This window comes from Nostocoides sp. F2B08 (assembly GCF_009184895.1).
Taxonomy (GTDB): domain Bacteria; phylum Actinomycetota; class Actinomycetes; order Actinomycetales; family Dermatophilaceae; genus F2B08.
Window position 1 is genome coordinate 513,686 of record NZ_WESE01000001.1, and the last position, 57,671, is coordinate 571,356.

The window sequence follows — 57,671 nt, forward strand, 5'->3', positions numbered from 1 at the left end:
ACCGGTGGTTATGCGCGCCGATGACCACCGCATACCCGTCCGTCGCGGAGTGGGTTGAGTCCCCGGCGGCTCGGGTCGGCTTCGGCTCGGGTCGGCTCAGCGTTGCCGCCACAGGTCGCGCAACAGCGCGACCTCGGCGAGGTGGTGGATCATCTCGCGGTTGATGTGCAGCACGAGGTCGCGCATGGGGGACTCAGCGAACGGACCCTCGGCCGGGCCCACCGGCCGATCGAGCGTCTCACTCGTCAGACCGCGCACCCCGGAGATCCACCGCTCGTAGCCGGCGTCGAGCTGTGCGAGCGCCTCGGTCGCCGTGCCGGCGTACTCCCACGAGAGGTAGTCGGCCGGCGGACCGCCGAAGTGGTTGTGCACCCGCTCCCCGAGGACCCCGACGAGGATGTGCCCCAACCGCCAGGCGATCGACGTCACCGGCGCCGGGTCCGGCTCGGGCACAGCCCAGTCGATCAGCCACTCCCCCGAGCCCGCGCGCATCGTGACCCACTCCGGTGCGGGTGAGTCCCGGTGCCGCACGGTCCAGGCCACCGGAGCCGGCGCCCAGAGGTACTCGGCGTCGGTGAGTCCCTCGAGGCGCGGTCGGGCCTGGGCCTGCCAGTGCCAGTCGAGCTGGTCCGCGAGTGCGGCGACGAGATCCATGGCCGCGATTATCGCGACAACGACCCGATCGCGCGCGGCGGAGCCGCTCAGGACGGCAGTAGTGGATTACCGAGCGAGTGCCGCAGGGTCGCGAGCCGGGGCGTCACCTTCTCGATCCGGCCCTTGGTCCAGGTGTGGAGCAGGGAGGTGAACAGGTCCAGCGACTCCCACAGTGCGACCCGCTCCGACGTCACCGGTGCCCGGGAGCGGTAGGCGTCGAGGAAGGCATCGCACAGGTCGTCCAGGAGGTCCAGGCGGGCGCGCACCCGGTCCTCCCGGTAGCCGCCCGGACCCTTGGCCAGCGCCGGCACGCCGACGCAGCGCAGGCCGGCGCGGAAACGGCCGACATCCATCGCCGGCTCCCCCATCGCCGCGCTGTCGAAGTCGATGATCGCCGGGGCGCCGGGACCGAGCAGGACCTGAGCCGGGCTGAAGCTGTTGTGGCTGCTCACCTGGGGATCGGCCGGTATGCGGCGGTCAGCGGCCTCGAGCAGGGTCAGGGTGGGCTCGGCCCAGCGGGCCAGGTCGGGAACGGTCCGCGCGAGCTCGTCGACGAGTGACCGGGCGTCCGCGACCTCGTCGCCGAAGCCCACCGTCGCGCCGAGCTCCGCTCCGCTCGTGTGCAGGGCGGCGAGAGCGAGCGCCGTGGCCCTCAGGTGCAGGCGTAGGTCGTCGAGCAGAACGGGATCCTCGGTCTGGAACGCTTCGTGCGCGAGGTCCTTGAGGATCCGGTCCTCCGGCACCGGCCCCTGGAGCTGGATGTGCCCGTCGACGAGGTAGCCGAGCGGTTCGGCGATCACCGCGGCGTCGCCCGACGAGAGGGCGGTCGCCCACAGGGCAGTCATCGCCTCGTGCGAGCGGACGCCCTTCTCGCCCTGGTGCGTCTTGGCGATGACGGGGTTCGGCAGCGCGGCAGAAGGCGGGTCGTAGGTGACGTCGTAGACGATGGTGCACCGCGAGCCCGGCTTGTAGCGGGCCACGGTCGGGACTGTCGTGGCCACCCGGGCCGACGGGTAGCCGGCGTCGTGGAGCATCCCCTCGATGAGCCGCGCCGAGGCGTCGGGGTCGACGAGATCGCCCAGCGAGGGGAGGGCGCCGTCGCTCTCCTCCGCCGTCAGCTCCAGCCGGAGGTCGGGCAGCCGGACCCGCCACCCGGGCTCACCGGGCCGGGCCGGCTCCCCTTCCGATGCGACGACGGCGCCGTCATCCGCCCGCCCGGGGAGATGCGGAGGGTGCAGCTCGCCCACGAGCGCCACCTCGGAGTGTTCGTCGCGGTCCGGCCACGCCAGGGTGACGAGGACGCGGACGAGCCAGCGCTCCCCCTTGGCGCGCAGCTGGTCGGTCTCGGCGCTGACGAGAGCCGGCCCCCCGTCGCCCAGGCCGGTCGCGTGTCTGCGCAGCGACTCCTCGAGGCGCTCCGGCCGCATCACGGCGGCAAGCCAGTCGGGGAGCGTGCCGAAGGGCTCCAGCGCGGCGACGGCTCGGTCGTGCGGGGTGACGGTGACCGGCGGCATGACCGCTCCTTCTCCCGAAGCAGCGGGGCGCCCTGTCAGGCCGGGTCGGCCTCGTCCCCGCCGTGGATGGGACCCATCATCCCGCTCAGGCGTTCTCCTCCGCCACCCCAGTGCAGTGCGATGATCTCGGCGGCGATGCTGACGGCCGTCTCCTCCGGGGTGCGGGCACCGAGGTCGAGACCGATCGGGCTCGACAGCCGGGCCAGCTCGGTCTCCCCGAGACCGGCCTCGCGCAGCCGCTCGAGTCGGTCCTCGTGCGTTCGCCGCGAACCCATCGCCCCGATGTAGGCGACCTCCGGGACGCGCAGCGCGATCTCGAGGACGGGCACGTCGAACTTGGGGTCGTGGGTCAGTACGCACATGACCGTCCGGGCGTCGATCCGCCCCGCCTCGACCTCCTCCTGCAGGTAGCGGTGCGGCCAGGCGACGACGACCTCGTCGGCGTGCGGGAACCGACTGGCCGTCGCGAAGACGGGGCGGGCGTCGCACACGGTGACGTGGTAGCCGAGGAAGGATCCGATCCTCGCGACGGCGGCGGCGAAGTCGATGGCGCCGAAGACGAGCATGCGCGGCTTGGGTGCATGGCTGGCGACGAAGACGCGCATCCCCTCCCCGCGGCGCTCACCGTCCGGCCCGTACGTGAGGGTCTCGTTGCGGCCGGCCGCGAGCAGGCCCCGGGCATCGTCGATGATCGCCTCGTCGGCCCGCTCGGACAGGATGTGGGTATGCGGTGCGCGCCCCTCGGGGCGGACGACCAGGTGGGTGCCCAGCACCTCCGGATCGGGGTGCTCGATGACCGTCGCCACGGCGACGGGACGCCCGGCCGCGATGTCCTCGGCGACCTCGCCGAGCTCGGGGAAGGTCTCGCGGGAGACCGACTCGACGAAGATGTCGAGGATGCCCCCACACGTGAGGCCGACGGTGAAGGCGTCCTCGTCGCTCACCCCGTAGCGCTGGAGAACCGGCGCACCCGTGTCGATGACCTGTTGCCCGAGCTCGTAGACCGCGCCCTCGACACACCCGCCGGAGACCGAGCCGACGGCCTCTCCGTCCCCGCTGACGAGCATCGCCGCCCCGGCCGGTCTGGGCGCCGACCTCCACGTCGCGACGACCGTGCCCATCGCGACCGGATGGCCCTCGTCCCACCACGGCAGCAGCCGGTCCAGTACCTCACGCACGGTCGACCTCCTGTCGGTCCGTCCCGGCCACCCGGGAGACCCTGTCCGTTCTCGTCTCGCTCCGTACCACGGCGATCATCTCGATCATCTCGCTGAGTTCACCTCGTGGACCACGTCCGCGAATGCCGAGAGCGAATGACCGGCGACGAAGGCGTCGCAGAAGGGCAGGGCGGCGACGATCCCGCGCTGCACGGGCTGGTACCCCGCCCGGCCCCGGTGCGGGTTGACCCACACGATGCGGTGGGCCAGCCGGCGCAGCCGCGTCAGCTGCAGCGCGAGGTCCGCCGGGTCACCGCGCTCCCAGCCGTCGCTCGCGATGACGACGACCGCACCGCGGGCCATCCCGCGCCGACCCCACCGGCTGAGGAAGACCCCGAGGCCGTCGGCGAGGCGGGTTCCTCCGGACCAGTCGGGGATGAGCTCCCCGGCCGCGATGATGGCGCGGTCGGCGTCGGGGTTGCGCAGCGCCCGCGTGACATGGGTGACCCGCGTGCCGAGGGTGAAGACCTCGGTCGGGCTCTCACCGCGCGAGATGTGGTGGGCGAGCCGCAGCAGCGCGTCGGCGTAGGAGCTCATCGAGCCCGAGATGTCCAGCAGGAGGACTACCCGCCGCGGACGAGTGGCTCGCCGCCGGAAGTGGATCCGCGACGGCTCGCCGAGGTTCTTCAGCTCGGCCCGCAGGGTCCGGCGCGCGTCGAGCCCACCGGACGGAGCCGGCGAGTGCCGGTGCGCCCGCCGGCGCGGGCGGGCGGTGGGGAGGGTCGCGAACATCCCCGCGAGCCGGGCGCGCTCTCCGCCCGACAGCTCGGCGATGTCGCGGTGCCGGAGAACCTCGGTGTCGCTGGCCATGGCCCGGATCGCCTCGGTGTCCTCGGGATCGCTGCCGATGCCCGGCGAGTCGTCGTTCGGGAGGTCGGAGGTCATGACGACCGGCTGGGGCTTGGGCGCCTTGACGCCTGAGCGCAGGCCGCTGAACCAGGCCGTGTAGACCTGGTCGTAGCGCGCCAGGTCGGTCGGCGACGAGCACAGCGTGGCCCGCCCGGCCCAGTACGTCGCTGCCTGGTCCTCGAGGCCGACGGTGGCCACCGCACGCAGGTACGTCTGCTCGCGGTCCGCCGTGACCGCGACCCCGGCGGCACGCAGCGCCCGGGCGAACCCGAGGAGGATCGCCTCGGGCGGGTGGACCGCCCCGCCACGGACGGTTCCGCGGTGGCTGTCGACCGACATAGCCACCGCCGAACCGTCCGTCGCGGTCATCGGCTGAGGATCCGGTCCAGGGCGAGCCGGACGCGTTCGGCGTCCTCGCGGTACTTGACGGCGACGCCGAGGGTCGCGGCGGCGGTCTCGACGTCGAGCTCGCGGGTCCCGAGCTCGGTGAGGGCACGGGCCCAGTCGAGGGTCTCCGCGATGCCCGGCGGCTTGAGCAGGCTGTCGTCGGCCCGGATCGCGTGCGTCGCGCGAACCACCTGCTCGGCGAGGGCCGCGGGCACCTCGGGTGCCCGGCTCGCCACGATTTCGAGCTCGCGCTGCAGTCCAGGGTGCTCGAGCCAGTGGTAGAGGCACCGTCGCTTCAGGGCGTCGTGCAGCTCGCGGGTGCGGTTCGAGGTGAGGACGACGACCGGGGGCGTTGCGGCGGAGACGGTGCCGAGCTCGGGGATCGTCACCTGCCAGGTCGAGAGCACCTCGAGCAGGAAAGCCTCGAACTCGTCGTCGGCCCGGTCGATCTCGTCGATGAGCAGCACGACGGGCGCCTCGCGCAGCGCCTTGAGGATCGGCCGGGACAGCAGGAACCGCTCGTCGAACAGCTCCCCCTCGACCTGGGCGAGGTCCGCGCCCCGGTCACCTCCGGCACTGGCCTCGACGGCCCGAAGGTGCAGGATCTGGCGGGGGAAGTCCCAGTCGTAGAGCGCCTGAGTCGCGTCGATTCCCTCGTAGCACTGGAGCCGGACGAGCGGCAGGTCCAGGGCCTGCGCCAGCGCCTCGGCGAGCGCGGTCTTCCCGGTGCCCGGCTCGCCCTCCATGAGTAGCGGTCGAGCCAGTCGCAGGCTGAGCCAGGTCACGGTGGAGAGCTCTGGACTCGAGAGGTACCCGGTGCGGCCCAGGGCGTGCTCGAGGTCGGCGGCCGACGCATACGCCTCGCGGGGGTCCATGCCGCTAGCCTGCCACGTCGTCCATCCGGCGGGCCCCCCTCAGGAGACTCTTCAGGGAGGTCAGAGCGCCGCGTCCGGCTCGATCGTGTCCACGTCGAGATGTCCGCCCTCGTCCTCGGCCGGCCGCACGAGGTTCATGATCACCGCGATGAACGCGGCGGGGACGATGCCCGAGATGAGCAGCACGCGCAGCTCCTCGGGGAACGCGTCGGCGGCCGCAGGCACGAGCGCGAAGCCCTGGCCGACTCCGACCGCGACGGCAATGACGAGGAGGTCGTGCCGGTTGAGCCGGCTGGCGGCGATGAGCTTGATCCCCGCCGCGAGCACCATGCCGAACATGACCACGGCCGCGCCGCCGACGACGGCCGCCGGCATGATCGCGATGATCGTCGCCAGCTTGGGGAACAGTCCACCGAGAATGAGGAACCCGGCGCCGATGGTCACGACGTGGCGGGACATGACACCGGTCAGGGCGACCAGGCCGACGTTCTGGCTGAAGGTCGTGTTCGGCAGCGCCGAGAACACCGACGCGAACGCCGTGCCGACCCCGTCGCCGACGACACCACCGGAGAGCTCCTTGTCGGTGACGTCACGCCCGGCGCCGCCCTTGGTCAGCGCCGCGAGGTCGCCGATCGTCTCGACGGAAGTCGCGATGGCCATCGCACCCATACCGATGAGCGCGGCGGCGGGGAAGCTCAGGCCGAACTCCAGCGGCGTCGGGATGGCGAACCACGCGGCCTCGCCGACCCGCTCGAAGGAGACCTTGCCGGTGAAGGCGGCCACCGCATACCCGACGACGAGGCCGACGAGCACGGAGGCGGCCCCGAGGATGCCCTTGCCGAAGCGATAGGCGACGAGGATGACCGCGAGGACGAGCATCGCCAGGCCGAGGTTCTGCCACGAGCCGAAGTCCTCGGCGCCCGCGCCGCCGCCGAACAGGTTCATCCCGGTCGGGATCAGGCCGATTCCGATGACGAGAACGACGATGCCGCTGACGAGCGGCGGGAAGAGCTTCTTCAGCCAGCGCAGGCTGAAGCCGAGCGCGACCTGGACGACGCCGGCGAAGATCGCGCCGCCGAACACGGCCGACAGTCCGTACGTCTGCGCGAGCGGGATCGAGACGACGAGGAACCCGAAGCTCGTGCCCTCGACGACCGGCAGCCGTGCCCCGACCGGCCCGATGCCGATCGTCTGCAGCAGCGTCGTCAGGCCGGCGACGAGCATCGCCACCTGGACGAGGAACGCGGTGTCCCCCGTCGAGGCCCCGATCGCCGTCGCGAGGATGATGGGGATGGAGACGTTGCTCGCCATCATGACGAGGACGTGCTGCAGGCCCAGGGGGACAGCCTCACGCAGGGGCGGGGTGTCGTCGACGCGGTAGCGGACGTGGATGGTCTCGGTCATCCGGCGACCGTAGCGACACCGGGTCAGCCCGTGGTGGGTGACTATGCACTGCGCTGCATGCCCGCGGTTGGCAGGATCACCCAACCGGTGAGTAGCCCAGGAGGACTCAGCTCCTGCTGCGCAGGCCCTCGATCGCGCCGCGCGCCCGCTCCGGGATCGGTGTCGGTCGTCGGGTCGCCTTGTCGACGAAGACGTGGACGAAGCGGCCCTCCGCGACGAGCGTCCCGTCACCGCGGACCATGCCGAGCTCCCAGGTCACGCTCGACGTCCCGAGCGCGCCGACCCGCAGCCCGACCGTGAGGGTGTCGGGGTACTCGGCCGGGGCGAGGTAGCGGCACCCCGACTCGACGCACAGCCCGACCGGTGCGTCGCCGGCGGGATCGATCCGCAGCCCGGCGTGCTCGATCATCCACGCGTTGATGACCGTGTCCATGGCGAGGTAGTGGACCGTGTTGTTCACATGGCCGTAGACGTCGTTGTCGTTCCATCGGGTCGGGAAGGTCGCACGGTGGGGATAGCCGGCCAGCGGCTCCGCTACCGGCTCGTCGGCGGGGGTCTCGTCGGCCATGACGCCATCCTCGCACCGCCTCCCTAGACTCATCGGGTATGCGCGACTCACCGGCGGCGTGGACCCGCACCGACGTCGAGGTGCCGGGCCCCGACGGACCGCTCGTCCTCGACGTCTGGACGCTCGGGGAGAGCGGGGCACCGCATACCGTCCTGGCGCTGCACGGGTTCCCCCAGTCCGCCCGCTCCTGGCAGACCGTCGGGGAGCGGCTCGCGGAGCACGGCGTGCGGGTGGTCGCTCCCGACCAGCGTGGTTACAGCCCGGGTGCGCGGCCGGCGGGCGTGGAGCCGTACCGGATGCCGCACCTCGTCGCCGATGCGCTCGCCGTCGCCGATTCCGTGGACGCGCCGACGTTCCACCTCCTCGGCCACGACTGGGGAGCCCAGGTGGGGTGGAACGTCTGCGCCGCCTCACCCGAGCGGGTGCGCTCCTTCACCGCGGTCTCGGTGCCGCACCCGCGGGCCTACGCCACCGCATACGTGAAGGACGCGGAGCAGCGCGAGGCGGCCGCCTACATCGGGATCTTCTGGCAGCCCGGCACCGGTGAGGAGTGGCTGGCCGCGGACGACTGGGCCGTGCTCCGTCGGATGCTTGCCGGTCTCCCCGAGGACGAGATCGACCACTACGTGGCTCGGATGCGCGAGCCGGGCCTGACCACAGCGGCGCTCGGCTGGTACCGCGCCATGGAGTCCGCCGCCGACTTCCCGGCCACGCGGGTTCCGACGACCTATCTCTGGAGCACGGGCGACCTCGCGCTGCGGCGGCGCGGCGCGGAGCTGTGCGGTGACTTCGTGGATGCCGACTACCGCTACGTCGAGCTCGAGGGCGTCTCGCACTGGATCCCCGACGAGGCTCCGGACGCCGTCGTCGAGGCGGTGCTCGAGCGGATCGAGCGGGACTGACGATCGGGGCTCCACCGGGTCGTTGTTCCGTGTTTGGGCCGCTGCCCTGCGTTCGGCGCGCTGTAGCGCGCCGAACCCATGGCCGGGGCCCGGTTGCGGAAGAACGCACCGGTGCCACGGGGCGAGCGCCGGGTCCACAGCGTGGTGGACGCCTGCGACGTCGGAGGGGTTGAGGGGATCTCGAACGCGGCGTCGAAACGCGCCGACTGTCCCGACATGACAGATAAGCGAAGGGCCCCGCTCCGGAGACGGTGCGGGACCCTTCGGCAGGGGTGGCAGGTGCAGGATTCGAACCTGCGTAGCTTTCGCGACGGATTTACAGTCCGCTTCCATTGGCCGCTCGGACAACCTGCCTGGTGCGCATGGAAGGATAGCAAGTCAGCGGCCCGCGGCTAAATCGCTGCCGGAGGCGCCGGACCGACCAGACGACAGACCACACGCGAAGGAGCCACGACCCATGGCGGACAGCAGCTTCGACATCGTCAGCAAGTACGACAAGCAGGAGGTCGCCAACGCCGTCAACACAGCGGCCAAGGAGATCGCGAACCGTTACGACTTCAAGAACGTCGGCGCACGCGTGGAGCTCGCCGGCGAGGTGATCCGGATGGAGGCCAACAGCGAGGATCGGTGCAAGGCCGTCCTGGACGTCGTGCAGACGTGGCTCGTCAAGCGCGGCGTCTCCCTCAAGCACCTTGACGTCCCCGAGGCCGGGCCGCGCCTGTCCGGCAAGGAGTACAAGCTCGACGTTCCCCTCAAGGAGGGCATCTCCTCGGAGAACGCCAAGAAGGTCACCAAGATCATCCGCGACGAGGGTCCGAAGTCGGTCAAGACCCAGATCCAGGGTGACGAGATCCGCGTGACGAGCAAGTCGCGCGACGACCTCCAGGCCGTCCAGCGCCTCCTCAAGGACCAGGACTTCGACTTCGCGGTGACGTTCACGAACTACCGGTGATCGTCACCACCGACCGGTGATCGGGTCGTCCCGACCCCCAGCCGGGACCGCGGTGCCACGATGGGTGGATGGCGACCATCGAGCTGGAGTCCATTGTCAAGACCTTCGGTGCGGTCCGTGCCCTTGACGGGTTCGACCTGCGCGTCGAGTCAGGTGAGATCCACGGGTTCCTCGGACCGAACGGCTCGGGCAAGTCGACGACGATGCGGGTCCTGCTCGGCCTGCTGCGCGCTGACTCGGGGCGGGTCCGGCTCCTGGGCGGCGACCCCTGGAGGCAGGCTCCGGACCTGCACCGCCGGCTGGCCTACGTCCCCGGAGAGGTGAACCTCTGGCCGAACCTGACCGGAGGCGAGGTCATCGACCTCCTCGGCCGGATGCGGGGCGGTCTGGACGAACGGCGCCGCGCCGACCTGCTCGAGCGGTTCGAGCTGGATCCCGCCCGTAAGGCACGGACCTACTCCAAGGGAAACCGTCAGAAGGTGGCGCTCGTCGCGGCGCTCGCCTCGCGCGTGGAGCTCTACCTCCTCGACGAGCCGACGTCGGGCCTGGACCCCCTCATGGAGGCGGAGTTCCAGCGCGCCGTCCACGAGCTGCGGGAGGAGGGCGCGACCGTGCTGCTGTCCAGCCACATCCTCGCCGAGGTCGAGGCGCTGTGTGACCGGGTGAGCATCATCCGGGCGGGCGTGAACGTGCAGTCCGGGACCCTGGCCGAGCTGCGGCACCTCACCCGCACGACGGTCATCGCCGAGACGGTCCGCCCGGCGGCCGGACTCGCCCGCATCGAGGGCGTCCACCACGTCCAGAACGAGGACCACCGTGTCGTGATGGAGGTCGAGAGCGACCGGCTCGAGGCTGTCGTCCGGGCACTCGCCGACCTCGGGATCGCCTCGCTCCAGGCCCATCCCCCGACCCTGGAGGAGCTCTTCCTGCGCGAGTACGGCGAGGAGGTTTCGGCGTGAGCCCCTCCCACGAGGCACCCCGGAGCCGACCTCTGGCGGGAACCGGGCACCTGGTTCGGCTGATCCTGCGCCGCGACCGGGTGCGCCTCCCGATCTGGCTCATGGGCCTGGCCGGGGTGACGGCGGCCTCGGCGAACGCGGTCATCGGCCTCTACGACACCCCCGAGGAGCGCGCCGGCTACCGGGCGACGGTGGAGAACAGCGCGGTCACGCGGCTGATGGCCGGCATCCCCTATGACACCGACACCCTCGGCGGCATCATCTCGTACGAGCTCACCGCGCTCACCGGCATCGTCGTCTCGCTCATGGTGATCTTCCTCGTGGTCCGGCACACCCGGGCCGAGGAGGAGTCGGGCAGTGCCGAGCTCGTCCGCAGCGCGGCCATCGGCAGGCACGCCGCGATCGCGGCGACCCTGTCCGTCGCGCTCGGTGCCGCGGTGGTCGCCGGCCTCCTGGAGTCGGCGGTGCTCATCGCGTCCGGCATCGGCTCGGGGCCCGCCCTGCTGTTCGGGGCGGGAGTGGCCGGGCTGGGACTGGTGTTCACCGCCGTGGCGGCGGCAGCAGCCCAGCTCACCTCGAGTGCGCGCGCCGCCCTCGGGATCGCCGGCGCGGTGCTGGCGGTCTTCCTCGTCCTGCGCGGTGTGGGAGCCATCGACGAGACAGCGCTGACGTGGCTGTCGCCGTTCGGCTGGCAGGACGCGATCCGCCCGTTCGGCGAGTCGGCCGAGGCCTGGCCGCTCCTGCTCATGCTCGGCCTGTCGATCGTCTTCTTCGCGCTCGCCTCATGGCTCGTGGCGAGGCGGGACTTCGGTGCCGGTCTGCTGCGCGGCCGGCCGGGGCGCACGCGGGCGGCCGCCGGGCTCGCCGGACCGACGGCCCTGGCCCTGCGTCAGCAGCGCGGTCTGCTGCTGGGGTGGGCCGTCGGCCTGGGGCTGCTGTCGATCGTCTTCGGCGGCGTGGGTCGTGAGATGCAGACGATGATCGAGTCCAACCCGGACATCGCGGCGGTCATCGCCGGTTCGGTGGACGACATCACGCGGGGCTACTTCGCCTATGTCATGACCCTGCTCGGAGTCACCACCTCGGCGTTCGCCGTCTCCTCCGCGCTGCGGCTGCGCCACGCGGAGGAGTCCGGGCACGCGGAGAACGTCCTGGCCACCGCCGTTTCCCGGTCCCGGTGGGCCTGGTCGGGGATCGCCGTCACCGCAGCCGGGACGACGGCTCTCCTCCTGGTCGTCTCGCTCGTGACGTCCGTATCCCACGCGGTGGTCTCGGGAGACCGGGCCCTCCTGTGGCCGGTCGTGCGAGCGGGCCTGGTCACCCTCCCCGGAGCGCTCGTTCTCGCCGGGTTCGCCGTGCTCCTGCACGCGTGGGCCCCGCGGTGGGCGCTGCTGGCCTGGGCTCCGGTCGCCTGGGCGTTCGTGCAGGCCTATCTCGGTGAGCTGCTCGACCTACCCGGCGTCCTCGCGGGTCTGTCCCCGTTCTGGCATCTCCCCCGAGTGCCCGTCGAGGCGACTGACGCAGCACCGGTGGTCCTCCTGTCCGCACTCGCCGTGGTCCTCGCGATCGCCGGCGTCCTCGGCCTACGCCGGCGCGATCTCGCGACGACGTGAGCACCGCCGCGGGGCGCCGAGCGGGGTGGTATTCCGCGAACGCAGCGCGCCCCCGGTCCCTCGATGAGGGGCCGGGGGCGCGTGCTGCACTCAGCGGGGCCGAGCGTTCGCGGGACGCGAGAGAACTGAGGTCAGCGGGTCTCGCGGTGCGCGGTGTGCTTCTTGCATCGCGGGCAGAACTTCGCCAGCTCGAGCCGGTCGGGGTCGTTGCGGCGGTTCTTCTTCGTGATGTAGTTGCGCTCCTTGCACTCGGTGCACGCCAACGTGATCTTGGGGCGGACGTCGAGGGACTTCTTGGCCATCGGGGGCAACCTGCTTTCGGAACCTGTGCAGTGTGCGAGTGGAGTGTGCGCGTGCTCTGCGGGGTGTGCGTGCCCGGGCGCGGGCACAAGGGTCAATGGTACGCCGCCGGAAGTCCGGTAAGAAATCCGCAGCGTGATCCAGTAGCGGGAGCGGGGCTCGATCCCGCGACCTCACGATTATGAGTCGTGCGCTCTAACCAGCTGAGCTATCCCGCCGTGAGTCCACCGGAACCAGGATTGACCTGCTCCGTCGGGCGGACCTGAGCCCCCTGTCGGAATCGAACCGACGACCTTTTCCTTACCATGGAAACGCTCTGCCGACTGAGCTAAGGGGGCGGGCTCGGTGCGAACACCGTGCGCCGCACGAGAGTACACGAGCCGGTCGGCTCCCATGAAATCCGCGGGCCTCCCTTCCGACGTGGTCGACGTGGGTACGGCGGTCGAGGCTCAGCCCGCGCTCAGCGGGCCGCGACGGCACGAAGGATCGCCTCGGCCGAGCGGTCGATGTCGGCCTCGGTCGTCGTGGCGTTGGAGACCGACACCCGGATCAGCCGTCGACCGCGCCAGGTCGTCCCACCGACCCAGCAGGTGCCCTCACGCTGGACCCGCCGCAGGATCTCGTCGGTCCGAGAGAGGTCGTCGAAGCCGACGAGCACCTGGTTGAGGACGATGTCGTTGTGGATCGAGGCTCCCCCCTCCGCGAGCCGGTCCGCCATCCGTCGCGCGAGCGCACAGCACCGGTCCACGAGAGCGGCGACCCCGCCCGAGCCGAGCTCGAGCAACGCCGCCCAGACCGCGAAGCCGCGCGCGCGACGGCTCGACTCGGCGGTGAGGTCACCGAGGACGTAGTCGCCGGTGGCGCCGGAGCCGGTGAGGTAGGCGGCGCTGTAGGACATCGTCGCGGCGTGCAGGTCGGGGTCGGCACAGAAGACGAGACCGCTGTCGTAGGGGACGTTGAGCCATTTGTGGGCATCGACGCCCCACGAGTCGGCATGCTCGAGCCCGGCGGTCAGGTGGGCCAGACTCGGGCTGGCCGCTGCCCAGAGTCCGAACGCCCCGTCGACGTGCACCCAGGCGCCGTGCGCTCTGGCGAGCGGGATCGCCGCGAGCAGGTCGTCGCACGCACCGGTGTTGACGTTGCCCAGCTGCAGAGCGACGATCGTCGGCCCCGCCCCCGCCGCCAGGACCGTCTCGAGCGCCGCGACGTCGATGGCCCCGTTGGCGTCGGCGGCCACCGGCTCGACCCCGGCCGTGCCGAGACCGAGGAGCCGCAGCGCCCGGTCGATGGTCGCGTGTCGCTCCTCGGATGCCACGACCCGGATGGGGGGTGCACCGAAGAGCCCGTCCCGTGCCACGTCCCATCCGGCGTCCGCCAGGACCTTGGTCCGACCGGTCGCGAGCCCGACCGTGTTGGCCGCCTGGGCTCCGGTCACGAACCCGGTCGAGACGCCGGCGGGCAGCCCGAGGAGGTCGGTGAGCCACCGGGCCGCGGCCCGCTCGGCCGCGGCCGCCGCCGGCGAGAGCGCCGGGCTGTAGGCGCACTGGTCCCAGCCGGTCGTCAGGACGTCGGCAGCCGTCGAAGCAGGTGAGGCGCCGCCGATGACGAAGCCGAAGTAGCGCGGCCCGACCGTGCCCATCAGCCCCGGCCGCGCTGCCGCGGCGAGCCGCTCCACCACCTCCTCCGGTGGGGTGGGACCGGCGGGGAGCGCTCCCCCGAAGGCCTCGGCGAGTGCGGTGGGGTCGACATCCGGCTGGACCGGTCGGTCGGCGACGGTTTCGCGGTGCTCGGCGGCGATCCGGGCGGCGCGGGTCAGGAGGTCGGTCGTGCTCACGGGGGCCATGCCCCATGGTGGGCCCCGACCGGTCGAGGACGCCAGGGCGGCGGCCGCTCAGTGGTGCCGCGGCACACCCTCTCGGCTGATGACCAGGTCGACGGCCTCGACATAGCCGCGGACCCCGTGGCCGACGACGACGTGGTCGGCCACGTCACTGATGAACGACTGCCGCCTGAACTCCTCACGCGCGTGGATGTCGGTGATGTGGACCTCGACGATCGTTCCCTCGACGTTGCTGAGGGCGTCGCGGATGGCGACCGAGGTATGCGTCCAGCCGGCGGCGTTGATGACGACCCCGTCCGCGGTGTGCCGAACCTCCTGGATCCAGTCGATCATCACGCCCTCGTGGTTGGTCTGCCGGAAGTCGAGGTCGTGCCCACCGCGCTCGGCCGCCTCGCGACACATCGCCTCGACGTCGTCCAGTGTCGCGTGACCGTAGAGGTGCGGCTCCCGCTCGCCGAGGAGGTTGAGGTTGGGGCCGTTGAGGACGACGATCGAGGGGCGCAGGTGCTCGGCCATGGACCCAATGTAGGCCCGCCGGCACCTGAGAGAGTTGGGTCATGTCCTCGAGTTCGACCACGCGGCCACCCCGTGCCGCCTTCCCGAGCCTCGACCAGGTGCTCGCCCTGCCGAGCGAGTACCGGGTCGTCGTCCCCCACGAGTTCAGCGACGGCAACGGCCATATGAACATCGCCCGCTACATGCAGCTGCACAGCGACGGCGGGTGGGCCTACTTCGCCCGGTTCGGACTCTCGGAGGAGTCGGCCGCCGCAGGCGGACCCACGACGTTCGACGTCGAGCACCACATCGTCTACCGACGCGAGGTGTTGGCCGGACACGACGTGAGCGTGCACGTCCGGCTTATCGACCGTTCGGACACGGCGCTGCACTCCCTGCAGTTCCTCGTCAACAGGACGACCGGCGAGGTTGCGAACAGCCATGAGGCGCTGAGCCTCTCGGTGGACCTGCGCACCCGGACCATCGCTCCGATCCCCCAGGACCTGGCCTCGCTGCTCGACGCGCGTCTCGCGGTCGACCGGTCGCTCGACTGGGATCCGCCGCTGTCGGGAGCTATGGCGGTCCGGCGTCGCCCGGGCTAACGTCGAGTCATGTCCATGCGCTGGTACTCCGTCGTCGTCGACTGTCACGACATCGCCGCCCAGGCCCGCTGGTGGGCCGAGACCCTCGACTACGTCATCGTGTTCGAGAACGACCGCGAGGTGGCCATCGTCCCGAAGTGGGCGCAGCTGGAGCCGATGGAGGACGTCGCGACCTTCCGCGAGCAGCCGCAGGGCATGGTCTTCGTCCAGGTGCCGGAGTCCAAGACGGTCAAGAACCGACTGCACATCGACCTCGCACCGCATACGAGCCAGGATCGCAACGCCGAGATCGAGCGTCTCCTCGCCCGCGGCGCGACGACGGTCGACATCGGGCAGGGCGAGTCCTCCTGGACCGTCCTCGCGGACCCCGAAGGCAACGAGTTCTGCGTCCTGTCGGCCCGTCCCCTGTGAGAGAGGCGGTCGACGACCTCGGTATGCGGTGCCCCCTCCCCGACGTGGAGGTCGCCCGGGTCGTCTCGCTGGTCCCCTCGCTCACCGAGGCGATCGCCGTGACCCGACAGGACGCGCTCGTCGGAGCCACCGACTGGTGCACCCACCCGCAGGACCTCGACGTCACCCGGGTCCGCGGCACCAAGAACCCCGACCTGACCCGAATCGTCGACCTCGAGCCGCAGCTCGTCGTCGTCAACAAGGAGGAGAACCGCGAGCTCGACGTGCGCCGCCTGCGTGAGGCGCGCATACCGGTCTGGGTCACCGTCATCGAGGACGTGCCGCAGGCGCTGGAGTCGCTGACCCGGCTCTTCGGGACCGCACTGGCATGGGGCGACCCGCCGTGGCTGACCGAGGTCCGAAGGCTGTGGAGCACACCGGCGCCGGAGGCGACCGCCCGGGTGGCCGTCCCGATCTGGCGCGACCCGTGGATGGTCGTCGGCTCGGCGACCTTCACGGGTGACCTGCTCGCCCGCGCCGGACTCGCGAACGCCTTCGGCGACCACTCGCAGCGCTACCCTCGGCTCGACCTCGCCGAGCTCGACCGGGACGACCTCGACGCGGTGCTGCTGCCCGACGAGCCGTACGTGTTCAGCGCGAGCGACGGGCCGGAGGCGTTCCACGTCGCACCGACTCGGCTCGTGAGCGGGCGACTCATCACGTGGTACGGCCCGTCGCTCCTCGAGGCTCGTGAGGCGCTCTACACGGTGGCCGCGGAGCTCGGGGGCGGCTGACCTCCCCGGTGACAGTCGTGCTAGACAGAGGCCCATGAGCGAAGGCGCGATGAACGACGGCCCGGCAAGCGGACGGTTGGAGGGGCGAACCGCGATCGTCACCGGAGCGAGCAGGGGGATCGGGCTCGCGATCGCCGAGCGGCTCGTCGGCGACGGGGCGAAGGTGGCGATCACAGCGCGCAAGCCCGAGGCGCTCGAGGCGGCCGTCGAGCGGCTCGGCGCCGACCGCGCCGTCGCGGTCGCCGGCAACGCCGCGGACCCCGAGCACCAGCGCGAGGTCGTCGACCGCGTGGTGGCGCAGTGGGGACGACTCGACATGCTCGTCAACAACACCGGCATCAACCCGGCCTACGGACCGCTGACGGGGCTCGACCTCGACGCGGCCCGCAAGATCATGGACGTCAACGTCGTGGCGGCGCTCGCGTGGGTGCAGCACGCCTACCGGGCGTGGATGAAGGACCACGGGGGCGCGATCGTCAACGTCGCGAGTGTCGCGGGGCTGCGGCCCGCCCCCGGCATCGCCTTCTACGGCACGAGCAAGGCCGCACTCATCCACCTCACCGAGGAGCTCGCCGTCGAGCTGGGTCCGACGATCCGGGTCAACGCCGTGGCGCCGGCTGTCGTCAAGACCCGGTTCGCCACCGCGCTCTACGAAGGGAAGGAGGAGCAGGTGGCCGCCGCCTATCCGCTCAAACGGCTCGGCGAGCCCGACGACATCGGCCGCGTCGTCGCGTTCCTCCTCAGCGACGACGCCGGCTGGATGACGGGTCAGACGCTGACGGTCGACGGCGGCGTGCTGCTCACCGGTGGGGTCTGAGGTGGCATCGCACGAACGGCCGGCGGGCAGGCCGGACCTCTCCATGGCGGAGCGCGTCGTCGTCGTGACCGGCGCGGCCGGCGGGATCGGAGCGGCGCTGGCCAGGAGGATGGCCGGTCTTGGCGCGCGGGTCGTCGTCTCCGATCTCGACGGCGAGCGAGCGCACGCCGTCGCCGAGGACATCGGCGGCACGCTGGTTGCCGGCGACGCGGCGAGCGAGGACGGCGTCGCCGCACTCGTCGAGACGGTCGAGGACCTGCTCGGACCGATCGACGTGTGGTTCGCCAACGCCGGGGTCGACCTCGGCCAGGGGCTGGACTCGGCGGAGGCGGACTGGTCGCGCAGCTGGGACGTCAACGTCATGGCGCACGTGCGGGCGGCGCGGCTCCTCGTGCCCGGCTGGCTCGAGCGCGGGGAGGGCTGGTTCGTCTCGACCGCGTCGGCGGCCGGGCTGCTGACGATGATCGACGCGCCCGCGTACTCGGTCTCCAAGCACGGAGCCGTGTCCTTCGCGGAGTGGCTGTCGGTGACATACCGGCACAGGGGGATCCGGGTGCACACGATCTGCCCGCAGGGCGTGCAGACAGCCATGCTCGAGCGGTCGGGAGCGCTCGCCGCGGTGCTCGGCCGCGACCGGGTTCTCTCCCCCGACCAGGTGGCCGACGCGACGTGGGAGGCGATGACGGAGGGGCGCTTCCTCGTCCTCCCGCATCCGGAGGTCGGCGACTACTACCGAGCGCGGGCCGGGGACACCGACGCCTGGCTCGTGGGGATGAACCGACTGCAGCAGCGGTTCGAGGGCGCACTCGGCGCGCGCTGATCCAGCGCCGACCCGGCACACCCCACGTCGTGGGGGCAGGCCGGCGTCAGTTCGCGAACGCGCCGAACCGCTCGCGGGAGACGAGAGCCTCGCGCAGCTCGCTCAGTGCGTCCACCATCGCGCGACGCACCCCGGGGGTGAGCGGGTCCGACTCCAGCGCTGCGACGACGACCCGCTCGGTCTCGCGGTCGACGAGCCTGGTGGGGAACGCGAGCTGGGCCACGCGCTGCAGGGCGTCGTCGCCCATCGTTCGCGCCATGGCCGGAACGTCGGAGACATACCGCCCTCGATACGGCTCGAGGAGGTCCAGCTCGCCGCTGCCCCAGAAGCTCCCCGCGATCGCATTGGCCTCGTAGTTCGAGATCTCCGGATTGCCGGTCAGCTCCGACCAGGCCCACGCCTTGGCCGCCTCGGTCGGGATGCTGGCGCGGGAGGCGAGCGCGGCCAACTTGCCCGTGAGGGTGTTGTCGGCGCGGCGGGCGGTCTCGATGCCGTCCTCACCCAGCCAGCCACGACGGGCCAGCGCCCCGACGACGAGCCAGCGGAAGTCGCTGTCGTGCTCCAGTCCGCTCGGCAGACCGTCGCCGCCGGCCCACCGCTCGAGCAGGTCCCGGTCCGTCGTGCACCGAGCCAGCGCTCGAGCCGCCGTCAGCGCGACGCTCGACCCGGCGGGGGCGGTGTCCAGCCGCTGCCGGGCTGCTCTCGCCACAACCGCCTCGGCCTCGTCCTGACCGTCGTCGAGCACGAAACACGGGATGACACGACCGGTGAGGTTGGTCATGGTGCGGCCGAGGATGGCCGCGTGTGTCTCGCTCGGCCAGGCGCGCTCGACAAGGTGCAGCAGATGATCCGGCGCCACGCTGCCGCGATAGACCCCCTCGATGACCGCGCTCCACAGGACCGCGCGCACCTGAGGATCCTCGATGCGCGGCATCACCTCCGGGACAGCCTCCTGCTGCGCCTCCGGCAGTTCGACGGTGGCCCAGGTCAGGTCACTCGAGTTCGGCAGGGTGATGACACCACCGGCGATCTCCTCCGGCACGCCGATGACGTCCTCGGTCAGGGACACCCGCGCCGCCCGGACCGAACCGTCCTCCGCGATCCGTCCGACGTCGAGGGTGTGCGGCCGCCGGGCCGGGTACTGCTCCGGGGCCGATCTCCGCAGGCGCCCGTCGTCGACCGCAAGGACGTCGACTCCCGCGGTGCGCAGCCACACCTGGGACCACGTCGAGAGCGAGAGCCCGGCGGAGTCCTCCATCGCGGCGAGGAAGTCCGCGAGCTCGCCGTTCCCGTAGGCCTTATCCCGCAGGTACGCCCGCACGCCACGGACGAAGGTGTCGTCGCCGATGTGCGCGATGAGCTGGCGCAGGACCGAGGCGCCCTTCGCATACGAGATGCCGTCGAAGTTCTGCAGCGCGGACTGCGCGTCCGGAGTCGGCGACCCGGCCACCGGGTGGGTCGACGGAGTGCGCTCGGCGGCGTACCCCCACAGCTTGCGCGACATCGAGAACTCGACCCACGCGTCGGAGAAGCGGGTGGCGGACACGAGGGTGCGGTACGCCATGTACTCGGCGAACGACTCGTTGAGCCACAGGTCGTCCCACCACGTCATCGTGACGAGGTCGCCGAACCACATGTGCGCCATCTCGTGGGCGATCGTGTTGGCCCGGCTGAGGATCTGGTCCTCGCTCGCGGCCCCGCGGAAGACCATCGAGTCCCGGAAGGTCACGCAGCCGGGGTTCTCCATCGCCCCCGCGTTGAACTCCGGGACGAACACCTGGTGGTACTCGCCGAACGGATACCGGATGCCGAAGAGGTCGTGGTAGTGGTCGAAGGACTGCCGGGTCACCTCGAACAGGTCCTCGGCCTGCGCCTCGAGGGCCTCCCCCAGCGACCGCCTCGCGTGCACACCGAGGGGGATGCCGTCGTGCTCGGCGAGGACCGAGGCGTACGGCCCGGCGCACACCGTGACGAAGTACGTGGACAGCGGTGGCGTCTCGGCGAGCTCCCAGCATCCGGCGTCCGTCTCCGTCGCCGCCCCGTTGCCCAGGACCGTCCAGCCCTCCGGCGCGGTGACCCTGACGCGGTAGGGCGACTTGAGGTCGGGCTGGTCGAAGCAGGCGAAGACGGTCGGGGCCGCGTCGAGGAAGAGATGACCGTACACGTACGCCTCGCCGTCGGCCGGGTCGACCGCGCGGTGCAGACCCTGCCCGTCGCGCGAGAAGCGCATCGTCCCAGACGCCTCGAGGACGTTGGACTCGCGCAGATCGGACAGGGGTATGCGGCCGCGGGCGACCTCGGCGGCCGCGCCATCGAGATCGATCGGCTGCCCGTTGAGACTCACGAAGGGGTCGTCCACAGGTCGGAAGTCGAGCCAGGTGGTGGAACCCGGCTCCGCACATGTGAACTCGATCCGCGTCGTTGATGCGAACGAGGAGTCGGACACGGTGAGGTCGAGATCGACGCTCATCCGGTCGACGGTGATCAGGCGGGCGCGCTCGCGGGCCTCGGTGCGCAGCAGTGGCGCGGTCGTCGTCGTCACCCGACCGACCCTAATCGGTCTGCCCGTCGACGGGTCGGACCCGCGGTCTCAGCCCGTCGAGGACCCGAGGGAGTGGAGCCGGTGTCGGACGATCGCGAGCCGGGGCTGCACCCGCAGGAGCCGGACCTTGGTCCACGTGTGCAGGAGCGCCATGAACAGGTCGATCATCTCCCACAGCTCGACCCGCTCCGGGCTGACGGGCGCATGGGCGCGATAGTCGGTGAGGAAGTCGTCGCACATGACGTCGAGCAGCTCGAGCCGGTCACGGAGCCGGTCCTGCCGGTAGCCGTCCGGCTGTGCCGCCAGCGCGGTGACACCGATGTCCCGGAGCTTGCCGCGGAAGCGGCCGATGTCGAGACCCGCCTCGGCCATCGCCGCACCGTCGAAGTCGATGAAGGCCAGGCCCGCCTCACTGAGCAGGACCTGGGCGGGACGGAAGTCGTGGTGGCTGCTGACGAGGGGGTCGGCCGGCGTCGATGCGTCGATGTGCTCCAAGCGTGCGATGAGCGGCGCCGCCCAGCCGGGCAGCTCGGGCACCGTGTGACCCAGACGTTCGACGACCTCCCGCGTCTCGGCCATCCAGTCGGCCACGGTGACCGTGCGTGGGTAGGCAGCGCCGCTGGTGTGCAGGGCCGCGAGTGCACGGGCCGTCTCGGTCAGGTGCCCGCGCAGGTCGGCGAGCAGATCGGGGTCCCCGGTCTCGAAGGCCTCGACGCAGAGCTCCTTGAGGGTGAGGTCCTCCGGGACCGGCCCCTGGAGGAGGATGCGTTCATTTGCCAGGTAGCCGAGCGGTTCGGCGATCAGCACGGACCGTCCCTCTGCGAGAGGCGTGGCCCAGAGCGCCGTCATGGCCTGGTGCGCGAACGCGCCCTTGTCGCCCTGGTGCGTCTTGGCGATGACGGGGTCGGGCAGGTGCGTCTGGCCCGGTTCGTAGGCCATGTCGTAGACGATGGTGCACCGCGAGCCCGGCTTGTACCGGGCGACGTCGGGCGTCGCCGAGCGCACCCGCGCCTGTGGGTGTGACCCGCCGCGCAGCATGTTCTCGATGAGGCGGGCCGCCGCCTCGGGATCGGTCAGGTCGACGAGCGCCGGGAGCCCCGGGTCGGCCTCCTCGGTCGCCAGGTGGAGCCGTAGGTCGGGGAGCCACACTTCGTAGCCCTCGGCACCGAAGGGCACCGCGTTCGAGGGGACCGGCTCGGGTGTCGGGCGCTGCGGTGGGTACAGGAGCCCGACGAGCACGACCTCGCGCTCGTCACCCTCGATCCCCGCACCTGAGACGGTGACCCGGCACCGGGCATGCCACTGGTCGTCCTTGGCCCGCAGCTGGTCGGCACGGCAGGACACGAGCTCGAGCCGACCGTCGGCGATCTCCGGAACGTGTCGGCGCAGGGACTGCTCGAGCCGGCCGGGTCGCATCGACGCGGACAGCCAGTCGGGCAGCTCGGCGAAGGACTCGAGCGCGCGGCTGACCTCCTCGGTCGTCGGGGACAGGCTCGTGGATGCGGTCATGACGGCCTCCTGGTGGGTGCGTGGTCGAGCAGGCTGAGAGCGAGGCGGACGCGATCGTCCTTGAACCTGCGCGCAGCGCGCAGGGCGAGCAGCCCGAGCTGGATACGGGCATGGGCCAGGACGCGCTCCGTGAGAACCGGGTCGGCGACGGGGTATGCGGCCAGCGCCACCGCATACAGCTCGCTCAGCGCGGATGGGAGCCGCTCCGCAGCCGACCCGCCCGGGTCTCCGGGGTCGGACCGGCCCCGGCGCCCACGGCGCACCGATGCGTAGGCGAGGTAGCGGCCGAGGTCGGCGGCGGGCTCCGCGTGACGCAGGGTGTCCAGGTCGAGCAGACCGATGACGTCGCGGGGCATGCGGAGCAGCTGGCTCGGGGTGAAGTCGCCGTGGCTGAGGACGGGGTCGCCCTCTGGTGAGCGGTCGAGACACCGCGCCGCGGCGTCGACGTGCTCGGCCACCCGAGCGGCGAGCTCCGGCCAGCCGGTGCGCACCAGGGCGAGCTCGTCGCGGACCCGGTCGACATCGAGGGCGGCGCCCACGGCGGGCAGGTCGTTCAGTGCGGTCGCCCGATGCAGGGTCGCCAGTACCCGGGCGGCCTCAGCCGGGAGGACCTCTGCCGACGGAGTGTCGTGGGATCCCAGCGACTCGATGAACGCGGCGCGGGTGTCGATGTCGACCCCCAGCAGCCGCGGCAGCCGGACGACGACGTCCGGGCCGTGAAGCAGCCGGCCCTCGACCGCCTGGTGCGCGGCCGCGGACCGACGCAGGTCCGCCACCGACGGGTACACCTTCGCGTACACCTGCCGGGGCCTCCGGCCATCCGGTCCCGGCAGGTCGTAGCGGACGACGCACGCTCCGGTCCGGGGATGGTGGACGAGGGTGACGCCGCAGCGCAGACCCGCATGCCGGTCGGGTCCTCGCGAGAGCTCGGGCACCGCCTGCGACAACACCTCGGCCGCGGACCGTGGGTCGAGCATCGTCTCCAGACCCGGCACGCCGGGGTCCTGCGGGAACTCCGACACGACCGTGTTGCCACCCCGCGACCTGACGAGCAGGGTCAGGTCCTCGCTCGGCCCCTCATCGCCCCTGGTGGGTGCCAGCTCGAGTGACACGCGCGCGGAGACGTCGTCCGGACCGCGGTACAGCGCGGTGTGCGTCCAGGTGCGGATCGGGGTCGCGTCCGGCCGCCGGTCGGCCACCCAGGCTCGGGCGACCGCGCCGAGGTCGGGGTCGAGGGTCGGCGATGCCACCTCGAACCCGCGCACCCGCCCGGTCGCGGTCATCGTCACCCCCGCGTCCCGACCGCCGGATCGTCCTCGCCGGAGCCCCGGTTGAACAGGTCTGCGTACAGGCCGCCCACATCGGCGAGCTCCTCGGGAGTGCCCTCCTGGACGATCCGACCGGAGTCGAGGACGAGGACGCGGTCCGCGCACCGCACGAGCTCGAGGTCGTGGCTGATGATGATCGTTGTCCGGCCCTCGATGAGCGAGCGCAGGGCGGCGATGACCTGGTCGGAGGAGTACGGGTCGAGCCCGGTCGTCGGCTCGTCGAGGACGAGGACCGGCGCCTGCCGGATGAAGGCGCGGGCGATCGCGAGGCGCTGTCGCTGACCCCCGGACAGGGTCGAGCCCCGCTCGCCGAGGACTGTGTCGTAGCCGTCGGACAGCTCCTGGATGAAGTGGTGCGCGTGCGCGAGCCGCGCCGCGGCCTCGATCTGCTCCGGGGTGGCGTCGTCGATGCCGTAGGCGATGTTCTCTGCGACCGTCCCCGTCAGGAGCAGGGTCTCCTGGAGGACGAGGCTGACCTGCCGGCGCAGGGAGGCCAGCGTGAAGCCGCGCACGTCCATGCCGTCGATGCGGACCGTGCCGGAGTCCGGGTCGTAGAGCCGCGGGACGAGCTGCGCGATCGAGCTCTTGCCCGCCCCGCTCGGACCGATGAGGGCGAGGACCTCCCCCGGCTCGGCGGTGAACGAAATGTCGTGCAGCACGGTGCGACTGGTCGACTCAGCGGGGTTCTCGTGCTCCGGACGGTAGCTGAAGGTCACGTCGTCGAAGGTGAGCCGACCGGTCAGGGCGGGAGCGTCCTTGGCGTCGGGGGCGTCCTGCACCGCCGGCTCCCGCTCGAGGAGCTCCTCGATGCGCTCGGTGCTCGCGAGCAGCTTGCCCACCTTGTACCACTCGCTCACGATCTTGCGAGACGGCTTGAACATGTTGGAGATGAGCAGGACGAACAGCACGAGATCTCCCGCGGTGATGACGTCCGCCGTGACCAGCCAGTAGCTCACCCAGACGACGCTGGCGATCGTCAGGCCCTCGAGGACCGCGATCACCCAGCTGAACTGTGCCTGGATGGTCGCGATCTTCAGCGAGGCCCGCATGCTCTGGTCGCTCTGGACCGAGAAGCGCTCGAGGTCGACGTGGCCGCGACCGTAGCTCTGCACGAGCCGGATCGAGGAGAGCATCTCCTGGGCGGTGGAGGCCAGGTCGCCCTCCTTGGAGCGCTGCTCCTTGGAGACCTTCTTCAGCCGGAGGGAGAACCAGTTGGCGACGAGGGCGAGCAGTGGGACGACGACGATGGCGATGAGCGCGACCTCGCGGGACCGCGTGAACAGCACTGCGAACGAGCCGAAGAGCAGCAGGAAGCTCGCGATGATGTTGGTGAGCGACGCGACGACGAACTCCTCGACGACGAGCACGTCGCCGGTGACACGGGTGAGCACGTCACCGGTGCGCCGCTTGTCATGGAACGCCATCGACAGCTTCTGGAGCCGGTCGTACATCGTGACCCGGATGTTGTAGCCGAGCTCGCGACCCGCACGGGCGATGAAGACCTCGGCCAGCGAGTCCGATCCCTTGTTGATCGCCGCAATGGCGATGATGCCGAGTCCGAGCAGGACGATCGTCTCCCACTGCTCGTTGGCCATGAAGGCGGGGAAGCCCAGGTCGCGCAGACTCTGCGCCTCGCCCGAGACGAAGTCGACGGTGTAGGCGATCGGGACCGGTTCGAGCACTGCGGTCAGCGCTTCGAAGCAGAGCATGATGAAGGTCAGGACATACGGCGCCGTGCCGCCGCGGTGGGTGCGCAGCAGGTGGAAGGCGCGCACGATGTCCGACCGATGCCGTTTCGGTGTGCGAGAGGACGTGGCCGTTGGTCGGGAGACGGCCTTCGCGGGCGGCTCCGCGGCGTCTCCCGTCGGTGGGCTCACGCGGGTGTCGACACGACTCATGATTCTCCTTCCGGGTGGTCGAGGCCACGGTGGGCCTCGGCCACGAGACGAAGGGGGACGGGTGAGTGGGGATCGCGCGCGAAGGCGCGCAGGGCCTTGCGCATGAGTGAGACGGCCACGAAGGTCTCGAGCCGCTCGTGCAGATGGGTGTATGCGGCCGCCTGTCGCGCTGCGGCACCGCCGCTCGCGCTCGCCGCCACGTAGGCGCCGACGAAGGTGCGTCCGAGTCGGAGGGCGATGTCGAGGCGGTCCGGCGCATGGTGGACCGCCTGCTGTCGGAGGGACGCCACGAAGTTGCCCACGTCGTAGGCCGGGTCGGCGAGGCCACAGTGGTCCAGGTCGAGCAGGGCCACCTGGGAACCATCGAGCAGGAACTGCGCCGGCTTGCAGTCACCGTGCACGAGCGAGGTGGTCCGGTCCGGCCGAGGCAGGCCGAGCAGCCGGTCGGCGAGATCGAGGAGGGCGGCGCCGGTGTGCGCGTCGACCGACCGGACGCCGGCGGCCCGGGTCTCGAACCGCCGCAGCTCGCGCTCGAGCGGTCGGTGACGACCGCTGCTGACGCTCAGGCCGTGGAAGGCCGCCAGGGCGCAGGCGGCACTCTCCAGCTCGGCCATCACCTGGGTCGTCGGTGCCGCGTCGAGGTCGAGGGTCAGGATCCGCCCTGGGAGGTGCTCCTGGAGGACAATGGCGCGCTCGGGATCGTGGGCGAGGACCCGCGCGAGCACGAGCGGGGCAGCGGGCGACTGGGCGGCCAGCTCCCGGCCCTCCCCGACGACCGCTGCGGCCTTGGCCGGGTCGTGGTAGACCTTCGCGACGAGGCGACAGGTGTCCTCACCCACCGGATCGCCAAGCCGCGCACGGACCGCGAACGTCGCGCGGCGCCCCGGCCGGTACCGCAGGAGTCGGCTCTCGACACGGGTCACGGGCACCGGACCGTCGAGGTATCCCCGCCCCATGGAGCGGGCGAGGCATTCCGGGGACTCGGCGCAGGACAGGCCAGGCAGGCCGGGATCGTCGGGGTACGGCGACAGGATGATGTCCGGCTCGTCCATACCAGTGTGCTCCGGCTCCGGCACCGGCACGGTCCCGTGCACGAGGCGGTGCCCGACGCGGTACAGCACGACGGCCGTTCGGCCCGGTTCGAGCTTGGCGTCGACGACCGCGATGTCGCTCCCGCGACCCAGTGCGGTCACTGCGAGCAGGCGGGCGCGCATGAGGTCCACGTCGACGGCGCCGAGGAAGCGGTCGTACTGGCGTCGGTTGGTGCCCACGGCAGTCGGGGCGAGGGTAGGTGAGGTCATGTCGCCGCCTCGCTCAGGCCGAAGACCCGCACGAGCTCGGCAGCGGCACGGTCCACGTCGAAGTGCTCCTCGGCAGTGCTCCTGGCCGCCGCTCCCATCCGATGACGCAGTCCCGGGTCGGTGACCAGCGCTCGGATGTGCTCGGCGAGACCGGTGATGTCGTGCGGTGCCGACAGGTAGCCGTTGTAGCCGTGGCGCACCGCTTCGGCGACCCCACCCACTTGCGTCGAGACGACCGGCAGACCCGAGGCGAGGGCCTCGACGATCACGTTGGGTACACCGTCCCGGTCACCGTCGGGGGTGACGTATGGAGCGATCGCGAAGATGTCGGCCGACCGCATCGCGTCGACGATGACCGAGCTGTCCCGCTCTCCCGCCAGCTCAACCGTCTCGGCAAGCCCGAACTCGTCGCGCAACCGCTCCAGCTCCTCACGCAGCGGACCGTCCCCGTAGATCGTCAGCGTGAACTCGTGCTCGCCCGCAACCACCGCACAGGCGCGCAACAGGTCGGGAAAGCCCTTCTTCTCGACGAGCCGTCCGACCGAGAGGATCCGCACCCGTGAGTCGCGAGCGGCCGGCGCGGCCGGCGCGAACTGCCGGAGGTCGACGCCGTGGTGGATCACCCGGGCCTTTGCCGCCGACCCGGCGTCGAGCTCGGCACCGAGGTACTCGAGGTTGGCCCGACAGCAGGTGAGGACATCGGTCGCGGCACCGGCCCGCTCCCGCAGGCTCCGCTGCGGGATCTGGTACAGGTCGCGTGCATGTGCGGTGACGCTGTACGGCAGGCCCGTCAACCGGTGCAGGAACATCGCGACGAGGGCCGGGTCGTGGGCGAAGTGCGCATGCACGTGCGACACCGACTCACCCGCCGCCCGGAGTCGTGACACGTGCACCGCGATGTGGACCGCATACCGGAAGCACTGCCACGACGTAGCCGTCGCGTAGCCGCTGGACAGGTCCGGGTTGCGCAGCGCGAAGGCCGCGGTCTCCGCATAGGTGACGGGCGAGTCGGTCGCCGCCGCCAGGTCGTCCCGCCAGCCGGCCGTGCGGTCGAGATAGGTGACGGTGGCTCGCACCCGGTCGACCTGGGGCTGGCGCAGCTCCTCGCCCGACGGCTCGAGGGCGAAGATGTCGAGGTGGACGCCGAGTCGCTCCAGCGCGAGCACCTCGCCCACGATGAAGGTCTGCGACAGACGGGGCCAGCTCCGGGTCAGGTAGATCACTCGACCAGCCATGAGACCCCCCGCGCCAGCCGGGCGGCGCTGCGCTCCGCCTGCTCGTCGTCGTCTCCGTGCATCCGCACGCGCTGCTTGGTGATCTTCAGCAGGGTGTAGGCGTGGAAGTACGCGAGCCGGAACGCCACCTCCGGGCCCTCGAGATCTCCGTATGCGGCGACGAAGGCCTCACCGGCCGTCCCCGCGCCCGTCTCCTCGGCGTAGGCGGACAGGTGAGCCACGTCGAAAGCCGGATCCCCCATCCGAGCCTCGTCCAGATCGATCACCCACGCCCACCCCGATGCATCGACGATGACGTGGTCGAGGTGGAGGTCCTTGTGGATGGTCGCGGAACGGATCAGCGGCATCCGCGTGGCGGCCACCGCCAGGGTCTCGGCGAGGGTGCGGGCGGCGCCGGCCAGTCGCGCATCGGCACGGCCGATCTCCTCCGACCACGCCGCGAGGTTGGAGACCTCGTGGGACAGGTCAAGACGCCGGGCAAGCAGCGCGCCCGACCCATGCACGGCCCGCAGCCACCGACCGCACCGTGCGGCGGCCTCCTGCGCGGCGTCCGAGGCCATCTCGGTCACCGCGCTGCCGGACACCGCACGGCACACGACGATCCCCCGGTCCGGCAGGTGGCCCACGGGGGCGGGGGTGCCCACCCGGGTGGCCGGATCGGTCAGCGCTGCGAAGACGCCGAGGTTCTCGTGCGCGATCGCGGCACGCTCGGGCTCGGCGTAGGCCTTGAGGATGATCTCCTCGTGTTCCTCCCGGGTGCCCGAGAGACGGTACCGCTCGACGACCCGTCGACCTGCCGCGATCCGAATGGTCGAGGAGTCGGTGACGGCCACCGCCGAGCCCTCGGCATCCGTCCCGAGGTGGTCGATCACCTCGCGCAGGATGCGGCTCATCACAGAGCCGTCGGTGATCTCGGTCCCCGACCCCGGCCGGAGTCTGCCCGGGGCGGTGGAGTCCGGGGCCGCTCCTGCCTCCGGCGCGGCCCCGGAGTGGAGTACGTCCCGACCCGCATTGAGCAGGGAGGGCACAGCCGCCCAGTGAGGGGTGTCCAGGCTGCGATAGCGACGCCCGGCGATCTTGACCAGCGACGCGGCATGCCACCACGCGAGGGCGGTCGGGTCGACCTGCCCACCCGCGTCCATGTAGCCCTCGACCAGCGCCGCCGACAGCTCCTCGCCGATGGTCCGTGGACGTCGAAGGTGCCCCCAGTCCAGGTAGGCCAGCGCGTTGCCCAGGTCGCGTTCCGGAGCGGCCGGCCCAGCGGAGTCCAGGTCGAGGACGGTCAGGTCACCGCCGTCGACGACGACCTGACCGGCTCGGTACGACCCGTGCCCCAGGACGCGCCGACCCGCCGCCGGCCCGGTGGTGGATAGCTCCCGCACCAGCCACCCCATCGACAGGGCTGCCTCTGCGTCCGCCTGCCAGGCCGCCTCGAGGTATCCCTCGAGCTCGTCGACCTCCGCGACCGCGGTGTGCAGGCGCGTAGCCGCCATCGGACCGGGGTCGGTCTCGTGGAAGTGCGCCAGGAGCTCGCCGAGGTCGCGGGCAATCGCCCGCCGCACACGGGGAGAGGTCGCGGCATCGGCGAGGACTGCAGAGGCGCTGCGGCCGGGGACCGCCTCGGTCACGAGGGCTGCCAGGTCCGGCCACGCGGCCACCAACCTCGGAACTCGCCGGCCGAGCGCGCCCGACAGGACGCGGTGACTCTCGAGGCAGACGTCGAAATCCTCCGCGAGGACCTTGCCGTACAGCAGCGACCCCTCGCTCCTGCCACCGCGAACGGCGTACCGGACGACGCACCGGGAGCCCGGCCGGTAGCTGACGACCGTCACGGCGCACCGCTCCACGGGGTGCTGCAGCACACCCTGCAGGCGGGTGCGCACCGACTCCGGGTCGAGCATCTCGGCGAGGCCCGGAAGGTCGGCGTCCTCCCTGAGCCGACGCACGCTGACGCCCCGACCGCTCGCCTCGAGCACCACGGTGTCGCCGTCCACCCGCTCGAAGGCGACGCGGGTGCCGCCCGAGGGGTCCCACCGGACCTGGTGCACCGATCCCGAACGGGCCTCGGACCGCACCATCGTGTCCACGGTGTCGAGGATGCCATCGAGGTCCCGCCACCGCCCCCCGCTGGGAGCGACCGGCCAGGTGGTCGTCATCGGCCACCACCCCCTCGTGTCACGACCGCTAGCATCCGCTCCACCCGGTCGTCCCACCCGGATTCGTGCAGCGGGATGCGACGGCCGATCGACCGGAGCAGGAAGAGGTCGGCGTAACCCCCCGCGCGACGCATCCGATGTCGGGGACACGCGCCGTAGCCGTCGAGGAAGGAGTCGACGAACGGCTCCGCGTCCACACCCCGCGTCACGGCCCACCACCCCAGGTCGGAGATCATCTTGCCCAGATCGAGCGCCGGATCGCCGAGTGTGACCCGGTCGAGGTCGAGCAGGCGCAGGCGGTCGTCCTGCTCAACGAGGGCGTTGTCGCACTTGAAGTCCCCGTGCAGCAGATGTCCCGCCTCTGTCGGCTCGCGAGCGGCGCGGTCGGCGGCGCGGTCGGCGAGAGCCGTCAGAGCACCTTCGGTATCCGGCAGGAGGGCGATGACGTGCTCGCACGATCGAAGCGTGGCGGCCCTCTCCCGGTCGGGGTCGGACCGCAGCGGCCCTTCCTCCGCAACCACGGGCGAGTCGTGGATCGCGCGCAGCCCGGCGCCGGCCGCGCGCAGGTGGCGGGACAAACCCTCAACCGACTCCCCGAGGCGCGCTCCGGCACTGCCCTCCCAGAACATGACCCGCTCGGCCTCGACGTAGCCGACCGGCTGGACGGGCTCGACCGGGTGATCCCCTGACCGGAGGGCCGCCGCGACCCGGTGCCGCGCAGCGACGGCCCTCGCTCCCGTGTCGTCGCGGTAGCACTTGGCGTAGATGCTCCGTCCGGACTCGCCGAGATCGATGCGCAGGACGTGGCGTTGGCCGGGCCGGTAGCGCAGGGTCGTCAGGGAGTGCCCCTCCAGGCCGACCTCGACCTGCTGGGTCCGGAGCAGCGCGGCCAGGTACTCCGGGTCGTGGAGCGCGGCGAGAGACGGAAACGCGGGGTCGAGCGGGGCGACGAGGAGGGTGGGGGCGGCCGATGACCCTCCGTCGGACGCTACCCGTAGGGACGTGAACGGCCCGCGCGCCGACGCCGGAACGACCCGCGCCCCGGGGTGGTCCGCGAAGGAGTCCGGCTGTGCTCCCCACACGGCGCTCACCGGGCGGGGTCCCGCGCCGAGGCCGTGAAGCTCGGCGGAGAGCGTGAGCCGGCGGTGCGGCTTCAGCTTGGAGCGGGTGACAGTGCAGCGGACCCGACCGACATCGCCGTCGAGAACCCGTGCGAGCGCGTCGAGTACCAGGGCAGGAGCTCGGTCGCGGAGGAACTCTCCGACCTGCCGACCGCCCTCGCGGCAGCCCAGGATCTCCGCCACCTCGTCGATCGGGGGTCCAAGGGCGAGGGCGACGGCAGCAGGACTCGGGGGGCTGCTCATCGCATCGAGGCGGTGAGGGATGGCGCGATCGGCGCGAAGTCCTGGGTGAGGAAGGACACCGCGGCCTCACGACCAGTCAGCTCCGGCCGGGACGCAGGTGTCAAGGCCTCCTCGAGCCCGGCACGGATGCCGTCGGCCACGACATCGGCGTCCAGGTTCAGCGGGTCGAGCCACCGGACCCACGACCGATCGGCGAACAGCTCGGCCCGCGTGCGTTGCTCGGCCGAGGGCCCGCTCCGCGGGATGAGGAGAGCCGGCGTCCCGGCAGCGAGCACCTCGACGGTCGTGTTGTAGCCCGCCATCGAGACGACCAGATCGGCTCGCGCGATCTTGTTGCGACCATGGAACTTCCGTCGCAGCTCGACCATAGGGAGGCGGGATGCTCGCTGACGCAGACTGCGCACGTGCCCGTCCGGCATGAACGGACCGGTGACCATGAGGAACTCGGACCCCGTTGCCGCGTTGACCGCGGGGGCGGCGTCGAGGACGGCCGAGAACATCGGGAACGCGTCGGCCCCTCCGCCCGCGACGACGAGGACCTTCGGCGTCCGCCCGCCCTGCCAGGGCCCCGACCCGTTCGGGCTGGGCCGCCGGGGCGGGTCCGCGCAGACGTACCCGGTGTAGGAGACTCGCCGCGCGATCGAAGCGGGCCACGCGTACTCCGAGGCCACGTCGAGCACGTCCTGCTGCCCGTAGACGAGCACCTCGTCATAGAACTCCTCGAGCGTCTCGTAGGCACCCTCCGCGGTCCACCGCCGCCGCACGACGTCCGAGGCATCGAGGATGTCACGCAGCCCGAGGACCACGCGGGTGCGACGACCGGCGACCGCGCGTAGCGCGGGCACGAGCTCGCCCATCGCGCCGTGCGGCATGTGGTCGACAAGGACCACCTGCGGGTCGAAGGACTCGATGGCGCTGGCGATGAGCTGGGTCCGTAGCCGCAGCACCTCGTCGAAAGAGACGGACAGGGAGACCGCCTCCCAGACACCCGGCCCGGTCTTGCGGATGCTCGGCAGTTTGAGGAAGTCATGGCCGGCCGCCGTGGCGAAGAACTGCCCGAGCGGCGAGTCGGACACGGTGAGCACGCTGCCGTCGGGAGTCCGGTCGAGGAACTCCTGCGCGAGCAGCGATGTGCGCCGCATGTGTCCGAGTCCGAGACCGTCCTGGGAGTAGATCATCAGCCTCGGTTCATGGCGGTTCACAACACCTGCCTCCTCACGTCGGCTGCGACCGGGCCGGCCGCCGCGACGGTCTCGACCGGCCGTTGACGCAGCGCACGATGCCAGGCGACCTGTCTGGCCAGCCCGGTCGCCAGGTCGACGGTCGGCACCCATCCGAGGACCTCACGCGCGGCCGAGCTGTCGCCGTGGGTCCGGCCGGTATCGCCGGCGCGGTGCGGCCGCTGTGCGACATCGAGGCGTCCGCCGATCTCGGCCTCGACCATCCGCAGCACGTCCGGAATGGCGACCGGGTCGCCGTAGGCGATGTTCAGGACCGTGCCGGGGGCGACCGAGGCGGTCAGTGACCCCACGACCGCCGCAGCGACGTCCTCGACGTAGGTGAAGTCACGCAGCTGCACCTGCTGTCCGTAGATCTCGGCCGGACGTCCGTCGAGGAGGGCCTCGACGAAGCGGTGGATGGCCATGTCGGGGCGCTGCCTGGGACCGTAGACCGAGAAGAAGCGCAGCGAGACCGAGGACAGCTGGCGTTCCTGGGCATAGGCGCCGACGAGGCACTCGCCGGCCAGCTTGCTGACGCCGTAGGGACTGAGCGGCGCCAGCACGCTCGACTCGTGCATCGTTCCCGAGTTGGGCCCGTACACCGACGAGCTCGAGGCGTACACGAAGCGGTCGACGGGTCGCTCAGCGACCGCCTCGAGGAGGCGCTGGGTCGAGAGCACGTTGCGGTTGACGTAGGTCGGGAAGACCGTTCCCCACGACTTGCTCACTCCCGGCTCCGCCGCGAGGTGAATGACCGCGTCGACGCCGTCGAGGAGCGGTCGCAGGTCAGCGGTCGCGAGGTCGGCGTGGACGAACTCGAACAGTGGACTGTGGTCGAGCAGCGCGAGGTTGCGCAGCTTGGCCGCCGGGTCGTAGGTGTCGGTGAGCGCGTCAACTCCCCGGATCCGCCACCCGCGCTCGAGCAGCATCTCGCCGACATGACTGCCGATGAAACCGGCGACGCCGGTCAACATGACGGTATTCACGAAACAACCCCCTGCCGTGGGTGTGACCCGAACCACGCTAGGGATCGGCCCAGATGACGGCTATCGGTAGAACGGGTGAATCATGAGAGAACTCTCATTGAACACAAGGAGTCCCGTGTTCCAGGTTCTGATACCTCAGGTGACGCACCCGGAACCCGGCCGGCCGTCGCCGATCGGCATCCGCCGGCGCCGAGCAGCGGTCGGATCCTGCCTCAGCCGGTGACGGCAGCCGCGCTGAACTGCGCCGCATAGAGACGGGCGAACGCACCGCCAGCGGCGAGGAGCTCGTCGTGGGTGCCCTGTTCGACGATGCGGCCCTCCTCCATGACGAGGATGAGGTCGGCGTCGCGGATCGTCGAGAGCCGGTGGGCGATGACGAACGAGGTGCGGTCCGCTCGCAGGGCCGCCATCGCGTGCTGGACGAGCACCTCGGTGCGGGTGTCCACCGAGGACGTCGCCTCGTCCAGGATGAGCAGGTCGGGCTCGGAGATGAAGGCCCGGGCGATCGTCACGAGCTGCTTCTCACCGGCCGAGAGGTTGGATGCCTCGTCGTCGAGCCGGGTGTCATAGCCGTCGGGGAGTGAGTGCACGAAGCGGTCGACGTAGGTCGCCCTCGCGGCGGCTCGCACCTCGTCCTCGCTCGCCCCCGGGCGCCCGTAGGCGATGTTGTCGCGGATGGACCCTGCGAACAACCAGGTGTCCTGCAGCACCATCCCGACGCGCGAGCGCAGGTCGTGCCGGCTCAGCGTCGCGATGTCGATGCCATCGAGGGTGATCCGGCCCCCGTCCAGCTCGTAGAAGCGCATGACGAGGTTGACCAGGGTGGTCTTGCCCGCACCCGTCGGCCCCACGATCGCGACGGTCTGACCCGGCTCGACGACGAGGTCGAGGTGCTCGATGAGCGGTTGGGCCGACCGGTAGGAGAACGAGACGTCCTCGAACGAGACCCGCCCCGACCGGTCCTCGACCGGGATGTGGACCTCGGGGTCGGGACGCTGCTCCGCGGCGTCGAGCACCTCGAACACCCGCTCGGCCGAGGCGACTCCGCTCTGCATGAGGTTGGCCATGGAGGCGACCTGGGTCAGCGGCTGGGTGAACTGCCGCGAGTACTGGATGAAGGCCTGGACGTCGCCGACCGAGAGCTGGCCGTTCGCGACCCGGAGGCCGCCGACCACGGCGACGAGGACGTAGTTGATGTTCCCGATGAACATCAGCGCGGGCATGATGATGCCGCTGACGAACTGGGCCCCGAAGCTGGCGCGGTACAGGGCGTCGTTGCTGGCGGCGAACGTGGCCTGCGCCTCACGCTGGCGCCCGAAGACCTTGACGAGGTCGTGACCGGTGAAGGCCTCCTCGACGACCCCGGTGACCTCACCTGTCGCCCGCCATTGCTCGATGAAATGCCGCTGGGCCCGCTTGCCGATCATGCCCGCGACGACCATCGTCACCGGCACGGTGACGAGGGCGATGAGGGCGAGCGTCGGCGAGATCCAGAACATCATCGCGAGCATCGCGATGACGGTGAGCAGCGACGTGAGCAACTGGGCCAGCGTCTGCTGCAGGCTCTGCGCCATGTTGTCGATGTCGTTCGTCACGCGCGAGAGGAGCTCGCCACGGGGCTGGTTGTCGAAGTACGGCAGAGGGAGGCGGTGCAGCTTGTCCTCGACGTCACGGCGGATGTCATAGATGGCGCGGTTGACGACGCCGACGAGGATGCGCGTCTGCAACCACTGGAAAGCCGCCGCGACGACGAAGAGGATCACCGCGAGCAGGAGGATCCGCGCGACCGCGTCGAAGTCGATGCCCTGCCCGGGCACGAGGTTCTCCATGGCCGCCACGACGTCGGCGAGCTGGTCCTGGCCGTCGGCGCGCAACCCCGCGACGACCTCCTCCTGGGTCGCCCCGGCCGGCATCTGCGCGCCCAAGAAACCCTCGAAGATCCGGTCGGTCGCTAAGCCGAGGATCCGCGGCCCGGCCGCCTGCAGGACGACCCCGATGATGCCGAGGCCCACGGCGACAGCGACGAGGATCCGTTCCGCGCGGAGCAGTCCGAGCAGTCGCAGGGCGTTGGGCCAGAAGCTCTCCGGCTTCTCGGCCGGCGCACCGATGGCCGCGTGCGGGGGCCCGCCCTGGCGCGCGGGGCCACGCCGCGCCGCGGCGGCCTTCTCCTCCTCGGACAGGATGCGGTCGCTCATGCCGACCTCGGCCCGCTCATGCCGGCACCCCCGCGGTCCCCGCCGACCCGGCCTTCTGGCTCTCGGCGATCTCGCGGTACGTCGGACAGGTCTCGAGCAGCTGCGTGTGCGTGCCGACGCCGACGACGGCACCGTCGTCGAGGACGACGATCTGGTCGGCGTCGACGATGGTCGAGACGCGCTGGGCGACGACGATGACGGTCGTGTATGCGGTCCTCGCCTCGAGCGCGGCGCGCAGCCGGGCGTCGGTGGCGACGTCGAGCGCGGAGAACGAGTCGTCGAACAGCAGGATGTCGGCCCCCCGGACCAGAGCCCGGGCGATGGCGAGCCGCTGCCGCTGACCTCCGGAGACGTTCGTTCCCCCTTGGGCGATGCGGGCGTCGAGCCCACCGTCCATCCGCTCGACGAAGTCGGCCGCCTGCGCGACGGCCAGGGAGTCCCACAGCGCCGCCTCGTCGGCGTGCGGGTCACCGTAGCGGAGGTTGGTCGCGACCGTCCCCGAGAAGAGGTAGGGCTTCTGGGGGACGTAGGCGATCCGGCCCCACACGTCCTCGAGCCGCGCGTCGCGCACGTCCCGGCCGCCCACGAGCACGGCCCCGCCGGTCACGTCATGCAGGCGTGGGATCAGGCTGAGCAGGGTCGTCTTGCCTGCGCCGGTCGACCCGATGATGGCGGTCGTCGTGCCGGGCCGGGCGGCGAAGGAGATGCCGTCGAGGACCGGGGCCTCCGCCCCCGGGTAGTGGAAGGTCACGTCGCGGAACTCGACCCCGGCATACTCCTCCTCGATGGGCAGGGGTGCGACGGGGTCGGTGACCGTCGACTCGGTGGCGAGCACCTCGCCGATCCGGCGGGCGCTGACCTCCGCGCGAGGGATCATCATCGCCGTCATCGTCGTCATCATCACGGCCATGAGGACCTGGATGAGGTACTGCATGAAGGCGATCAGGCCGCCGACCTGCACCGCTCCCGCCTCGACCCGCTGCGCGCCGAACCAGAGGACCGCCGCGCTGGAGAGGTTGAAGATCACCATGACGGTGGGGAAGGCGATCGCCATCAGTCGCCCGACGTTGAGCGAGGCCTCGGTGTAGGTCGTGTTCGCGACGGCGAAGCGGTCCCGCTCGACCTGCTCGCGCACGAACGCGCGCACGACCCGGACGCCGGTGATCTGCTCACGGAGGATCCGGTTGACCCGGTCGACCGACTCCTGCATGGCCCGGAACCACGGCACCATCCTGCCGATGATCAGCCCGACGGCGACCGCGAGGAGGGGCACGGCGACGGCCATGATCCATGCGAGGCCGGCGTCCTCCTGGAGCGCCATGATGATGCCGCCGACCATCATGATCGGGGCCTGGATGACGACCATCAGGAGCATCGAGACGACCGTCTGCACCTGGGTGACGTCGTTGCCGGCGCGGGTGATCAGGGTCGGTGCCCCGAAGCCGAGCACCTCCCGGTCGCTGAACGACAGCACGCGCGAGAACACGCTCGCCCGGGTGTCGCGGCCGACGCTCGCGGCCACCTGGGAGCCGAGTCGCGCGACGGAGATCGCCGCGATGATCGAGACGACCGACACCACGAGCATGACCGCGCCGGTCCGCCAGATGTAGCCGATGTCGCCGCGCGCGACGCCCTCGTCGATGATCCGCCCGTTGAGGCTCGGCAGGTAGAGGTTCGCGATGACGCCGACGAGCTGAAGGAGCGCGATCGCGGCGAGGAAGCCGGCGTAAGGCGGCATCGCGCGCCGCAACAGCCGGATGAGCATTCTCGGATCCTACGTCCGCGCGCCGACACCGGCGGAGGGGTTTTCTTCCCCCGGAAGTAAACCCTCACTCCGGGACGGAAGAGTTCCGTCCCGAGGCTGACTGTCTCGCCCAAGGAAGAAAAGTGCGAAGCCCGGAAAACGAACTCCCTCGGGGCTCAGGGGAGGCGCCGGCCGGCCATGTTCTCGAGGCGGGCGATCCGCTCCGGCATCGGCGGGTGGGTGGCGAAGAAGCGCGAGACGTCCTGGGCCCGGAACGGGTTCGCGATCATCATGTGGCTCGTGTTGACGAGATCAGGGTTCGGCGGCAGCGGCGCGCGGGCGGTGCCGTACTGCAGCTTGCGCAACGCGGACGCCAGCGCGATCGGGTCCTCGGTGAGGCGCGCGCCGTCCTCGTCGGCGTCGTACTCGCGCGTCCGACTGATCGCGAGCTGGATGACGGCCGCTGCCATGGGTGCGAGGAGCGCCAGGGCGATCATCGCGAGCGGGTTGCCGCCCCGGTCGCGCCCGCTGCCGAAGAACAAGGCCATCTGGGCGACCGACGTGATGACACCGGCGAGGGCTGCGGCCACGGATCCGGTGAGGATGTCGCGGTTGTAGACGTGCATGAGCTCGTGCCCCAGGACGCCGCGGAGCTCGCGCTCGTCGAGCAGCTCGAGGATGCCCTTGGTGCAGCAGACGGCGGCATTGTCGGGGTTGCGTCCGGTCGCGAAGGCGTTGGGGGCGTCGGTGGGGCTGATGTAGAGGCGCGGCATGGGCTTGCCGGCCTTCTCGGACAGCTCGCGGACGATCCGGTGCATCACCGGCGCCTCGGCCTCAGTGACGGGGTAGGCGCGCATCGCCTTGATCGCCAGCTTGTCGGAGTTCCAGTAGCCGTAGAAGGTCGTCGCGACGCCGATGAGGGCGAACATCCAGATGTACTGGCCCCCGCCGACGAGCGAGCCGATGCCGAGCAGCAGGGCCCAGATCGCTCCGAAGAGGGCCGCCGTCTTGAGCCCGTTGTAGTGGTTGTCCATGTCAGGGCAAACGCTAGTGGGTGCGGAAGGCGTTCCGGGCCAGTCTCCTCGACGCCATCATCGAACTTGAACCGCGGCTGCGCCCCAGGTCCTCGGCACACGCACCCGGACTCCGACCTGGCGCTTGCAGTTGCGGGTGCACGGTCGCGGTTCGGGTGCACGACCGTCGAACCGATCGTGCCGTCGCAGTTCGGGTGCAGGGGCGGGCGTTCCGACGCCGCGGCCACTCAGAGCAGGACCAGCGCCGGCACGACGCTGGTGACGACGAGCGCGGCCCCCGCGAGGAGCAGCCCGAACCGGGACCCCGGCATCCGCTGCAGCGGGCGGACCGCGCGACCCGCGCCGAGCAGGATCGCCACCCACCGCAGGTACACCGCGACTCCGAGCACGGCCCCGACGACCGCGACGACGGCGAGCGGCCACAGCCCGCCGGCCACGACCGCGTCGAGGGCGACGACCTTCGCGACGAGGCCGACGAGACCCGGCGGCAGACCCGCGAGCGAGACGAGCGCCAGGGCGAGCAGGCCGCCGAGCAGCGGGTGGGTGCGCAACAGCCCGCCCGTATGCGACAGCTCGCGAGGGCCCTCCGGGGCACCGGCCGCGACAGGTCCGTGGGCGAGATGGACGACGACGAGCGCGACAGTCGTCGCGATGACGTAGGCGGCGAGGTAGCCCGCGGCGGCGTCGGTGGCGGACACCGACACCGCGGCCAGCGGAAGCACGACCCACCCGGCCTGTCCGACGGCCGACCACGCGAGTAGCCGCACCGGGTCGACCTGGCGGAGCGCGACGACGGCGCCGAGCAGCATCGACGTCAGCGCCACCAGCCCAAGCGCCGCCACGACGGCGACCGGCGAGGGCTCCTGGACGACGGACGCGAGCGACCGCACGACGGTGACGAGGGCTCCGAGAGCGGCGACCTTGCTGACCGTCGCGAGGGCGAGAGTGACGGGGACGGCGGCCCCCGCATACGTCACGGGCGTCCAGGCGTGGAACGGGACGAGGCTCAGCTTGAAACCCAGACCGGCGAGGAGCACGAGGACCGCCGCGACGAGGACGAGGCGGCTCTCGGCGCTCCCCCACGCGTCCCGTACTCCGGCACCGGCGAAGGTCGAGGAGCTGGTGGCGATGACCCAGAGCGCGACGCCGAGGACGAGGAGAGCGAAGGAGAGGACCGATGTGACGAGCAGGGTCAGCGCTCCGTGGACCGCCCGCGGCCGCGCGGCCAGCGCGACGAGGGCGATGACGGGGAGGGTCGCGAGCTCGAGGGTGACGAGCCAGGTGCCGAGGTCCTGGGCGCCGACGACTCCCGTCGCCCCCGCGGTCGCGGCGAGCACGAGCGCGGCGGCCACGGCCGGTCCTCCGCGGAGCGGCTCGTCGGCGGCTGTCCGGACGGATCCGCCGGCGAGCGTGTCACCGAGCAGCATCAGGACGACCACCGCCGCGGCCGCGAGCGCCACGGTCTGGAGCATGCCGGAGGTGGGGGCCACCGCATACAGACAGGCGCCCTCGGGTGCCTCGAGGCAGAGCGAGCGCACCGTGTCTCCCCCGGCGACCCCCCGGACGGCGGTCGCCGCACCGGCCCCGAGGGAGGCGAGGGCGACGGCGAGATGGGCCGCGCGAAGCCGTGGCGCGATGGCGTCGACGACGAGGACGAGGAGCGCGCCGAGCGCGGGCGCGAGGACCGGGAGCAGGACGAGCCAGTCGATGGCGACCCTCATCGGCCCATCACCGCCGTGACGTCCGCGAGGGTCACCGACCACACGAGGTGCGGGACGAGCCCGATCGCGACGGTCGCGACCACCAGCACTGCCAGGACCGCGCGCTCGGCGCCGACGGTCTCGCTCGCGCCCGGCGGGTCGGCCGGGACCGCGGCCTCACCGACCCAGAGCAGGCGCGCGACGCGCAGGGTGTATGCGGCGGCCAGGACCGCTCCGAGCGCCGCGAGGGCGGCGCACACCTTGAGCAACGACCCGGGTCCGAGGTCGCTGACCCAGGCGGAGTACACGGCGGCGACCTCGCCCCAGAACCCCGCGAGCCCGGGGAGTCCGAGCCCTGCGGCGAGGCCGAGGATGAGCACGAACCCGAGTCGCGGCGCGTACTCACGCAGGGCAGGGAGCGGCGCGTCGAGGCGGACGGCTCCCCAACGCTCCTTGAGTCCGCCGACGACGACGAACAAGAGCGCGGAGACGACACCGTGCGCGATGTTGCCGATGAGCGCGGCCTGCACGCCGACGACCGTGCCCGACGCGAGACCGAGGACGACGAAGCCCATGTGCGCGACGGACGAGTAGGCGATGAGCCGCTTGGCCTCGGGCTCGACGAGGCAGACCAGGCCTCCCCAGAGGATGCCGACCACGGCGAGTACGGCGAGGAGCGGTGCGACGCGGGCGAACCCGTCCGGCACGGACGCGAGCGGGAGGCGGACCAGCCCGTAGGTGCCCATCTTGAGCAGGACCGCGGCGAGGATGACCGACCCCCCTGTCGGGGCCGTGGTGTGCGCCGCGGGAAGCCACGTGTGGAGCGGGAACACCGGCACCTTGACCGCGAGTCCGATGGTGAGGAGCGCGGCGACGAGGGTCTGGGTGCCGAGCGGCAGGTCGGCCCCCGCGGTGACGAGCTCGTCGAGCCGGCTCGTCCCCGCAGCCGTCACGAGGGTGAGGATGCCGACGAGCATGAGGACCGAGCCGGTCACCGTGAAGAGGACGAACCGCAGGCCCGCGTCGCGGCGGGCCGCCTCGTCGCGGCTGTCGCCGAAGCGGTGGATGAGCAGCCACACCGGGATGAGGACGAGCTCGAAGGCGACGAAGAAGAGGATGGCGTCGCGAGCGGCAAAGGTCGCGAGCGCGCCGCCGGTCGCGAGAAGCACCGCTCCGAGGTAGGTCGACGGCGCGCCGCCCTCCGGAAGGTGGGAGCGCGCGAGCACGGTGACGAGGACGCCGACGGCCGCCGTCAGGACGAGCAGCGGTGCGCTGATCCCGTCGATTCCCAGCGCGAGGGACAGGCCGAGCCGGTCCACCCACGGCCGGTCGACCGCGCTGTCCGTGGCGATCGCGGCGACGGTCAGCACCAGGGCTCCGGAGGCGACCGCGACCGACAGTCCCCAGGCGGCGGCGCGCGTCAGCGTCCGCCCCGCGGCGAGGAGCCACAGCCCGACGGCGATCGGGAACACGATGGCGGCGGCGAGGATCACGCGATCCCCCCGAGTGCAGCGACCGTGACGGCCACGGCCAGCAGGACGACGAGGACGACGCCGACCATCGACACCGCCGACAGCGGCCCAGTCGGGTGGCGCTCGCCGGCCATGTCGGACCAGCGCACCGCCTGGCGGGCGACCGCCCGCACCGGAGCGTCGACGACCCGCCGGTCGACGGTCGCGACGCCGCGGGCGAGGGCGAGGACCGGCGCGGCGACGAGCGCGAGGTAGAGCCGGTCCACGCCCAGCCCGCCGTCGGCGAGAGCCTGCCGCGCACCGAGCCGCAGCGCCGGGTCGCCGGAGCGGCTGAGCTGCCAGCCGAGTCCGATGCCGAGCAGCGCCAGGGCCAGGGTCACGGACAGCCAGAGGAGGGACAGGTGTGCCTCGACCCCGAGCAGTCGCTCGAACGCGAGGAGCAGGATGCCGCCGAACGCCGTGGCGAAGGTCAGTGCGCCGATGACGAGGCGCGTCGACAGCGGTGCCGCGTCGGCCTGCCGGGCCGCCTCACGCTGGGCGGCCCGGGTGGCCTGCACCGCTCTCAGCTCGCCGGTGCTCAGGTCCTCGTCGGCGACAGCGGTGGCAGCGGAACCTGTCGCCGCGCTCGGGCGCAGCAGGATGAGGGCGGCGCGCGTCGCATACAGGGCGGTGAGGACCACCGTGAGAAGGAGAGCCGCGAGGACCAGCCAGCCCCGCGCCCCGGTCGCTCCGGCCTCGTCGGCGACGGTCGCGAGCACGAGCTCCTTGGACCAGCCGCCGACGACGAGCGGCAGCCCGGCGAGCGCGGCGAGCCCGACGACCACGGCCAGACGCGAGAGCCACCGCCGGGCGGTGCCCTGGAGGCGGCTCGCGAGGGTCGAGTGCAGCGAGAGCGAGAGCCACCCGAGGGTGAGGAACAGCAGTGCCTTGAAAAGGGCGTGGGCATAGAGGTGGAAGAGCGCCGCGGCGCTCGACTCGGTGCCTGCATCGCCCACCGCCCCCAGCACGGCGAGAGGCGCGAGCATGATCGCCACCTGGCTGACCGTGGACCACGCGAGCAGGGCCTTGAGGTCGCTCTGCCCGAAGGCGAGCGCCGCCCCCAGCAGCATGGTGGCGCTGACGCTGACCGCGAGCAGCCACTGCGCGCCGGCCGCGAGGGCGAGAAGCGGTGCCAGCTGGGCGAGGACGACGGTGCCGGCGGCGACCATCGTCGCCGCGTGGATGAGCGCGGACGCCGGGGTGGGGCCGGCCATGGCGTCCGGCAGCCAGTCCTGGAACGGCACCTGCGCGGACTTGCCGAGGACGGCGACGACGAGACAGGCCATCGCGACGGTGAGAGCCGTTCCGGCGTTCTGCGTCCAGTGCTGGAGCACCTCGGCGTACCCGGTCGAACGGGCGCCGCTCGCGAGAATGACGACGCCGAGGACGAATCCGACGTCGGCGAGTCGGGTGACGACGAACGACTTGTACGCGGCGCGCCGAGCCCGCTCGGTCCGGCTCCAGTGGCCGATGAGCAGATAGGAGCAAAAGCCCATGACCTCCCACCCGACGAGCGTGAGGACGAGGTCGGCGGAGTGGACGACGAGCTGCATTGCGGCGGCGAACAGCGAAACGGTGGCGAGGAACACTCCGCGCCGGTCGTCCTCACGCAGGTACCACGCGGCGAAGGCGAGGACGGCGAGCGTGACGGCGGCGACGAGGGCGGACAGGAGCGCGGACCGCGCGCTCACGGCGAGCTCGAACGGGATCGTCAGCTCACCCAGGGCGACCGCCGGAAGGCCGCTGGAGAAGGTCGTGAGCCCACCGTCACCCGGTGCGTTCTCCGGCAGGACGATGAGTCGGTATGCGGCGGAGACGAGCGCGAGGAAGCCCCCGAAGAGGGCCACGTCGACCGCCGGGCCGCGGCGCGCGACGCCGAGCCCGAGGACGGCGGCGGCGAACGGGATGAGGATGGTCGCCACGACCGGCAGGTGCAGCGCGACACTCTCCGGCGTCATCGGTCGTGCCCCTCGGTGACGGCCGGCTCACCCGGCAGGACCGCCCCGATCGGTGCACCACCGGATCCGGCCGGGACCGGCTCCTCCTCCTCGAGGTCGATCCGGCCCCGGACCCGGAAGGCCGCGAGGATGACGGCGAGAGCGAGGGCGACCTCGGCCGCCGCGATCGTGATCACGAACAGCGAAAGGACGGTCCCGCCGCTCCACTGGTCGGCACCGGCGGCCGCGGTCGAGACCAGGAGGACGAGCGCACCGCCGAGGACGAGCTCGACGCCGATGAGGACGAGAACGGCATTACGGCGGGAGAGCACGCCGTAGAGACCGATGCCCACGAGGAGGGCGGCGAGGACGTAGGGGCCCAGAAGACTCACGGCAGACCCCGTTCGGGATCGCCCGGTGCCGCGGCGACGTCGGCGGCTCTCGCGCCCTCGGCCGGCGAGTCCATCCGCGACACGGCGAAGGCGGCGACGAGGGCGGTGAGGAGGAGCAGGGACAGGAGCTCGAACGGCCAGACCCAGATGCCGAAGAGGTCTCTCGCCATCGTCTCGGTGCTCGTCACCGTGCGCTCCGGCAGGACGGTGGCGACGGGCACGAGCACCGCGAGCAGCAGCCCGGCGGCCGCCGCCCCGACACCGGCGGCGAGAACGCGGCGGCGCGGTCCGACGCTCACCTCACGCTGTGGACCCACCGGGCTGCGGGTGAGCATGAGCGCGAACAGGACGAGGACGACGATCGCGCCGACGTAGATGAGCACCTGGACGAGGGCGATGAACTCGGCGCCGAGGACGAGGAAGCAGCCGGCGAGCGAGCCGAGGGCGACGACGAGCCACATCGCGGCGTGCACCACCCGGGTCGTCGTGACGGCGAGCAGGCCGGCGAGCACGGCGACGAGCCCGAAGGCCGCGAACAGCAGGTCGAGGCTCGTCACCCGTCCGCCTCCGGAGCGGCCGGCGGGCGGGGGGCGCGCGGTTCCCGCACCGTACCCGGCTCGCGGGCGGCTCGCGGCTCGCGCGCCGTTCGCGCGGGCCGGTTCGCCGCCGCCACCTCGGCGGGGTCGGCGGAGCGCTCGTCGAGGGCGGGCGGCGGCGGAACGGTGGCCATCCACTCGCCCAGCCGATCCTTCTCGTGGAGCAGGTCGCGGATGTCGACCTCCGCATACTCGAACTGCGGGGACCAGAAGAGTGCGTCGAACGGGCAGACCTCGATGCAGATCCCGCAGTACATGCACAGCGAGAAGTCGATCGCGAAGCGGTCCAGGACGTTGCGCTGCCGGTCGCGGCCACCCTCCGGCCCCGCCGGGATCGTCTCCTTGTGGCTGTCGATGTAGATGCACCAGTCGGGGCACTCGCGGGCGCAGAGCATGCAGCTCGTGCAGTTCTCCTCGCGCAGGGCGATGACCCCACGGGAGCGGGGCGGCAGGCTGGGCCGCTCGTCGGGATACTGCTGGGTATGCGCGGGCCGAGTCATCGTCCTGGCCGTCGTCCGCATCCCGCTGAGCAGGCCGCGCGCGGCGCTGAACGGGTTGCGTGACTCCTTGCGGGGTTCGGTCATGTCCGGCCCACTCACAGCGCCACCACCACGACCGCGGTCAGGGCGAGCTGGCCGAGGGCCACGGGAACGAGGCCGAGCCAGGCCAGCCGCTGGAGCTGGTCCTCGCGCAGCCGCGGCCACGCCACTCGCATCCAGATGATGAGGAAGGCGACCGGCAGCGCCTTGAGCAGTGTCCAGAGCCACCCGGTCCACGCGGGCGCCGGACCCCTCCAGCCGCCGAGGAACAGCACGGCGAAGAGAACGGAGAACAGGACGATGCCCGCGTACTCGGCGAGGAGGAAGAACGCGAACCGCAGGCCGCCGTACTCGGTGAAGGGCCCCATGACGATCTCGGCGTCCGCGATCGGCATGTCGAACGGCGGCCGGTTGAGCTCGGCCACGGCGGCCACGAGGAAGACGAGGGCGGCGGGGAGCTGCCAGAGCAGCCACACGGGCGACCAGGCGTCGATGATGCCGGTGAGGCTGAGAGTGCCGGCCGCCAGACACACCGAGGCGACGGCGAGGACGAGCGGCAGCTCGTAGGCGAGGAGCTGGGCGGCCGAGCGCATGCCGCCGATGAGGGAGTACTTGTTGGCGCTCGCCCATCCGGCGACGAGCATGCCGAGGATGCTCACCCCGCTCGCGACGAGGACGAAGAGCGCGCTGGCGGGGACGTCCGCGGCGACCCAGCCGGGATGGACCGGGACGACGGCCATGGCGACGAGGTAGGGCACGAGGGCGAGGGCCGGCGCGATCCGGAACAGGCGGCGGTCGGCCGCGGCGGGGGTGAGGTCCTCCTTCTGGATGAACTTCACCCCGTCGGCGACGAGCTGGGCCCAGCCGTGGAAACCGCCGGCGTACATCGGGCCGAGCCGACCCTGCATGTGGCCCATGACCTTGTGCTCCATCTGCCCGACGAGGAGTGGCAGGACGAGGAAGGCCGCGAGCACCGCCGCGCTGCGCAGGACGATCTCGACGACGGTCAGGTCGAGGCCGGTCATGGCGCCTCCTGGTCGTTCGCTCGCCGCGGTCCCCACTCCGGCGGCGGCACTCCAGGCGCCTGGACGCGGCGTCGGCTCGGCGACCTGACCGACTCGTGCCCCTCGCCGGGCTCCTTGCCGCCGGGCCACGGCTTGGACGCCCGCGCGGCGAGCTGGAACTCCTTGCGCAGTGGATGGCCCTCGAAGCCGTCCGGCAGGAGGAGCGGCCGCAACCCGAGCCCGGTGCCGTCGACGAAGCCGTCGAAGTCGAGGCCGAACATCTCGTGGGTCTCCCGCTCGTGCCACGCGAAGCCCGGCGCGACCGGCGTCAGGCTGTCGAGCGTGCCGCCGTCGGGGACCCTCGTCGTCAGCCGAAGCCCCTGCGCGGCGCCCGTCGTGCGCACGTCGAGCACCCGGGCGACGACGTCGAAGCCGGGCTCCTCGAGGTAGGTCCGGTCGACGGCGCTCAGCCAGTCGACGAACGTGAACCCCTCCCCCATCGCCGCCTCGACCTGCTCGCGCCACTCGCTCGGCGCGACGTCGCGGGTGAGGTCCTCGGCCACGTTCGGCAGCCTAGCCGCTGGGCCCGCGACCCGACGGGATGCGCGCCACGGACTGCCGCGACGCCGGGGTGTTGTCCCGTGTTCGGGCAGCTGCACTGAGTTCGGGCCGCTACAGCGCACCGAACACGCCGCAGCACGCCAAACACGGCAGAACGCACCGGTCTCGGGACCGAATCGGCTCAGCGCGGCTACCCGACCGGGTCCGGCGGCCTCGTGACCAGACCCGGCCTCGTGACCAGACCACGGGAGAGGTCGGCGGACGTGGCCAGCCGATGCCCCGCATACCGGCGCTGCACGGACTCGACCACCGACTCTCCGGCGATCTTCTCCTGCAGCCTGATGATGCCCTGCAGCAGCGCCTCGGGACGCGGAGGGCACCCCGGGACGTAGACGTCGACGGGGATGATCGTGTCGACCCCCTTGGTCACGGAGTAGGAGTCCCAGTACGGGCCGCCGGAGTTGGAGCAGGCGCCGAAGGAGATGACGTACTTGGGCTCCGGCATCTGGTCGTAGAGCCGCCGGATCGCCGGCGCCATCTTGTCGGTGACCGTGCCCGAGACGACCATGAGGTCCGCCTGGCGCGGGCCGGGCGCGAACGGGATGACGCCGAGGCGGATGAAGTCGTGCCGGGCCATCGACGCCGCGATGAACTCGATGGCGCAGCAGGCGAGCCCGAAGTTGAACACCCACAGCGAGTAGCGCCGACCCCAGTTGAGGACGACCTTGAGCGGCTTCGGCGCGTGCTCACCGACCACGCCCATGCTCGGCGCCCCCACCCGCGGCATACCCAGCTCGGTCGCCATCACACCCACCTCAGCAGTCCGCGACGGGCCGCGTGGAGGAGACCGATGAGGATGATGCCGATGAACACCGCGATCTCGACGAGGGAGACCGGCCCGAGCTCGGGGTCGCCGATGACGTAGGCCCACGGGAAGAGGTAGACCGCGTCGACGGCGAAGATGACGTAGAGGAAGGCGTAGACGAAGTAGCGGACGTTCGTCTGGGCCCACCCCTGCCCGATGGGGTCGACGCCGGACTCGTAGGTCGTCAGCGTGACCGGCCGTCCGACCCGGGGGGCCACGAGCGAGCGGGCCGCCATCGCGAGGACGAAGAGCAGGATGCCCGCGAGGGTCACCGACCCGACGATGACGTATGCGGACACGGGCCCAGCGTAGTCCGCGGTTGTCCTCGTGTGCCGAACCCGACTCGCGCGGGATGCGATCCCCGTAGCCTGGGATCGTGCCCACCACCCCCGCTCTGCTGACGTTCGAGGAGTACGGCGCCGGGATCGGCGCCGCCGCGACGGTGCTGCGCGCCAACGCGACGAGCGCCCGCCTCGACGCGCGGGTGCCGACGTGCCCGGAGTGGAGCGTCACCGACCTCGTCGCGCACACCGGCATGGTGCACCGCTGGTGCGCGGACACCCTGCGCGGCACCCGGTCGGACCCGCTCGACCACGAGGCGGCCGGACGGGCGAGCGCCGACCTGCTGCAGTGGTTCGACGACGGCGCCACCGAGCTGCTCGACGCGCTCTCGAAGACCCCGCAGGAGTGGGAGGGCTTCTTCTTCCTGCGGACCGCCGAGCACCCGCGCGACGGCTGGGCCCGCCGGCAGTGCCACGAGACGACGGTGCACGCCGTGGACGCGATGTCGGCCAGGCTGGGCAGGCCGCCCACCGCGGCCGAGGTGTGGTTCTCCCGCGAGCTGGCCGTCGACGGGATCGACGAGCTGCTCACCGGCTTCGTCCCGCGTCGGTCCTCCCCGCTGCGGTCGGCGCAGCCGGTGACGATCGAGATCGGGGCGACCGACGTCGACGCGACGTGGTGCCTGCGCGTCAGCGAGGAGCCGACGGTCGTGACGCGGGGGGCCGCTGCGGACCCCGACGCGCGGTGGGCCGGGCCCGCCTGCGGCCTCTACCTCGCGCTGTGGAACCGCGCCGGTGACGGAACGGACTGCGGGGTCGAGTGCGCCGAGCTGACCCCGGCCGGCTCCGGGAGCCGCGCCCTGTGGGCCGACCTCATGCGGGTCACCTGGTCCTGAGGGCGGGTGTCGGCGCCGGTCGTTAGGGTCGGGACCGTGACCTTGCACGTGCACCGGGGGACGAGCACAGACGCGCTCGCCGACGGCCTCGCCGCTCTCCTCGCGGATCCGCTCGCGGACCCGTTCGCCGAGGAGGTCGTCGCTGCGCCCGCCAAGGGGGTCGAGCGGTGGCTGGCGCAGCGGCTCTCGCACCGGCTGGGTGCCGGGTCCCCCGGCGCGACGGATGGGGTATGCGCGGGTGTCCGCTTCCTGACCCCGCACTCACTCGTGGCGATGGTCCTCGGGATCGAGGTGGGCGACCCATGGCATCCCGACCAGCTCGCGTGGCCCGTGCTCCGCGCGATCGACGAGAGCCTCGGCGAGCCGTGGGCGCGGACCCTGTCGGACCATCTTGGTCACGATGTCGACGGGGTAGAGGGAGAGCTGCGGCGGGGCCGTCGGTTCGCGGTCGCCCGACGCCTCGCCGGGCTGTTCGCCGACTACGACGCTCAACGACCCACGATGCCGGCGGACTGGCGCACCGGTGGTGCCGGTGACGGTCTCGGCGGCACGCTCGGGGAGGACTTGCGGTGGCAGCCCGAGCTGTGGCGCCGCATCCTGGCGATCGTCGCCGCCGAACCCGGCACCACCGAGCCGCCCGACCAGCGGCGGCGACGGGTCGTCGACGCCCTCGCCGCCGGCGACCTCGGCGGTCTCGAGCTGCCCGGCCGGCTGTCCCTCTTCGGACACACCCGCATCCCGCACGCCGAGATCGAGGTGATCTGCGCGCTGGCCGAGCACCGTGACGTCCACCTGTGGCTGCCGCAGGCGTCGCCGGCCGCCTGGGACCGGCTGGCGTCCACCGCGGCTGCGGGTCCGGTCCCGCGCGAGGAGGACGAGTCAGGACTGCTCGTCGAGCACCCTCTGCTGGCGAGCCTCGGCCGCGATGCCCGCGAGCTCCAGCGCATGCTCGCCCTCGCCGGCACCTCTGAGGACGACCGGGTCGGCGCTGTCGGCGACGCCCAGGGCGCGTCGATGCTCTCGTTGCTGCAGGGGGATATCGCCGGCGACCGGGTGCCTTCCGATGCCGACGTGGCGGCACGGGTCGCGCCCGCCACCGATCGGAGCGTCCAGGTGCACGCCTGCCACGGCCGGTCCCGCCAGGTGGAGGTGTTGCGCGACGTCGTCGCCGACCTGCTCGAGCAGGACCCGACCCTCGAGCCCCGCGACATCCTCGTCATGTGCCCGGACGTCGAGGAGTACGCACCGCTGATCCACGCGGCCTTCGGGCTCGGAGGTATCGTCCGTCAGGCGGCGACCGACGCGGCTACCCGGACGTCGACGCCGGACTCGCCGCCGAGCCGTCGGGCCCACCCGGCACACGAGTTCCGGGTCCGGATCGCGGACCGCGCGCCACTGAGCACCAACCCACTCCTCGCCCTCGCCGACCGCCTCGTCGTTCTCGCAGGCGGACGGCTGACCGCCGGCGAGGTGCTCGACCTCGCGCGCAGCGAGCCGGTGCGCCGCAGGTTCGGGCTCGACGACGACGCCCTCGAGCGCCTCGGCGACTGGGTCGCCGACGCCGCCGTGCGGTGGGGCCTGGACGAGGACCACCGGGAGACCTACCGCCTGCGCGGCCTGCAGCAGAACACCTGGCGCTCCGGACTGGACCGGATCCTCGTCGGCGCGGCCGTCGACGGCGAGGAGCTCGACCACGTCGGCACCACGCTCGCGCTCGACGACCTCGACAGCGGCGACATCGACCTGGCCGGGCGGCTCGCCGAGCTCGTCGCGCGGCTCGCGCACACCATGGCGAGCATGGCCGACGCAGCCGCCCCGAAGGAATGGGTCGAGGTGCTCCGTGACGGCGTTCTCGGGCTGGCCGACGTGCCGGCGCGCGACGCGTGGCAGGTCGCCCAGCTCGAGCATGAGCTGGCCCGCATCGAGGCGGCGGCTGAGCCCCTCGGCGCCGGTCGGCTCGGCCTGACCGACGTCCACGCGCTCCTCGCGGAGCGGGGCGCCGGCCGAGCCACGCGGTCGAGCTTTCGCACCGGCTCCCTGACGGTGTGCACCATGGTGCCGATGCGTTCGGTGCCGCATCGGGTGGTGTGCCTCGTCGGGCTCGACGACGGTGAGTTCCCGCGCGCCACGGCCACCGACGGCGACGACGCCCTGGCCCGGCGGCCGGTGACCGGTGAGCGGGACGTCCGCAGTGAGGACCGCCAGCTCCTCCTCGACGCCGTGATGTCCGCGCGCGAGACGCTCGTCGTCACCTACACCGGGTTCGACGAGCACACGGGTCACCGCAAGCCTCCCGCCGTGCCGCTCGGTGAGCTCGTGGACGCGGTGCGGGCCACGGCGAGCGGCGACGGCGTTGATGCGCTGGTGACCGACCACCCGCTCCAGCCGTTCGACGCCCGCAACCTCGGGGCGGCGCGAAGCGGTGCGGCCCTCCTGCCCGGCGACCGTCCGTTCAGTTATGACCCGACCGCGCTCGAGGCGGCCCGAGAGGCACTCTCCGAGCGCTCCCCGCGGCCCCGCCCGGTCGATCTCGTGCTCCCGGCACGCGACGAGACCGACGTCGACCTCACCGACCTGGTGCGGTTCTTCGACAGCCCGGCCCGCGCATACCTGCGCAGCAGACTCGGCATGATCCTGCCCGAGGTGCCCGAGGTCCGCGGCGAGGGCATCCCAATCGAGCTCGACGGGCTGGCGACGTGGGCGATCGGCGAGCGGGTTCTCCGGTCCGTGCTCGCCGGTCGCGACCTCGACGGCATCTGCGACGCCGAGCTGTGGCGCGGCGAGCTCCCGCCCGGCGCGCTCGGCCATCGCGTGCTGCACGACATCGCCGTGGAGGTGCGTGAGCTGACCCGCGTCGCGTGGGCCGTCGCGGGCATCGGGGCACCCGGCGTGCCGCTTCCGCGGGAGGTCGTCGACCTCGACGTCACCCTGCCCAGCGGGCGGAGGATCGCGGGCACCGTGCCCGGCCTCGTGGGCGACTCGGTGCTGACGGTCACGTACTCCTCCATCCGCGCCAAGCAGCGACTTCGGTCCTGGATCCACTCCCTCGTGCTCGCCGCCGCCGGCACCCCGTACGAGAGCCATGTCGTCGGCCGGGAGAAGCGCTACCGGCGCAGCTACCGACTCCACGTCACCCACGGCGGCCACGACGCCGACCGGGCGGTGGAGCTGCTCGACCGCCTCCTCGACCTCCGTGAGCGCGGGCTGCGCGAGCCGATACCGCTGCCACCGAAGACCGCCTACGCGTGGGCGGCGACCTACCTCGAGGGCCGCGCCGACGAGCGTGCCGCGTTCTTCAGCGCGCGCAAGGAGTGGGAGAGCAACGACTCCTTCGAGAACGCCTTCGCCAAGGAGCAGAACGACCCCGAGCACGAGTTCGTCCATGGAGGGCCGGTGCCGCTCACCGAGATCCTCGGCACCCCGTTGCCCGAGGAGCAGTGGGAGCCGGGTGTGTCCAGCCGGCTCGGACAGCTGGCGCTGCGGGTCTGGCGGCCGGTCCTCGAGGACGGCACCGAGCGGATGGAGCGGTCGTGAGCGGGTCACCGCCGGGGGCCGCGCCCTCCGACATCTCGCCCGTGACGATCGCCCCCTTCGACATCTCCGGCCCCCTGCCCACGGGCACGGTCCTGCTCGAGGCGAGCGCGGGCACGGGCAAGACGTGGACGATCGCCGCGCTCGTGGCCCGCTATGTCGCCGAGGGGGTCGCGACCCTGCCCGAGATGCTCGTCGTCACCTTCGGCCGCGCGGCGAGCCAAGAGCTGCGCGCCCGCGTCCGCGAGCAGCTCGTCCGCGCCGAGCGAGCCCTCTCCGGGGCGCTGGCCTCGGTCCGCGACCGTGACACCACTCGCGGGCGGCCCGAGTCGTCCGACGCCCTCATCGCACTCCTCGTCGGAGTCGGGGACGGCGAGGGCGGTGCCGCGGAGCTCGCCGCACGGCACCGACGGATCCGGGCTGCGCTGACCGACTTCGACGCGGCGACGATCGCGACAACCCACCAGTTCTGTCAGCAGGTGCTGCGCAGTCTCGGCGTCGCGGGCACGACCGACGTCGGCGCCTCCCTCGTCGAGGACCTCGACGACCTGCTCGTCGAGGTGGTGGACGACATCTACCTGCGCGGGTTCATCCGTGACGGGCGGGCACCGTTCTTCACCCGCGACGAAGCGCTCCTCATCGCCCGCACGGCGGTCGACGACGTCCACGCCCGGCTGCGGCCGACGGGAGCGGAGCCGGACAGCGTGCCGGACCGGCGGGTGAGGTTCGCCAGGGCCGTGCGCGAGGAGCTCGACATCCGCAAGCGTCGGCTCCAGGTCATGCACTACAACGACCTGCTCACCCAGCTCGCCGCTGCGCTGAAGGACGAGGACTCGCCGGCCCGTGCCCGCATGCGCCGACGTTGGCAGGTCGTGCTCGTCGACGAGTTCCAGGACACCGACCCGATCCAGTGGCAGGTGCTCGAGTGCGCGTTCGCCGGCCACGCCCGCGCGATGGTGCTCATCGGCGACCCGAAGCAGGCGATCTACGCGTTCCGCGGCGGCGACATCGTCACCTACCTCCAGGCGGCGAGCACCGCCGACGACCGGCGCACGCTGCCGACGAACTACCGCTCGGACGCCGACCTCGTGGATGCGCTGGGAGTCCTCCTCGGTGGGGCGCAGCTGGGGCATCCGGACATCGGGGTGCTCCCCATCACGGCCCACCGCGCCGGGTCGCGGTTGGCCGGGCCGGCTGACGCTGTCGTCGCAGCGTCGTCCGGTGGCGGGTACGACGTCGCTGACGACGCCGACTCCGGTGACGCGGACGACCTGCGTCGACGGGTACCGCCGATCCGGCTGCGCCAGGTCCTGCGCGAGGAGCATCTGCGCGGCGACACCAGGATGGCCGCCGTGCGCTCGCACGTGACGACCGACCTGGCGCGCGACATCGCCGGGCTGCTCGCGTCCGAGACGATGTTCGAGGACCGCCGCATCGAAGCACGCGACGTCGCAGTCCTGGCCCATCGTGGCGCCGACCTCGTCGCCGCCCAGCGAGCCCTGCACGCGCTGGGGATCCCGGCCGTGAGCGCCGGTGGGGCGAGCGTCCTGCAGAGCCGGGCCGCGCACGACTGGCTCGCCCTCCTCGAGGCGATGGTCGCCCCGCACCGCTCGCTCCTGACCCGCGCGGCAGCCCTGACCGACCTCCTCGGCTACGACATCGCCGCCATCGACGCGGTCACCGGCGAGGGTTCCGGCGAAGGCCTCGACGACGAGCTGGCCCGACGCTGCCGGGAGCTGGCGGCGGTGTACGCGCGAGCCGGGGTCGCCGCCGTGCTCGAGGTGCTCACGGCCCGGGGCCTCTCCGCCCGGGTCCTCGGCCAGGTCGGCGGCGAACGCTCTCTCACCGACCTCCGGCACGTCGCCCAGCTGCTTCACGAGGCGGCGCGCCAGGACGACCTGGGACTCGTCGCACTCCTCGCGTGGCTCCGCGCGGCCATGGCCGAGGACGCTCCACAGTCCACCGGGGCCCGGACGCGGCGTCTCGACAGCGACGCGGCGGCTGTCCAGCTCGTGACGATCCACGGCAGCAAGGGGTTGCAGTACCCCATTGTCTACCTCCCCACCCTCGCCGACCGGTGGGTCAGCGACACCCCGCGGATCCCGCTGTTCCACGAGCCGCCCCCACAGCGGACCCGGTGCATCGACGTGGGCGGCCCCGCCGACAACCCCACGTGGGACGAGTCGGTCAGCGCGGCCAAGGCCGAGGACGCCGGGGAGTCGCTGCGTCTGCTCTACGTCGCCATGACCAGGGCGCAGTCCCAGGTGGTCGCCTGGTGGGCGCCATCGACCAACGCTCGGCACTCCCCGCTGCACCGGATGCTCTTCGGCCGCGCACCGGGCTCGGGTCCGGTCCCCGACTCGACGCCCGTTCCCGACGACGACGCCTCCGCGGGCGAGGTGCTGCGTCGCTGGGCCGGTCTCGGCGGCCTCGCCCTGGAGCGGGCCGACCTCGCGGCAGAACCCGCCCCACCGCCACCGGCCACTGCCCCAAAGCTCGCCTGCGCGCCGTGGACCCGGACCATCGACCACGACTGGCGGCGCACGTCCTACACCGCGCTGTCCACAGCGGTCGAGAGCGTCCGCACCGACGCCGTCGGAGAGGTCACGAGCGAGCCGGAGTCGGTGCCGCGATCGGACGAGCCCGACCTTCCCGAGCCCGTCCTCCCCGACACGCCGGCCCTCCCAGGGCTCGTCGAGGCGGTGCCCGGCTCGGGGATCGCCTCGCCGATGGCCGACCTCCCGGTCGGGGCGACCTTCGGCTCACTCGTCCACGCCGTACTCGAGCACGCCGACCCCTCCGCCGTCGACCTGCGGTCCGAGCTCGTCGGGCACATCCGCGAGCAGCTCGTCCGCTGGCCGGTCGACGGTTTCGACGTCGAGGTCCTGGCCGACGCTCTCGTCGCCGTCTGCGACACCCCCCTCGGCCCTCTCGCCGCCGGCACCACACTGCGCGACATCGCGATGACGGACCGGCTCTGCGAGCTCGACTTCGAGATGCCGCTCGGCGGCGGCGACCGGCGTACGCGCAGCGACGGACCGGACCACGGGCCGCGGCTGGGCGATCTCGCGCCGCTACTCGACGCATACCTCCCGTCGGGCGACCCGGTCCGCCGCTGGGGCGGCGTGCTCCGCGCGACACCCGACCTGGCCGACCAGCCGCTGCGCGGCTATCTCACCGGGTCGGTCGATGTCGTCCTGCGCACCGGTGGCCGCTATCTCGTCGTCGACTACAAGACCAACTGGCTCGGCCGGGCCGACGAGCCCCTCACCGCCGCGCACTACCGTCCCGAGATGCTCGCCGAGGCGATGGGCCACTCCTCCTATCCCCTCCAGGCGCTGCTGTATGCGGTGGTCGCCCACCGCTTCCTCCGCTGGCGGCTGCGGGGCTACCGGCCGCGGACGCATCTCGGCGGGGTGCTGTACCTCTACGTGCGGGGCATGTGCGGGGCGGACACTCCGGTCGTCGATGGTCACCCGTGCGGCGTCTTCTCGTGGCGGCCGCCGGTCGAGCTCGTCGAGGCGGTCTCGGACCTGCTGGACGGGAGGCGCGCCGTGACCGCCGACGGGAGTGCGTCATGATCCTCGAGACCTTCGACCCGATCGGGCCGCACGACCGCCGGCTGTCCGTCGAGGCGCCCGGGGTGCTCGGCGAGCTCAACGCCGCGGGGGTGCTCACGTCCGCCGACCTCCACGTGGCGCGGACCCTCGGGCGGGTCGCCCGAGAGAGGGACGACGACGCCGTCCTCGCCGCCGCGCTGGCGACGCGAGCCGTCCGCTCCGGGTCGGTGGCGGTCGACCTCGCCGGAGTCGTCGCCGCCAGTCCCGGCCTGCCGTGGCCAGACCCGGCCAGGTGGCTCGACCGGGTGACGTCGAGCCGGCTCGCGGAGTGCGGGGCCCTCGTCGTGGACCAGGGCATGGTCTACCTGCAGCGCTACCACCACCAGGAGGTGCAGGTCGTCTCCGACCTGCGGGCCCGCGCCGAGCTCGACCTGCCCGCCGTCGACGAGGTCGCGCTGTCCGCCGGGCTCGAGCGGATCTTCCCCGGTGACGGCTACGCCGAGCAGCGGGTCGCAGCCGAGATCGTCGCCCGGAGCCGGACGAGCATCATCACCGGAGGTCCGGGCACCGGCAAGACGACGACCGTCGCGGGCGTCCTCGCGCTGCTGGCCGAGCAGGCGGCCGCCTCGGGGCAGCGCCCGCTGAGAGTCGGGCTGGCGGCGCCGACGGGCAAGGCCGCCGCCCGGATGAAGTCCGCGGTGGCGCGCGCACTCGCCGAGATCCTGGACAGGACGCCGGACCCGTCGACCCGTGCGGTCGTCGCGCCCCTCGACGACGTGGAGCCGATGACCCTGCACCGGCTGCTCGGATGGCGACCGGACAGCCGCACCCGTTTCAGGCACGACCGCACCAACCACCTCCCGCACGACGTCGTGCTCGTCGACGAGGCATCCATGGTCTCGCTGACCCACATGGCCCGACTCCTCGAAGCCCTCCGGCCCTCTGCGCGGCTCATCCTCGTCGGCGATGCGGACCAGCTGGTCTCGGTCGACGCCGGCGCCGTTCTCGCCGACCTCGTCGCCGGCGCTGAAGGGGCAGAGCGGCCTCCACTGGCGCTCGCGCGGCTCACCACCGTGCACCGCTTCGGTGCGACGATCGGCGCCCTTGCGGACTCGCTGCGTCGCGGCGACGCCGACGATGTCGTGGCAGCGCTCTCGGCAGGAAGTCCGGAGGTCGAGTGGCTGACCGCCGAGGACCCGGCGGCCGAGCTGCGTGGGGTCGTCTCGCGACATGCTCGCGCCGTCCTGGACGCCGCGCGCGCGGGTGATGCGTCAGCTGCCCTGACGGCTCTGGGTCGTCACCGTCTGCTCTGTGCGCACCGCGAGGGCCCGTATGGCGTGCGCACCTGGAACCGCCTCGCGGAGACCTGGCTGACCGAGGACACGGGCCTGACGTTCTACGACCCGATGTACGTCGGGCGACCGCTGCTCGTCACGGCGAACGACTATGCGACCGGTGTCCTCAACGGCGACACCGGCGTGGTCGTCGCCTCCGCAGCACCCGACGGCACGCCCGTTCGGGTGGCTGTCGTCGAAGGTGCGGCAGGGGCACAACGGTTCGCGCCGAGCCGACTCGGCGACATCGAGACGATGCATGCCATGACGATCCACAAGGCACAGGGCAGCCAGGCAGCGGAGGTCACCGTCCTGCTACCCGATGCAGACTCTCCCCTGCTCACCCGCGAGCTCTTCTACACCGCGGTCACGCGCGCCGAGTCGAAGGTGCGGGTCGTCGGACCCGAAGAGGTCGTCCGCGCAGCAGTCGCGCGTCGTGTTGTCCGGGCGAGCGGGTTGCGGCAGCGACTGTCCGCGGGGTGAGCGCGGACGGCCCGACG

At 72.0% G+C, this 57,671-nt stretch carries 46 protein-coding genes and 3 tRNA genes; 13 read left to right on the top strand and 36 right to left on the bottom strand.

Translation table 11 applies throughout. The features are described from left to right. Positions 1 to 96: 96 nt before the first annotated feature. The 7 genes from GA707_RS02380 to GA707_RS02410 all read right to left on the bottom strand — a co-directional run bounded on the left by GA707_RS02380 (position 97) and on the right by GA707_RS02410 (position 7,468). Positions 97 to 654, bottom strand: a complete 558-nt coding sequence (locus GA707_RS02380; RefSeq protein WP_152176789.1) for a DinB family protein — start codon at positions 652 to 654, stop codon at positions 97 to 99. 47 nt (positions 655 to 701) lie between these two features. Continuing rightward, a complete protein-coding gene (locus GA707_RS02385; RefSeq protein WP_152176790.1) occupies positions 702 to 2,168 on the bottom strand; it encodes a phosphotransferase in 1,467 nt (488 codons plus the stop codon). A gap of 35 nt (positions 2,169 to 2,203) precedes the next feature. Continuing rightward, the gene (locus GA707_RS02390) at positions 2,204 to 3,346 is read right to left on the bottom strand and encodes an XdhC family protein (protein ID WP_152176791.1); all 1,143 of its coding nucleotides are present in this window, start codon (positions 3,344 to 3,346) and stop codon (positions 2,204 to 2,206) included. Positions 3,347 to 3,430: 84 nt separating this feature from the next. Next, the gene (locus GA707_RS02395; protein WP_152176792.1) at positions 3,431 to 4,603 is read right to left on the bottom strand and encodes a VWA domain-containing protein; all 1,173 of its coding nucleotides are present in this window, start codon (positions 4,601 to 4,603) and stop codon (positions 3,431 to 3,433) included. Next, positions 4,600 to 5,496 carry a MoxR family ATPase gene (locus GA707_RS02400; protein WP_152176793.1) on the bottom strand — a complete coding sequence of 299 codons (897 nt, stop codon included), beginning with the start codon at positions 5,494 to 5,496 and terminating at the stop codon, positions 4,600 to 4,602. The genes GA707_RS02395 and GA707_RS02400 overlap by 4 nt, the downstream gene beginning before the upstream one ends. A gap of 60 nt (positions 5,497 to 5,556) precedes the next feature. Next, entirely contained in the window at positions 5,557 to 6,900 is a 1,344-nt protein-coding gene (locus GA707_RS02405) for a uracil-xanthine permease family protein (protein WP_152176794.1), read from the bottom strand. 106 nt (positions 6,901 to 7,006) lie between these two features. Continuing rightward, positions 7,007 to 7,468: a thioesterase family protein gene (locus GA707_RS02410; RefSeq protein ID WP_152176795.1), complete on the bottom strand. Its 462-nt coding sequence runs from the start codon at positions 7,466 to 7,468 to the stop codon at positions 7,007 to 7,009. Between the two features lie 38 nt (positions 7,469 to 7,506). Here GA707_RS02410 and GA707_RS02415 point away from each other — a divergent pair, with 38 nt between their 5' ends. Then, positions 7,507 to 8,370 (top strand): alpha/beta fold hydrolase, encoded by an 864-nt coding sequence (locus GA707_RS02415; RefSeq protein ID WP_152176796.1) that lies wholly within the window; start codon positions 7,507 to 7,509, stop codon positions 8,368 to 8,370. A gap of 273 nt (positions 8,371 to 8,643) precedes the next feature. Here GA707_RS02415 and GA707_RS02420 read toward each other — a convergent pair. Further along, positions 8,644 to 8,724 (bottom strand) — tRNA-Tyr (locus GA707_RS02420). A gap of 103 nt (positions 8,725 to 8,827) precedes the next feature. Between GA707_RS02420 and GA707_RS02425 the strand changes: the two genes are divergently transcribed. The 3 genes from GA707_RS02425 (at position 8,828) to GA707_RS02435 (ending at position 11,894) form a co-directional block, all read left to right on the top strand. Then, on the top strand, positions 8,828 to 9,322 hold the full coding sequence (locus GA707_RS02425; protein ID WP_152176797.1) for a YajQ family cyclic di-GMP-binding protein: 495 nt from the start codon (positions 8,828 to 8,830) through the stop codon (positions 9,320 to 9,322). Positions 9,323 to 9,390: 68 nt separating this feature from the next. Further along, positions 9,391 to 10,281, top strand: coding sequence for an ABC transporter ATP-binding protein (locus tag GA707_RS02430; RefSeq protein WP_152176798.1), 891 nt, complete (start codon positions 9,391 to 9,393; stop codon positions 10,279 to 10,281). Then, complete coding sequence (locus GA707_RS02435) at positions 10,278 to 11,894, top strand: ABC transporter permease (protein WP_152176799.1); 1,617 nt, start codon at positions 10,278 to 10,280, stop codon at positions 11,892 to 11,894. Before GA707_RS02430 ends, GA707_RS02435 begins: the two co-directional genes overlap by 4 nt. 131 nt (positions 11,895 to 12,025) lie before the next feature. Here GA707_RS02435 and rpmG read toward each other — a convergent pair whose 3' ends face one another. The 5 genes from rpmG to aroQ all read right to left on the bottom strand — a co-directional run bounded on the left by rpmG (position 12,026) and on the right by aroQ (position 14,550). After that, complete coding sequence (gene rpmG, locus GA707_RS02440; RefSeq protein ID WP_152176800.1) at positions 12,026 to 12,196, bottom strand: 50S ribosomal protein L33; 171 nt, start codon at positions 12,194 to 12,196, stop codon at positions 12,026 to 12,028. Between the two features lie 142 nt (positions 12,197 to 12,338). Further along, a tRNA-Met gene (locus GA707_RS02445) sits at positions 12,339 to 12,412 on the bottom strand. A gap of 47 nt (positions 12,413 to 12,459) precedes the next feature. Then, positions 12,460 to 12,532, bottom strand: a tRNA-Thr gene (locus tag GA707_RS02450). 122 nt (positions 12,533 to 12,654) lie between these two features. After that, positions 12,655 to 14,028 carry an aminotransferase class V-fold PLP-dependent enzyme gene (locus GA707_RS02455; protein WP_226963475.1) on the bottom strand — a complete coding sequence of 458 codons (1,374 nt, stop codon included), beginning with the start codon at positions 14,026 to 14,028 and terminating at the stop codon, positions 12,655 to 12,657. Between the two features lie 57 nt (positions 14,029 to 14,085). Further along, entirely contained in the window at positions 14,086 to 14,550 is a 465-nt protein-coding gene (gene aroQ, locus GA707_RS02460) for a type II 3-dehydroquinate dehydratase (protein WP_152176802.1), read from the bottom strand. A gap of 41 nt (positions 14,551 to 14,591) precedes the next feature. Between aroQ and GA707_RS02465 the strand changes: the two genes are divergently transcribed. Genes GA707_RS02465 through GA707_RS02485 form a run of 5 tightly spaced genes read left to right on the top strand, consistent with a single transcriptional unit; the run spans position 14,592 to position 17,952 of the window. Further along, the gene (locus tag GA707_RS02465; protein ID WP_152176803.1) at positions 14,592 to 15,131 is read left to right on the top strand and encodes a thioesterase family protein; all 540 of its coding nucleotides are present in this window, start codon (positions 14,592 to 14,594) and stop codon (positions 15,129 to 15,131) included. A gap of 9 nt (positions 15,132 to 15,140) precedes the next feature. Continuing rightward, the gene (locus GA707_RS02470) at positions 15,141 to 15,542 is read left to right on the top strand and encodes a VOC family protein (RefSeq protein ID WP_152176804.1); all 402 of its coding nucleotides are present in this window, start codon (positions 15,141 to 15,143) and stop codon (positions 15,540 to 15,542) included. Between the two features lie 23 nt (positions 15,543 to 15,565). Further along, positions 15,566 to 16,315, top strand: coding sequence for a helical backbone metal receptor (locus GA707_RS02475; RefSeq protein WP_152176805.1), 750 nt, complete (start codon positions 15,566 to 15,568; stop codon positions 16,313 to 16,315). Positions 16,316 to 16,349: 34 nt separating this feature from the next. Next, complete coding sequence (locus GA707_RS02480) at positions 16,350 to 17,132, top strand: SDR family oxidoreductase (protein WP_226963476.1); 783 nt, start codon at positions 16,350 to 16,352, stop codon at positions 17,130 to 17,132. Between the two features lie 43 nt (positions 17,133 to 17,175). Then, complete coding sequence (locus GA707_RS02485; protein WP_152176806.1) at positions 17,176 to 17,952, top strand: SDR family oxidoreductase; 777 nt, start codon at positions 17,176 to 17,178, stop codon at positions 17,950 to 17,952. Positions 17,953 to 17,998: 46 nt separating this feature from the next. Here GA707_RS02485 and pepN read toward each other — a convergent pair whose 3' ends face one another. The 23 genes from pepN to GA707_RS02605 all read right to left on the bottom strand — a co-directional run bounded on the left by pepN (position 17,999) and on the right by GA707_RS02605 (position 47,868). Then, positions 17,999 to 20,494, bottom strand: coding sequence for an aminopeptidase N (gene pepN, locus GA707_RS02490; protein WP_152176807.1), 2,496 nt, complete (start codon positions 20,492 to 20,494; stop codon positions 17,999 to 18,001). A 48-nt stretch (positions 20,495 to 20,542) separates the two neighbouring features. Then, complete coding sequence (locus GA707_RS02495) at positions 20,543 to 22,003, bottom strand: hypothetical protein (protein ID WP_152176808.1); 1,461 nt, start codon at positions 22,001 to 22,003, stop codon at positions 20,543 to 20,545. Then, positions 22,000 to 23,286, bottom strand: coding sequence for a phosphotransferase (locus tag GA707_RS02500; protein WP_152176809.1), 1,287 nt, complete (start codon positions 23,284 to 23,286; stop codon positions 22,000 to 22,002). The genes GA707_RS02495 and GA707_RS02500 overlap by 4 nt, the downstream gene beginning before the upstream one ends. Before the next feature lie 2 nt (positions 23,287 to 23,288). Next, positions 23,289 to 25,229 (bottom strand): ABC transporter ATP-binding protein, encoded by a 1,941-nt coding sequence (locus GA707_RS02505; RefSeq protein ID WP_152176810.1) that lies wholly within the window; start codon positions 25,227 to 25,229, stop codon positions 23,289 to 23,291. Next, complete coding sequence (locus GA707_RS02510) at positions 25,226 to 26,530, bottom strand: phosphotransferase family protein (RefSeq protein ID WP_152176811.1); 1,305 nt, start codon at positions 26,528 to 26,530, stop codon at positions 25,226 to 25,228. The genes GA707_RS02505 and GA707_RS02510 overlap by 4 nt, the downstream gene beginning before the upstream one ends. Beyond that, a complete protein-coding gene (locus GA707_RS02515) occupies positions 26,527 to 27,765 on the bottom strand; it encodes a glycosyltransferase (RefSeq protein ID WP_152176812.1) in 1,239 nt (412 codons plus the stop codon). The genes GA707_RS02510 and GA707_RS02515 overlap by 4 nt, the downstream gene beginning before the upstream one ends. Then, entirely contained in the window at positions 27,750 to 29,921 is a 2,172-nt protein-coding gene (locus tag GA707_RS02520) for a phosphotransferase family protein (protein ID WP_152176813.1), read from the bottom strand. Before GA707_RS02520 ends, GA707_RS02515 begins: the two co-directional genes overlap by 16 nt. Next, complete coding sequence (locus tag GA707_RS02525; RefSeq protein WP_152176814.1) at positions 29,918 to 31,285, bottom strand: phosphotransferase; 1,368 nt, start codon at positions 31,283 to 31,285, stop codon at positions 29,918 to 29,920. Before GA707_RS02525 ends, GA707_RS02520 begins: the two co-directional genes overlap by 4 nt. Then, positions 31,282 to 32,487 carry a glycosyltransferase family protein gene (locus tag GA707_RS02530; protein WP_193315125.1) on the bottom strand — a complete coding sequence of 402 codons (1,206 nt, stop codon included), beginning with the start codon at positions 32,485 to 32,487 and terminating at the stop codon, positions 31,282 to 31,284. The genes GA707_RS02525 and GA707_RS02530 overlap by 4 nt, the downstream gene beginning before the upstream one ends. Beyond that, complete coding sequence (locus tag GA707_RS02535) at positions 32,484 to 33,491, bottom strand: NAD-dependent epimerase/dehydratase family protein (RefSeq protein ID WP_226963477.1); 1,008 nt, start codon at positions 33,489 to 33,491, stop codon at positions 32,484 to 32,486. Before GA707_RS02535 ends, GA707_RS02530 begins: the two co-directional genes overlap by 4 nt. 212 nt (positions 33,492 to 33,703) lie before the next feature. Beyond that, positions 33,704 to 35,686 carry an ABC transporter ATP-binding protein gene (locus GA707_RS02540; RefSeq protein ID WP_152176816.1) on the bottom strand — a complete coding sequence of 661 codons (1,983 nt, stop codon included), beginning with the start codon at positions 35,684 to 35,686 and terminating at the stop codon, positions 33,704 to 33,706. Positions 35,687 to 35,702: 16 nt separating this feature from the next. Beyond that, complete coding sequence (locus tag GA707_RS02545; protein ID WP_152176817.1) at positions 35,703 to 37,451, bottom strand: ABC transporter ATP-binding protein; 1,749 nt, start codon at positions 37,449 to 37,451, stop codon at positions 35,703 to 35,705. Between the two features lie 155 nt (positions 37,452 to 37,606). Next, complete coding sequence (gene htpX, locus GA707_RS02550; protein WP_152176818.1) at positions 37,607 to 38,464, bottom strand: zinc metalloprotease HtpX; 858 nt, start codon at positions 38,462 to 38,464, stop codon at positions 37,607 to 37,609. Positions 38,465 to 38,691: 227 nt separating this feature from the next. Then, positions 38,692 to 40,185 carry a proton-conducting transporter membrane subunit gene (locus tag GA707_RS02555; protein ID WP_152176819.1) on the bottom strand — a complete coding sequence of 498 codons (1,494 nt, stop codon included), beginning with the start codon at positions 40,183 to 40,185 and terminating at the stop codon, positions 38,692 to 38,694. Continuing rightward, positions 40,182 to 41,657, bottom strand: coding sequence for a NuoM family protein (locus GA707_RS02560; RefSeq protein WP_193315126.1), 1,476 nt, complete (start codon positions 41,655 to 41,657; stop codon positions 40,182 to 40,184). Before GA707_RS02560 ends, GA707_RS02555 begins: the two co-directional genes overlap by 4 nt. Next, positions 41,654 to 43,633 (bottom strand): NADH-quinone oxidoreductase subunit L, encoded by a 1,980-nt coding sequence (locus tag GA707_RS20685; protein ID WP_193315127.1) that lies wholly within the window; start codon positions 43,631 to 43,633, stop codon positions 41,654 to 41,656. Before GA707_RS20685 ends, GA707_RS02560 begins: the two co-directional genes overlap by 4 nt. Continuing rightward, on the bottom strand, positions 43,630 to 44,004 hold the full coding sequence (gene nuoK, locus GA707_RS02575) for an NADH-quinone oxidoreductase subunit NuoK (protein WP_152176820.1): 375 nt from the start codon (positions 44,002 to 44,004) through the stop codon (positions 43,630 to 43,632). The genes GA707_RS20685 and nuoK overlap by 4 nt, the downstream gene beginning before the upstream one ends. Then, positions 44,001 to 44,561 (bottom strand): NADH-quinone oxidoreductase subunit J, encoded by a 561-nt coding sequence (locus GA707_RS02580; protein ID WP_152176821.1) that lies wholly within the window; start codon positions 44,559 to 44,561, stop codon positions 44,001 to 44,003. The genes nuoK and GA707_RS02580 overlap by 4 nt, the downstream gene beginning before the upstream one ends. Continuing rightward, positions 44,558 to 45,184 carry an NADH-quinone oxidoreductase subunit I gene (locus GA707_RS02585; RefSeq protein WP_152176822.1) on the bottom strand — a complete coding sequence of 209 codons (627 nt, stop codon included), beginning with the start codon at positions 45,182 to 45,184 and terminating at the stop codon, positions 44,558 to 44,560. Before GA707_RS02585 ends, GA707_RS02580 begins: the two co-directional genes overlap by 4 nt. An 11-nt stretch (positions 45,185 to 45,195) precedes the next feature. Then, positions 45,196 to 46,164 carry a complex I subunit 1 family protein gene (locus GA707_RS02590; protein ID WP_152176823.1) on the bottom strand — a complete coding sequence of 323 codons (969 nt, stop codon included), beginning with the start codon at positions 46,162 to 46,164 and terminating at the stop codon, positions 45,196 to 45,198. Continuing rightward, a complete protein-coding gene (locus GA707_RS02595) occupies positions 46,161 to 46,706 on the bottom strand; it encodes an NADH-quinone oxidoreductase subunit C (RefSeq protein ID WP_226963478.1) in 546 nt (181 codons plus the stop codon). The genes GA707_RS02590 and GA707_RS02595 overlap by 4 nt, the downstream gene beginning before the upstream one ends. Positions 46,707 to 46,894: 188 nt before the next feature. After that, a complete protein-coding gene (locus GA707_RS02600) occupies positions 46,895 to 47,509 on the bottom strand; it encodes an NADH-quinone oxidoreductase subunit B (protein ID WP_152176824.1) in 615 nt (204 codons plus the stop codon). Beyond that, positions 47,509 to 47,868 carry an NADH-quinone oxidoreductase subunit A gene (locus tag GA707_RS02605; RefSeq protein WP_226963479.1) on the bottom strand — a complete coding sequence of 120 codons (360 nt, stop codon included), beginning with the start codon at positions 47,866 to 47,868 and terminating at the stop codon, positions 47,509 to 47,511. The genes GA707_RS02600 and GA707_RS02605 overlap by 1 nt, the downstream gene beginning before the upstream one ends. Positions 47,869 to 47,945: 77 nt before the next feature. On the opposite strand from GA707_RS02605, the gene GA707_RS02610 reads away from it, so the two are divergent. From GA707_RS02610 to recD, 4 genes are read left to right on the top strand one after another with little or no spacing between them, the layout of a single operon-like run. Beyond that, a complete protein-coding gene (locus tag GA707_RS02610; RefSeq protein ID WP_193315128.1) occupies positions 47,946 to 48,746 on the top strand; it encodes a maleylpyruvate isomerase family mycothiol-dependent enzyme in 801 nt (266 codons plus the stop codon). Positions 48,747 to 48,782: 36 nt separating this feature from the next. After that, positions 48,783 to 52,280, top strand: a complete 3,498-nt coding sequence (gene recC, locus GA707_RS02615) for an exodeoxyribonuclease V subunit gamma (RefSeq protein ID WP_152176826.1) — start codon at positions 48,783 to 48,785, stop codon at positions 52,278 to 52,280. Beyond that, positions 52,277 to 55,858, top strand: coding sequence for a UvrD-helicase domain-containing protein (locus tag GA707_RS02620; RefSeq protein ID WP_226963480.1), 3,582 nt, complete (start codon positions 52,277 to 52,279; stop codon positions 55,856 to 55,858). Before recC ends, GA707_RS02620 begins: the two co-directional genes overlap by 4 nt. After that, positions 55,855 to 57,654, top strand: a complete 1,800-nt coding sequence (gene recD / locus GA707_RS02625) for an exodeoxyribonuclease V subunit alpha (protein WP_152176827.1) — start codon at positions 55,855 to 55,857, stop codon at positions 57,652 to 57,654. The genes GA707_RS02620 and recD overlap by 4 nt, the downstream gene beginning before the upstream one ends. Positions 57,655 to 57,671 lie beyond the last annotated feature (17 nt).

Excerpts from the sequence above, each read along its gene's own strand:
- GA707_RS02470 (WP_152176804.1), top strand. The coding sequence starts at position 15,141 with ATGTCCATGCGCTGGTACTCCGTCGTCGTCGACTGTCACGACATCGCC.
- htpX (WP_152176818.1), bottom strand. The coding sequence starts at position 38,464 with ATGGACAACCACTACAACGGGCTCAAGACGGCGGCCCTCTTCGGAGCG.
- GA707_RS02415 (WP_152176796.1), top strand. The coding sequence starts at position 7,507 with ATGCGCGACTCACCGGCGGCGTGGACCCGCACCGACGTCGAGGTGCCG.
- rpmG (WP_152176800.1), bottom strand. The coding sequence starts at position 12,196 with ATGGCCAAGAAGTCCCTCGACGTCCGCCCCAAGATCACGTTGGCGTGC.
- GA707_RS02395 (WP_152176792.1), bottom strand. The coding sequence starts at position 4,603 with ATGACCGCGACGGACGGTTCGGCGGTGGCTATGTCGGTCGACAGCCAC.
- GA707_RS02600 (WP_152176824.1), bottom strand. The coding sequence starts at position 47,509 with ATGGCGACCGAGCTGGGTATGCCGCGGGTGGGGGCGCCGAGCATGGGC.
- aroQ (WP_152176802.1), bottom strand. The coding sequence starts at position 14,550 with ATGGCCGAGCACCTGCGCCCCTCGATCGTCGTCCTCAACGGCCCCAAC.
- GA707_RS02590 (WP_152176823.1), bottom strand. The coding sequence starts at position 46,164 with ATGACCGGCCTCGACCTGACCGTCGTCGAGATCGTCCTGCGCAGCGCG.
- GA707_RS02520 (WP_152176813.1), bottom strand. The coding sequence starts at position 29,921 with ATGACGACCACCTGGCCGGTCGCTCCCAGCGGGGGGCGGTGGCGGGAC.
- GA707_RS02410 (WP_152176795.1), bottom strand. The coding sequence starts at position 7,468 with ATGGCCGACGAGACCCCCGCCGACGAGCCGGTAGCGGAGCCGCTGGCC.
- GA707_RS02380 (WP_152176789.1), bottom strand. The coding sequence starts at position 654 with ATGGATCTCGTCGCCGCACTCGCGGACCAGCTCGACTGGCACTGGCAG.
- GA707_RS02505 (WP_152176810.1), bottom strand. The coding sequence starts at position 25,229 with ATGAGTCGTGTCGACACCCGCGTGAGCCCACCGACGGGAGACGCCGCG.
- GA707_RS02425 (WP_152176797.1), top strand. The coding sequence starts at position 8,828 with ATGGCGGACAGCAGCTTCGACATCGTCAGCAAGTACGACAAGCAGGAG.
- GA707_RS02500 (WP_152176809.1), bottom strand. The coding sequence starts at position 23,286 with ATGACCGCGACCGGGCGGGTGCGCGGGTTCGAGGTGGCATCGCCGACC.
- GA707_RS02515 (WP_152176812.1), bottom strand. The coding sequence starts at position 27,765 with ATGGCTGGTCGAGTGATCTACCTGACCCGGAGCTGGCCCCGTCTGTCG.
- GA707_RS02545 (WP_152176817.1), bottom strand. The coding sequence starts at position 37,451 with ATGCTCATCCGGCTGTTGCGGCGCGCGATGCCGCCTTACGCCGGCTTC.
- GA707_RS02510 (WP_152176811.1), bottom strand. The coding sequence starts at position 26,530 with ATGACCTCACCTACCCTCGCCCCGACTGCCGTGGGCACCAACCGACGC.
- GA707_RS02385 (WP_152176790.1), bottom strand. The coding sequence starts at position 2,168 with ATGCCGCCGGTCACCGTCACCCCGCACGACCGAGCCGTCGCCGCGCTG.
- GA707_RS02540 (WP_152176816.1), bottom strand. The coding sequence starts at position 35,686 with ATGAGCGACCGCATCCTGTCCGAGGAGGAGAAGGCCGCCGCGGCGCGG.
- GA707_RS02585 (WP_152176822.1), bottom strand. The coding sequence starts at position 45,184 with ATGACCGAACCCCGCAAGGAGTCACGCAACCCGTTCAGCGCCGCGCGC.
- GA707_RS02430 (WP_152176798.1), top strand. The coding sequence starts at position 9,391 with ATGGCGACCATCGAGCTGGAGTCCATTGTCAAGACCTTCGGTGCGGTC.
- GA707_RS02495 (WP_152176808.1), bottom strand. The coding sequence starts at position 22,003 with ATGACCGCATCCACGAGCCTGTCCCCGACGACCGAGGAGGTCAGCCGC.
- GA707_RS02480 (WP_226963476.1), top strand. The coding sequence starts at position 16,350 with ATGAGCGAAGGCGCGATGAACGACGGCCCGGCAAGCGGACGGTTGGAG.
- recD (WP_152176827.1), top strand. The coding sequence starts at position 55,855 with ATGATCCTCGAGACCTTCGACCCGATCGGGCCGCACGACCGCCGGCTG.
- GA707_RS02400 (WP_152176793.1), bottom strand. The coding sequence starts at position 5,496 with ATGGACCCCCGCGAGGCGTATGCGTCGGCCGCCGACCTCGAGCACGCC.
- GA707_RS02405 (WP_152176794.1), bottom strand. The coding sequence starts at position 6,900 with ATGACCGAGACCATCCACGTCCGCTACCGCGTCGACGACACCCCGCCC.
- GA707_RS20685 (WP_193315127.1), bottom strand. The coding sequence starts at position 43,633 with ATGACGCCGGAGAGTGTCGCGCTGCACCTGCCGGTCGTGGCGACCATC.
- GA707_RS02475 (WP_152176805.1), top strand. The coding sequence starts at position 15,566 with ATGCGGTGCCCCCTCCCCGACGTGGAGGTCGCCCGGGTCGTCTCGCTG.
- GA707_RS02485 (WP_152176806.1), top strand. The coding sequence starts at position 17,176 with ATGGCGGAGCGCGTCGTCGTCGTGACCGGCGCGGCCGGCGGGATCGGA.
- GA707_RS02525 (WP_152176814.1), bottom strand. The coding sequence starts at position 31,285 with ATGAGCAGCCCCCCGAGTCCTGCTGCCGTCGCCCTCGCCCTTGGACCC.
- GA707_RS02465 (WP_152176803.1), top strand. The coding sequence starts at position 14,592 with ATGTCCTCGAGTTCGACCACGCGGCCACCCCGTGCCGCCTTCCCGAGC.
- GA707_RS02555 (WP_152176819.1), bottom strand. The coding sequence starts at position 40,185 with ATGAGGGTCGCCATCGACTGGCTCGTCCTGCTCCCGGTCCTCGCGCCC.